The organism is Xanthocytophaga agilis, assembly GCF_030068605.1.
GTDB lineage: Bacteria > Bacteroidota > Bacteroidia > Cytophagales > 172606-1 > Xanthocytophaga > Xanthocytophaga agilis.
Map to the genome: position 1 here is coordinate 1 of NZ_JASJOU010000012.1, position 57,671 is coordinate 57,671.

The 57,671-nt window shown below is 36.6% G+C and carries 49 protein-coding genes (1 of these 49 running past the window's edge); 26 read left to right on the forward strand and 23 right to left on the reverse strand.

From position 1 onward, the window contains the following. Positions 1 to 432, forward strand: a 432-nt coding sequence (locus QNI22_RS27530; RefSeq protein WP_314515778.1) for a T9SS type B sorting domain-containing protein, incomplete at its 5' end; no start/stop codon positions are given. A 55-nt stretch (positions 433 to 487) separates the two neighbouring features. Here QNI22_RS27530 and hemB read toward each other — a convergent pair. The 3 genes from hemB to QNI22_RS27545 all read right to left on the reverse strand — a co-directional run bounded on the left by hemB (position 488) and on the right by QNI22_RS27545 (position 4,553). Continuing rightward, positions 488 to 1,456, reverse strand: coding sequence for a porphobilinogen synthase (hemB, locus tag QNI22_RS27535; RefSeq protein ID WP_314515779.1), 969 nt, complete (start codon positions 1,454 to 1,456; stop codon positions 488 to 490). 117 nt (positions 1,457 to 1,573) lie between these two features. Further along, positions 1,574 to 2,272 carry a response regulator transcription factor gene (locus QNI22_RS27540; RefSeq protein ID WP_314515782.1) on the reverse strand — a complete coding sequence of 233 codons (699 nt, stop codon included), beginning with the start codon at positions 2,270 to 2,272 and terminating at the stop codon, positions 1,574 to 1,576. A 412-nt stretch (positions 2,273 to 2,684) separates the two neighbouring features. Further along, positions 2,685 to 4,553: a sensor histidine kinase gene (locus QNI22_RS27545; RefSeq protein ID WP_314515785.1), complete on the reverse strand. Its 1,869-nt coding sequence runs from the start codon at positions 4,551 to 4,553 to the stop codon at positions 2,685 to 2,687. 592 nt (positions 4,554 to 5,145) lie between these two features. Between QNI22_RS27545 and QNI22_RS27550 the strand changes: the two genes are divergently transcribed. The 4 genes from QNI22_RS27550 to rsmG all read left to right on the forward strand — a co-directional run bounded on the left by QNI22_RS27550 (position 5,146) and on the right by rsmG (position 8,141). Beyond that, a complete protein-coding gene (locus QNI22_RS27550) occupies positions 5,146 to 5,472 on the forward strand; it encodes a hypothetical protein (protein WP_314515788.1) in 327 nt (108 codons plus the stop codon). 212 nt (positions 5,473 to 5,684) lie between these two features. Next, positions 5,685 to 6,836, forward strand: coding sequence for a glycosyltransferase (locus QNI22_RS27555; protein WP_314515791.1), 1,152 nt, complete (start codon positions 5,685 to 5,687; stop codon positions 6,834 to 6,836). After that, a complete protein-coding gene (locus QNI22_RS27560; protein WP_314515792.1) occupies positions 6,827 to 7,432 on the forward strand; it encodes an RNA polymerase sigma factor in 606 nt (201 codons plus the stop codon). The genes QNI22_RS27555 and QNI22_RS27560 overlap by 10 nt, the downstream gene beginning before the upstream one ends. Positions 7,433 to 7,511: 79 nt before the next feature. Then, positions 7,512 to 8,141 (forward strand): 16S rRNA (guanine(527)-N(7))-methyltransferase RsmG, encoded by a 630-nt coding sequence (gene rsmG / locus QNI22_RS27565; RefSeq protein WP_314515795.1) that lies wholly within the window; start codon positions 7,512 to 7,514, stop codon positions 8,139 to 8,141. Between the two features lie 36 nt (positions 8,142 to 8,177). On the opposite strand, the gene QNI22_RS27570 is transcribed toward rsmG, so the two are convergent. Together QNI22_RS27570 and QNI22_RS27575 are read right to left on the reverse strand one after the other, a co-directional pair. Next, a complete protein-coding gene (locus QNI22_RS27570; protein WP_314515796.1) occupies positions 8,178 to 9,551 on the reverse strand; it encodes a RagB/SusD family nutrient uptake outer membrane protein in 1,374 nt (457 codons plus the stop codon). 13 nt (positions 9,552 to 9,564) lie between these two features. Then, the gene (locus QNI22_RS27575; RefSeq protein WP_314515799.1) at positions 9,565 to 12,639 is read right to left on the reverse strand and encodes a SusC/RagA family TonB-linked outer membrane protein; all 3,075 of its coding nucleotides are present in this window, start codon (positions 12,637 to 12,639) and stop codon (positions 9,565 to 9,567) included. A gap of 729 nt (positions 12,640 to 13,368) precedes the next feature. Here QNI22_RS27575 and QNI22_RS27580 point away from each other — a divergent pair. Then, on the forward strand, positions 13,369 to 13,782 hold the full coding sequence (locus QNI22_RS27580; protein WP_313977421.1) for a response regulator: 414 nt from the start codon (positions 13,369 to 13,371) through the stop codon (positions 13,780 to 13,782). 80 nt (positions 13,783 to 13,862) lie between these two features. Beyond that, positions 13,863 to 14,477, forward strand: coding sequence for a hypothetical protein (locus QNI22_RS27585; RefSeq protein ID WP_314515802.1), 615 nt, complete (start codon positions 13,863 to 13,865; stop codon positions 14,475 to 14,477). A gap of 49 nt (positions 14,478 to 14,526) precedes the next feature. Here the strand turns inward: QNI22_RS27585 and QNI22_RS27590 are convergent, their stop codons facing one another. Beyond that, entirely contained in the window at positions 14,527 to 15,801 is a 1,275-nt protein-coding gene (locus tag QNI22_RS27590) for an asparagine synthetase B (protein ID WP_419836248.1), read from the reverse strand. A gap of 136 nt (positions 15,802 to 15,937) precedes the next feature. Next, positions 15,938 to 16,618: a DUF4919 domain-containing protein gene (locus tag QNI22_RS27595; RefSeq protein ID WP_314515804.1), complete on the reverse strand. Its 681-nt coding sequence runs from the start codon at positions 16,616 to 16,618 to the stop codon at positions 15,938 to 15,940. Positions 16,619 to 16,859: 241 nt separating this feature from the next. On the opposite strand from QNI22_RS27595, the gene QNI22_RS27600 reads away from it, so the two are divergent. Beyond that, positions 16,860 to 18,095: an ABC transporter permease gene (locus QNI22_RS27600; RefSeq protein ID WP_314515806.1), complete on the forward strand. Its 1,236-nt coding sequence runs from the start codon at positions 16,860 to 16,862 to the stop codon at positions 18,093 to 18,095. A gap of 73 nt (positions 18,096 to 18,168) precedes the next feature. Here QNI22_RS27600 and QNI22_RS27605 read toward each other — a convergent pair whose 3' ends face one another. After that, on the reverse strand, positions 18,169 to 18,795 hold the full coding sequence (locus QNI22_RS27605) for an L-threonylcarbamoyladenylate synthase (RefSeq protein ID WP_314515808.1): 627 nt from the start codon (positions 18,793 to 18,795) through the stop codon (positions 18,169 to 18,171). Between the two features lie 237 nt (positions 18,796 to 19,032). Between QNI22_RS27605 and mltG the strand changes: the two genes are divergently transcribed. Further along, complete coding sequence (gene mltG / locus QNI22_RS27610; RefSeq protein WP_314515809.1) at positions 19,033 to 20,079, forward strand: endolytic transglycosylase MltG; 1,047 nt, start codon at positions 19,033 to 19,035, stop codon at positions 20,077 to 20,079. 48 nt (positions 20,080 to 20,127) lie between these two features. Here mltG and dut read toward each other — a convergent pair whose 3' ends face one another. Genes dut through QNI22_RS27625 form a run of 3 tightly spaced genes read right to left on the reverse strand, consistent with a single transcriptional unit; the run spans position 20,128 to position 22,973 of the window. After that, positions 20,128 to 20,571: a dUTP diphosphatase gene (gene dut, locus QNI22_RS27615; RefSeq protein ID WP_314515811.1), complete on the reverse strand. Its 444-nt coding sequence runs from the start codon at positions 20,569 to 20,571 to the stop codon at positions 20,128 to 20,130. 57 nt (positions 20,572 to 20,628) lie between these two features. Next, positions 20,629 to 22,140, reverse strand: coding sequence for an oligosaccharide flippase family protein (locus tag QNI22_RS27620; RefSeq protein WP_314515814.1), 1,512 nt, complete (start codon positions 22,138 to 22,140; stop codon positions 20,629 to 20,631). Positions 22,141 to 22,187: 47 nt separating this feature from the next. Beyond that, positions 22,188 to 22,973 carry an enoyl-CoA hydratase/isomerase family protein gene (locus QNI22_RS27625; protein ID WP_314516264.1) on the reverse strand — a complete coding sequence of 262 codons (786 nt, stop codon included), beginning with the start codon at positions 22,971 to 22,973 and terminating at the stop codon, positions 22,188 to 22,190. 236 nt (positions 22,974 to 23,209) lie between these two features. On the opposite strand from QNI22_RS27625, the gene QNI22_RS27630 reads away from it, so the two are divergent. The 4 genes from QNI22_RS27630 (at position 23,210) to QNI22_RS27645 (ending at position 28,574) form a co-directional block, all read left to right on the forward strand. Continuing rightward, entirely contained in the window at positions 23,210 to 24,658 is a 1,449-nt protein-coding gene (locus QNI22_RS27630; RefSeq protein ID WP_314515816.1) for an NADP-dependent isocitrate dehydrogenase, read from the forward strand. A gap of 460 nt (positions 24,659 to 25,118) precedes the next feature. Beyond that, entirely contained in the window at positions 25,119 to 26,975 is a 1,857-nt protein-coding gene (locus QNI22_RS27635; protein WP_314515817.1) for a WD40/YVTN/BNR-like repeat-containing protein, read from the forward strand. Positions 26,976 to 27,120: 145 nt separating this feature from the next. Next, entirely contained in the window at positions 27,121 to 27,636 is a 516-nt protein-coding gene (locus QNI22_RS27640; RefSeq protein ID WP_314515819.1) for a GNAT family N-acetyltransferase, read from the forward strand. Positions 27,637 to 27,680: 44 nt separating this feature from the next. Then, complete coding sequence (locus tag QNI22_RS27645) at positions 27,681 to 28,574, forward strand: cyclase family protein (RefSeq protein ID WP_314515820.1); 894 nt, start codon at positions 27,681 to 27,683, stop codon at positions 28,572 to 28,574. 316 nt (positions 28,575 to 28,890) lie between these two features. On the opposite strand, the gene QNI22_RS27650 is transcribed toward QNI22_RS27645, so the two are convergent. Then, positions 28,891 to 31,092 carry an OmpA family protein gene (locus QNI22_RS27650; RefSeq protein WP_314515822.1) on the reverse strand — a complete coding sequence of 734 codons (2,202 nt, stop codon included), beginning with the start codon at positions 31,090 to 31,092 and terminating at the stop codon, positions 28,891 to 28,893. 215 nt (positions 31,093 to 31,307) lie between these two features. Then, positions 31,308 to 33,257, reverse strand: coding sequence for a S9 family peptidase (locus QNI22_RS27655; protein WP_314515823.1), 1,950 nt, complete (start codon positions 33,255 to 33,257; stop codon positions 31,308 to 31,310). A gap of 462 nt (positions 33,258 to 33,719) precedes the next feature. Here QNI22_RS27655 and QNI22_RS27660 point away from each other — a divergent pair, with 462 nt between their 5' ends. The 7 genes from QNI22_RS27660 (at position 33,720) to QNI22_RS27690 (ending at position 41,739) form a co-directional block, all read left to right on the forward strand. Next, complete coding sequence (locus tag QNI22_RS27660; protein ID WP_314515825.1) at positions 33,720 to 34,370, forward strand: sigma-70 family RNA polymerase sigma factor; 651 nt, start codon at positions 33,720 to 33,722, stop codon at positions 34,368 to 34,370. Between the two features lie 370 nt (positions 34,371 to 34,740). Then, positions 34,741 to 35,049 carry a hypothetical protein gene (locus tag QNI22_RS27665; protein WP_313977397.1) on the forward strand — a complete coding sequence of 103 codons (309 nt, stop codon included), beginning with the start codon at positions 34,741 to 34,743 and terminating at the stop codon, positions 35,047 to 35,049. A gap of 110 nt (positions 35,050 to 35,159) precedes the next feature. Continuing rightward, positions 35,160 to 35,774 (forward strand): guanylate kinase, encoded by a 615-nt coding sequence (gene gmk, locus QNI22_RS27670; RefSeq protein ID WP_314515826.1) that lies wholly within the window; start codon positions 35,160 to 35,162, stop codon positions 35,772 to 35,774. A gap of 44 nt (positions 35,775 to 35,818) precedes the next feature. Continuing rightward, positions 35,819 to 36,391, forward strand: a complete 573-nt coding sequence (gene nadD, locus QNI22_RS27675) for a nicotinate (nicotinamide) nucleotide adenylyltransferase (RefSeq protein ID WP_314515828.1) — start codon at positions 35,819 to 35,821, stop codon at positions 36,389 to 36,391. A 114-nt stretch (positions 36,392 to 36,505) separates the two neighbouring features. After that, positions 36,506 to 37,138: a C40 family peptidase gene (locus QNI22_RS27680; RefSeq protein ID WP_314515830.1), complete on the forward strand. Its 633-nt coding sequence runs from the start codon at positions 36,506 to 36,508 to the stop codon at positions 37,136 to 37,138. 326 nt (positions 37,139 to 37,464) lie between these two features. After that, positions 37,465 to 39,684 (forward strand): T9SS type B sorting domain-containing protein, encoded by a 2,220-nt coding sequence (locus QNI22_RS27685; RefSeq protein ID WP_314515832.1) that lies wholly within the window; start codon positions 37,465 to 37,467, stop codon positions 39,682 to 39,684. A gap of 129 nt (positions 39,685 to 39,813) precedes the next feature. Further along, complete coding sequence (locus QNI22_RS27690) at positions 39,814 to 41,739, forward strand: transglutaminase family protein (protein ID WP_314515833.1); 1,926 nt, start codon at positions 39,814 to 39,816, stop codon at positions 41,737 to 41,739. 79 nt (positions 41,740 to 41,818) lie between these two features. Here QNI22_RS27690 and QNI22_RS27695 read toward each other — a convergent pair whose 3' ends face one another. Continuing rightward, positions 41,819 to 42,568 carry a DUF3108 domain-containing protein gene (locus QNI22_RS27695; RefSeq protein ID WP_314515835.1) on the reverse strand — a complete coding sequence of 250 codons (750 nt, stop codon included), beginning with the start codon at positions 42,566 to 42,568 and terminating at the stop codon, positions 41,819 to 41,821. A gap of 248 nt (positions 42,569 to 42,816) precedes the next feature. On the opposite strand from QNI22_RS27695, the gene QNI22_RS27700 reads away from it, so the two are divergent. Beyond that, positions 42,817 to 43,836: a sensor histidine kinase gene (locus tag QNI22_RS27700; protein ID WP_314515837.1), complete on the forward strand. Its 1,020-nt coding sequence runs from the start codon at positions 42,817 to 42,819 to the stop codon at positions 43,834 to 43,836. Continuing rightward, complete coding sequence (locus QNI22_RS27705) at positions 43,833 to 44,534, forward strand: LytR/AlgR family response regulator transcription factor (RefSeq protein ID WP_313990833.1); 702 nt, start codon at positions 43,833 to 43,835, stop codon at positions 44,532 to 44,534. Before QNI22_RS27700 ends, QNI22_RS27705 begins: the two co-directional genes overlap by 4 nt. 26 nt (positions 44,535 to 44,560) lie before the next feature. Here QNI22_RS27705 and QNI22_RS27710 read toward each other — a convergent pair whose 3' ends face one another. Next, positions 44,561 to 45,442 carry a hypothetical protein gene (locus tag QNI22_RS27710; protein WP_314515840.1) on the reverse strand — a complete coding sequence of 294 codons (882 nt, stop codon included), beginning with the start codon at positions 45,440 to 45,442 and terminating at the stop codon, positions 44,561 to 44,563. A 255-nt stretch (positions 45,443 to 45,697) separates the two neighbouring features. Here QNI22_RS27710 and QNI22_RS27715 point away from each other — a divergent pair, with 255 nt between their 5' ends. From QNI22_RS27715 to QNI22_RS27725, 3 genes are all read left to right on the forward strand, one after another. After that, positions 45,698 to 46,654 (forward strand): sensor histidine kinase, encoded by a 957-nt coding sequence (locus tag QNI22_RS27715; RefSeq protein ID WP_314515842.1) that lies wholly within the window; start codon positions 45,698 to 45,700, stop codon positions 46,652 to 46,654. Positions 46,655 to 46,693: 39 nt separating this feature from the next. Further along, entirely contained in the window at positions 46,694 to 47,407 is a 714-nt protein-coding gene (locus tag QNI22_RS27720; RefSeq protein WP_314515845.1) for a LytR/AlgR family response regulator transcription factor, read from the forward strand. A gap of 242 nt (positions 47,408 to 47,649) precedes the next feature. Next, a complete protein-coding gene (locus QNI22_RS27725) occupies positions 47,650 to 48,222 on the forward strand; it encodes a hypothetical protein (RefSeq protein ID WP_314515848.1) in 573 nt (190 codons plus the stop codon). 58 nt (positions 48,223 to 48,280) lie between these two features. On the opposite strand, the gene QNI22_RS27730 is transcribed toward QNI22_RS27725, so the two are convergent. The 4 genes from QNI22_RS27730 to QNI22_RS27745 all read right to left on the reverse strand — a co-directional run bounded on the left by QNI22_RS27730 (position 48,281) and on the right by QNI22_RS27745 (position 52,737). Continuing rightward, a complete protein-coding gene (locus QNI22_RS27730; protein ID WP_314515852.1) occupies positions 48,281 to 49,027 on the reverse strand; it encodes an acyl-CoA desaturase in 747 nt (248 codons plus the stop codon). A gap of 204 nt (positions 49,028 to 49,231) precedes the next feature. Then, entirely contained in the window at positions 49,232 to 50,254 is a 1,023-nt protein-coding gene (locus tag QNI22_RS27735) for a fatty acid desaturase (protein WP_314515855.1), read from the reverse strand. A 172-nt stretch (positions 50,255 to 50,426) separates the two neighbouring features. After that, positions 50,427 to 51,998: a serine hydrolase domain-containing protein gene (locus tag QNI22_RS27740; protein ID WP_314515858.1), complete on the reverse strand. Its 1,572-nt coding sequence runs from the start codon at positions 51,996 to 51,998 to the stop codon at positions 50,427 to 50,429. Positions 51,999 to 52,191: 193 nt separating this feature from the next. Continuing rightward, complete coding sequence (locus tag QNI22_RS27745; RefSeq protein WP_314515861.1) at positions 52,192 to 52,737, reverse strand: hypothetical protein; 546 nt, start codon at positions 52,735 to 52,737, stop codon at positions 52,192 to 52,194. A 239-nt stretch (positions 52,738 to 52,976) separates the two neighbouring features. Here QNI22_RS27745 and plsY point away from each other — a divergent pair, with 239 nt between their 5' ends. Continuing rightward, positions 52,977 to 53,618 carry a glycerol-3-phosphate 1-O-acyltransferase PlsY gene (gene plsY, locus QNI22_RS27750; protein WP_314515863.1) on the forward strand — a complete coding sequence of 214 codons (642 nt, stop codon included), beginning with the start codon at positions 52,977 to 52,979 and terminating at the stop codon, positions 53,616 to 53,618. Between the two features lie 113 nt (positions 53,619 to 53,731). On the opposite strand, the gene QNI22_RS27755 is transcribed toward plsY, so the two are convergent. From QNI22_RS27755 to QNI22_RS27770, 4 genes are all read right to left on the reverse strand, one after another. Beyond that, entirely contained in the window at positions 53,732 to 54,235 is a 504-nt protein-coding gene (locus tag QNI22_RS27755; protein WP_314515867.1) for a DUF4494 domain-containing protein, read from the reverse strand. Between the two features lie 226 nt (positions 54,236 to 54,461). Then, a complete protein-coding gene (locus QNI22_RS27760; RefSeq protein WP_314515870.1) occupies positions 54,462 to 55,367 on the reverse strand; it encodes a sulfite exporter TauE/SafE family protein in 906 nt (301 codons plus the stop codon). A 290-nt stretch (positions 55,368 to 55,657) separates the two neighbouring features. Beyond that, positions 55,658 to 56,989 (reverse strand): hypothetical protein, encoded by a 1,332-nt coding sequence (locus QNI22_RS27765; protein ID WP_314515872.1) that lies wholly within the window; start codon positions 56,987 to 56,989, stop codon positions 55,658 to 55,660. A gap of 73 nt (positions 56,990 to 57,062) precedes the next feature. Next, a protein-coding gene (locus tag QNI22_RS27770) for a hypothetical protein (protein WP_314515875.1) crosses the window boundary here: on the reverse strand, positions 57,063 to 57,671 show its 3' portion. It continues 1,587 nt past the right edge of the window; only the last 609 of its 2,196 coding nucleotides appear in the window; its start codon lies beyond the right edge, outside the window; the stop codon is at positions 57,063 to 57,065.

The following is a 57,671-nucleotide window of genomic DNA, read 5'->3' on the forward strand; positions in this document are numbered from 1 at the left end:
GTTCAGGTGTATGACCATATGAATCTAAGCTCATTTGCCGGATGTTATTATGTGACAGTGGTAGACCGAAGTGGCAATGAGAGTGCTCCAAGCAACATTGTTTGTCAGGATAATTGTCCTTACTATGCATTGCCCAATGTAATTACCCCTGATAATGGAGATACACTAAATCAAGTGTTTGAACCCTATCCTTGTCCCAGATTTATTGAGTCAGGAAAGATAACTATACTGAACCGTTGGGGACGTAAAGTTTTCGAAACCAGTGATATACACATTAATTGGGCTGGTGGTTTAAATAATAATGCAGAGGTCTCAGATGCAAACAACGTATCACCAGGTGTTTATTATTATTCAGCTGAACTAAAAACAATGAGGCTCCGTCGAAGAGATGAACGAATAGTCATAAAAGGTTGGGTCCATATACTTAAATAAAAGAAAACGCCCGATTCAATAATGAGTCGGGCGTTTTCTTTTTTTATACGAAAGATCATTTTTGTAGCAATGCAAATTCTTTGGCAAAGTAGGTGAGGATTATTTTGGCTCCTGCACGCTTAATACTTACTAGCATTTCCAACATAGCTCTTTCTCCATCCAGCCAACCATTCTGAGCTGCTGCTTTAATCATTGCGTATTCTCCACTCACATTATATGCAGCAATAGGTATGGGAAAATTTTCGTTCAGCGTTTGAATGATATCCAAATACGAAAAGGCTGGCTTAACCATTAGAAAGTCAGCTCCTTCTGCATAATCTAACTCTGCTTCGATGAGAGCTTCTCTTCGATTAGCCGGATTCATCTGGTAGGTTTTCTTATCACCAAATTTTGGGGCAGAATCCAGTGCATCCCGAAAAGGACCATAAAATGCACTTGCATATTTAGCACTATAGGACATAATGGCTACATTCGTAAATCCTTCATCATCCAGTGTTTCACGTATATAACCTACTCGTCCATCCATCATATCTGATGGGCCAATGATATCTGCTCCAGCTCTTGCCTGAGCTAATGCCATTTTACCCAACACAACTAACGTCTCATCATTCAGAATTTTTCCATCCTTCACAATACCATCATGGCCATCACTGCTATAAGGGTCCATGGCTACATCTGTCATAATTGTAGCTTCAGGCAGTTTTTCCTTAATCTCACGAATCGTTCGCAAATAAAGCCCATCTGAATTATAGCTTTCAGTGGCATATTTATCTTTTTTACTTTCCTCTAATTGAGGAAAGATATCAAATGTTTTGATGCCTAACTTTAGACAACTTTCAATTTCTTTTAGCAATAAGTCGGGCGAGTAACGATAAATTCCTGGCATAGAGCTTACTTCAACCGCTTTATTTGTTCCTTCTGTTACGAATAGTGGAAAAATCAGGTCGTCCGTGGATAATGTTGTTTCCTGTGCCAGGCGACGAATTGTTTCTGATTGGCGATTACGTCGGGGTCTTCTAATCATTATAAGAAATCAGTTAGGTAAGCACACTAAGAATGAGAAAGGAATAAAATCTTTGTATTAATGTTATCCTTTCTTATATAATAGGTTGCAAAAATAGAGAAAAGAAGATAAAACTTCTTAAGCTCCTAACACTTGTAATCGATAGCCTGTTCCATGAACATTAATGATTTCTACCTGTGGGTCATCTTTTAAATATTTGCGAAGTTTTGTTATATAAACATCCATACTCCTCGCGTTAAAGTAGGTATCGTCTCGCCAGATAAGACGCAGGGCCAGGCTACGCTCCAATGTCTGGTTCAGATTGTTGCATAATAGTTTAAGTAATTCTGCTTCTTTGGTAGTTAATTTGGTGGTTTTTTCATCTTTTTTTAACAATTGTTGTTCGTAATCAAATAAATAGGCTCCTATTTCGAATATCTTTTTTTCTTCTGCCGAATTTGTCTGTGGTTGAGACCGACGAAGGATGGCTTTCATTCGCAATAACAACTCTTCCATACTAAAAGGCTTTGTCATATAATCATCAGCGCCTATTCGTAGTCCTTCTAGTGTATCTTCCTTCATTGATTTTGCGGTTAAAAAGATAATGGGGATCTGTTTGTCAACACTACGAACTTCTTTCGCCAGAGAAAATCCATCTTTTTTGGGCATCATTACGTCGAAGATGCAAAGATCATAGGTCTCTTTTCGGAAGAGGTTAAATGCTTCTTCTCCATCCCGGGCTAGTCTTGCCTCATATCCTTTCAGATCCAGGTATTCTTTTAGTAGTTCACCCAGATTATTGTCATCTTCAACCAGTAAAATTTTGAGTTTACTCATATTAGGATAGTAATAAGGATCAGATATTTTAAAAGATCTCGAAGTCTTGTACAAGGATAATAAATTCAAATTTCATTAGAGTAACTGTTTCTTTGAGTAACCTTTCTTTGGGCATCCACTATAACTGGAAGCTTAGAAAGAGATCTACTTTTATAATTGCCTATTACCTGTACTATCCTATTCTTCTCTCTTTATAAAAGAGGGACCACAATTACCACATGATTCATCGAAAACAGTTTTTCCTGTCATGATTCTTTTGATAGTATGAATATTCTTGTCTTTGGGTAATACAACTATGAAGTATAAAGGGTCAGTTTTTTCATTCTGATATTCCTTATAAGAAATTAAGGCAAGCAACAAGACAAAGATTATACAGCGATTATTTATATTTTAATGCACTGCATAAGAGAGCCTATATCTGGCTATAAGGTAAAAATACTTCAAATGTACTTCCTACCCCTGGCTGACTTTCTACTGTAATCTGGCCATGATGGACATCTATCACAGTTTTTACATAACTTAATCCTAGTCCAAAGCCTTTTACATCATGTAGATTACCAGTAGAGACACGATAAAATTTGTCAAATATTTTACTTAGGGCTTCTTTGCTCATACCAATGCCATGATCTGTAATACTTATTTTTAAACCATCTGATACATTTTGTGTTGATATTTGAATCTGCGGTTTATCTGGAGAATACTTATTTGCATTATCCAGTAAATTATAAATCAGATTAGTGATATGTACCTCATCTGCCTCAATTTCAGTATTCTCCGCATCTAACTGAAGGTCTACGGTTCCCTCACGTTTTTCAATCTGAACGCCAATATTTTGTAACACATCTTCAATTACCTCATGTACATTTATAGTACTAAGTTTCAGTTTCAACTGACCTTTATCAAGAGTTGCCGCCTGAAGAACTTTTTCTACCTGAGACCCAAGTCGGCGGTTTTCATCGGAAATTACCCTCAAATACCGGTTTAAAGAGCTTGAATGTGTTTGAATATCAGGGTCCTGGAGCATCTCGCATGCTAACGAGATCGTTGCAATAGGCGTCTTAAATTCGTGGGTCATGTTATTAATAAAGTCATTTTTTACTTCTGATAATTTCTTTTGTTTTAGAATCGTATTAACTGACACATAAAAAATTGCCATAATGACTCCACACAAGACAATAGAGGTTAGTAAAATCCAGAATGTAGAGCTATTGATAAATGTCTGCTTATCTGGAAATAGTACATATAATATATCATTTTTTGCATGCAAGTCATTGGTAAACAGATTAATTGTAAATGCCTCTGAAGGAATCGAACGGTCAACAGATTGATTTGATGCGAAGAATACTTGTTTGGATTTGGATGAATGAACGCCATATTCAAAAGGAATGTCTATACTCTGATTTCTAATCTCTGCTTTTAGTAGAGAATCCAGTTTAATAGGATCAATGCGTTGCTCAACAGGTCTTTCTTTGGAAAATAACTGTTGGAAGACTTCTTTGACAATAGTAGATTGTTGTTGAACCTTATCTACTTTAGTCTGTATCTCAGGTTGAGGAATAGTAGCAATTACTTGATTATTATCTTTTTTGCCTTTTCGTGTTTTAGATGGTTTTTTTGTCTGAAGAGCTCCTGATGTATATTGATTTGTTGTGTCCAATATCAATGAATCTACCGGAATCCCCATCAAGCGCATTTGTTCAAGCATTGCCTCATTTAGCCAACGTTCCAGTGCCTCATTCTGTCGTTGCATTTCCTGCATTTCTTGTCTAAACTCAGACATATCACGAAAGGGATCATGTCTGCGAAAAAGATTATTTTGAGGCTGGCTGCTTGGATAAATACTTGCAGAATCATATCCACTATATAAAGGACTATACTCTGTGTAAGTTTGCTGAATATGAAACTGAACGATTCCAGGATAAATTATTTCCATGGAGTCTGTAGCAGCAATATAATTATCTTTTTTAGAATCGCTTTTGCGATTCCTTTTATGAAGGTTCTTTATTGGTTTTGCTGCTTTTACTAAAGCATCATTATTTTGAATAGTAGTTCCTCTTATATTTTGATGACTGGTATCTCGCAGTTGTTGAGATGCTAGCCATACTACTTCTTCCCGTTGCAATTTATTGGCGACATGTTGCAATGCCTCCTGTACATTCTGATCAAATCGTTCTTCTGCAACCGTACGTGCCTGAAAGATCCAATATCCCTGAAAACCGATAAGCCCAAGTGTGGCTAATGCCATCAGGAAGATAATCCATCTGATTTGTTGCTTTTTCATAAACGTATATTCACACACTTATTTATTTCAACTAAGGCTGTTACCATACTATAGTACAGCCTATTCTAAGATAACAAAATTACAAGTCGTTTATCTTTACTTTTGGTTTTTAACACTCTTTAACACAATTTCTTAAGTAATAGGTTACTTTTTTGGAATACTCCCATAAAAATAAAATGCACACTGCTGCAACCATTTATCCGCTTTTTGCATCTTATTACTGTCTTGTTTCACCGACCGTCCGATTTTGAGATAAAGTGTCCGAAATCGGATAAATAGATTTTGAAATATAGGCTGAATTTTTAAAAGAAAGCATTTTTTGTTTTTGGCATGTGGCTTGTAGTTGTTAAGAGCTGGGTAAACTGTTTCCAGAGACTCATCTGCCAGAAATCGCACTTCACGCTGTAATTTTATGAGTTACGCGGAATAATCTTGTTCAAAACACTACAATTTGTTTTTTTGACATTATTCAATAAATGAAAAAAATATTTTTCAAAATATATAGTACTATGTATTGCAAGGTATTGTCTATTAACATATATTTGTCACTATAATCCATACATTTGATTTTTAGCCTTTTATATATATTATCATGAAACCAGTAAAAGTTTACTCCCAATTAGCATTGCTTTGTCTGTTATTGATGAGCATGGGCTTTCCGAGCGTAATAGCGGAGGATGACACAGGTTCGGATAAAACTAAATCTGTACGGTACGTAAAGGTTGGCTTTCTAGCTTGTACTCGCCAAGTGTCACAGGCGGAGGATACACAGAAAATCCAGGAGACCAAATGCGTAAATAAGATAGATAAAGGAGAAGATGGCAAAATAATTAATAATAACTCTCCCAAAATCTCGCAAAAGGTAGGGGCTAGTGTGGAAACTGTAGCTCAACACATTGAGCAGTGGATAAGACATTAGGATTAAACGATTGTTACAAAAAGAAAAGGTTCCTGTATAGCACAGGAACCTTTTCTTTTTGGGTAAAACCTTACACTTGTCAACAATCTTGATTAAAAAATCCAGCCTGCCAGTATAAGTCTGAGGTTAGCATAACTCTTTTTGTTATTTTTGAGACGTCATTATGTGCAGTTCTCTTATACACTTTTGCAGGACAATTTTTCATTTATCGAATGATTTCAGAATTACCTTTATTTACCCATTATCCTCCCTACATAAATATTCTATTTTGTGTATTTGTGGGTACTATTATTATATCCCTGTTTTATCAATTATTTTTCTTTAGTCGACTGGCATTTTACAAAGAGATACAGCAAAAAGAGTCTGAACAGGAATGGCCTGGTGTCTCAGTTGTGGTATGTGCTTGGAACGAACTGGAAAATCTGAAAAAGCTAATTCCACTCTTATTAAAACAGAATTACCCTCATTTTGAGATTGTTATAGTAGATGATCGTTCTGATGATGAATGTTATGACTTTCTATTGTTTGAATCATTTAAGCATCCACAGTTAAATCTAGTTCGGATTAATGACACGCCTGATCATATATCTTCCAAAAAGTATGCGTTAACATTGGGTATCAAGGCCGCTCAATATGATATTATATTACTGACAGATGCAGATTGCCTTCCTGAGAGTGAGAATTGGATTTCTTATATGACTAGTCCCATCCGAGATGAAAAAAAGGTGGTTTTAGGTTTCTCTCCTTATAAATATGACACTGGATTCCTGAATTTTCTAATCAGGCATGAAACTTTTTATACTGCAGTTCAGTATATGTCTTTTGCAGTAGCAGGATTACCTTATATGGGTGTTGGCCGTAATCTTAGTTATAGGAAGTCACTTTTCATACAGAATAAAGGATTCCACTCACATTTAAGAGTAGTAGGGGGGGACGATGATTTATTTGTGGGAGAAGTGGCTAACAAAAAAAATACTTCAATATGCATTTTACCTGAGGCCTTTATGGTTTCTGAGCCCAAATCTACATTTAAGACATGGTTCAGACAGAAAAGAAGACACTTGAATGTTGGGAAAAAATATAAATTGCGTAATAAAATCTTATTAGCTATGTTGTCACTGTCTCAATTATTATTTTGGATTTGTGGCATACTTTTAGTCAGCTTTCAAGCGTTTATACCTTTTGTAGTAATAGGTTGGCTGATACGTACCATAATACAAACATGGTTATTATATCGTATTGCCAGACGTTTGGATGAAAGTATTGAATGGTATACATTACCTTTATTTGATTTCTTTTATACATTTTACTACATGTTCATTGGAACCTGGGCTTTATTTACAAAACGTGCCTCATGGAGTTAGATAAAGAATTCTCATCGAAAGCCTTAGAAGATTTTAAGCTGGTAGACCAGGCTATTGGTGGTGACCAGAAGGCATATGCCGAGTTAATGAAACGGTATAAGAAACCACTGTACCATACAGTATTGAAAATGGTCCGGAATGTTGATGATGCAGAAGACCTGACAATCGAGTCTTTTGCCAAAGCGTTTCGTAATCTGGATAAGTTTAAGAAAGATTTTAGTTTCAGCACCTGGTTGTTTCGTATAGCGACTAATAATTGTATTGACTTTTTACGTAAAAAGAGATTGGATACCATGCGTATTGCAGGCTCATTGCGTGATAGCAATGGTGATGAAGTAGCTATTGAAATAAAAGATAGCAAACTGAATCCGCAGGAAGAAGCTATTAAAGATCAGAAGAATGAAATCATTCGGTTGATTATACATAAGTTGCCTCCAAAATACCAGACTCTTGTAAACCTGAGGTATTTTCAGGAGCTTTCTTATGAAGAAATTGCAGATGAATTACAAGCTCCTTTAGGAACTGTCAAGGCTCAACTGCACCGTGCCAGAGAATTACTCTATGACCTGGTAAAAGACAAACAAGAACATATCTAATAGTTTTATTTTTGCTTTATGCATCTTTTAGCATCTGAAAAGATGCTATTTTTGAAGCATTAACAAAATATAATAACCTGTGGATATAATCCTGAAGTATTTTCCTCATCTTACCGAAAAACAGAAGGAACAATTTGCCTTATTGGAATCTCTTTACAAAGAGTGGAATGAGAAGATCAATGTTATTTCCCGAAAAGACATTGATGCGTTATATGAAAAGCATATTCTACATTCATTAGGCATTGCAAAAGTGATTACCTTTAAATCTGGTACTGATATTTTGGATGTTGGTACTGGAGGTGGCTTTCCTGGTATTCCTTTGGCTATCTTATTTCCGGAATGTAATTTTCATCTGGTAGATTCAATAGGAAAGAAGATTAAAGTTGTGCAGGAAGTTGCAAATGGCGTTGGGCTTACCAATATCAAAGCAGAGCAGACCAGGGCTGAACAATTGCCTCTTACCTATGATTTTGTTGTGAGCAGAGCTGTTACTCAAATGAAAGAGTTCTACGGGTGGGTAAAGCACAAAATCAACAAACATTACCAGCACGATCTGCGAAATGGTATTTTATATCTTAAAGGAGGCGATTTGACAGAGGAGCTTGAAGCTGCACGGGTAAAGTATAAGTTATACCCGCTGACAGAATACTTTGAAGAGGAATTTTTTGAAACAAAATATGTAGTATATATTCCAATAGACAAGAAATAAAAAACAAAGGGCAATCTTTAGATTGCCCTTTGTTTTTTATTGTGCATAACCTGGATTCTGTGTCAGGTTTTTATTGGTATCTCTTTCTCGTTGAGGAATTGGTAAAACTAACTCATCAGCGTTGAAAGGCAAATCTCCTACAGGTTGTTCTGTACGTTTCAAATCATACAAGAGGTGCCCTTCAAAGGCCAGCTCTAATTTTCTTTCTTTTAAAATCTGTGTGAGATTAACAGTCGCTAAAGGATTGAGTCCAGCTCTTTCACGAATAACATTGATATCATCTACAGGGTCAGCACCTACACTTTCACCAAGTCTGAAGTTAGCTTCAGCGCGAGTCAGATACATTTCGGCAAAACGAATAATCGGGACGTTTCCATACTGATCTGTGTACTTTTCAGTGAATACCCTATTACTGGATGTATAAAAGAATGTTCCTCTTACATCATTTTCTTCATATAACTGCAAATGCTTTTGTTGTACACGAATATCCCCACGGCCTCCATAACCAGAAGAAACAAAAAATGTATTTAGTCCATTGACTCCGTCCTGGTTTGTCACTTTGATTGAAAATATATTTTCAGCAGTAGGTGTTCCTCCAAAAATTTCATAATTATTGAATGCTTCTGTAAAATCACTTAATAAAGTATATGCTTCTGATTCAATAACAGCGTTTGCTGCATCTCTTGCTGCTGCATAATTTCCCTGCATTAAATAAACTCTGGATAACATTGCAGTAACAACTTGTTTATTGGCAAGAGTACTGCCTCCTGAAGCATCTTCTAATAGACTTTCTGCTTTGGTTAAATCACTAATGACCTGGGCATATACCTCTGCTACAGTTGCCCTTGCTGGATAATCTGTTTCATCAAGCGGAACATGAGTAGCAGTTAATATAATAGGTACTCCTGGGTTTTGTGCTGGATTACCATCATTCCAGGATTTTGCAAATAACCTAACCAATTCAAAGTGCATGGCGGCTCTAATAAATAACGCTTCTCCTTCAACTCTTGCTCTTTCATCTTCAACAACAATAGGCAAGGCCTCTAGAACATTATTTACCCGATTAATAACATCATAGCATCCTAGCCAAGTATCTCGAACCTGAGTATTGGTGGTTGCAATGGTTTTACGCCATAATTCATCCAAACTTGAGAATGTACCCGCGAAAACGACTTCCCTGTTATCACCTACTAAATCTGCAATATAGGAAATAGCCCCTGCATATGTATCATCAGATTGTAGGCCATCATACGCTCCTGTGAGTGCAGCAATAACTGCAGTAGAAGTTGTTAATGCATTTGTTTCGTCTATTTCTTGTATAGGAGTTACATCCAGCTTATTGTTACAAGAACTCAAAACAAATAGTAAAGCAGATGTAGTTATTGTAAAGAATGATCTGTAAAATCTCATATAGTGGTTTTTATTAAAAATTAACATTTATGCCTACTAAAAACGTCTTTGCTTGAGGTGCAGAATAAAAGTCATAGCCTTGAGCAATATTCGAAACAATATCATCGGCATTTACCTCTGGGTCCCAGCCTTTGTAATTTGTAATAGTAAGTAGGTTCTGAGCAGAAAAATATATATGAGCCTTACTGATTTTAGCCTTATTGATAATGGATTGTGGAATCGTATATCCAAGTGTCAGTGTGCGGAGGCGCAGAAAGGATCCATCATAGATAAAACGTGTAGATGGCTGTGCTCCATTGTTGTAAAACAGACGAGCCTCTGGGATATTTGTATTAGTATTTTGTGGAGTCCACGCGTTTAACTGATCCGCAGTTTGATTATCCTCATAACGACCATTTGCAGATGAATAGCGACCTACACCATAAAAGTTTATTTTATTTCCATATTGACCGTTAAAGAATACACTTAAATCAAATCCTTTATAGTTAAAGGTATTGGTGATGCCACCTACTAGAGATGGCCATGGGTTTCCAGATACCACTCTTTGGGTTTCTGTATAATCATTTGTTGTAGTACGATCTCTTGACCCATCTGCATTTGGTGTGTTTTTATACCAGAGAGCATCTCCATTGGCTGGATCTACACCAGCATATTCCGCTGTATAAAATACTCCAATAGGCTGGCCTTCCACAACTCTACTCATATTTTCAAGGCCAGCTTCAATAATTTGTCCTTGAATATTGATTACCTTATTGCGATTACTAGATAGATTGAGCGAGGTTGTCCATTTAAACTCATTCACCAAGTTTTGTGTATTTAGGACAAATTCCCATCCTTGATTCTGCAATTTTCCCACATTTTGAACAATCGTAGGAAATCCTGTTGACCCTGGAACATTTACATTTAATAATAGATCTTTAGTCTCTTTAAAATAATAATCTATTTCACCACTAATACGGTTATTAAAGAAGCCAAAGTCGATTCCAACATCTGTCTGAGTAGTTGTTTCCCATTTCAGGTTTGGATTTGATAGCTGATAGGGGCGTTGTCCAGGAGTGTCACCATAGTTGCCATCTCCTGCAAATAGCCCTAATTGAGGAAAATTACCAATTTCTGCATTTCCTGTTAATCCATAACTGGTACGTAACTTAAGAAAACTCATAAAAGAATTATCTTTTAACCAATCTTCTTCTGAGAGTACCCATCCGGCAGAAGCTGCGGGGAAGAAACCATATTTACTGTTTTTACCAAACCGGGATGAGCCATCAATACGAGCACTGACAGAAAGCAGATATTTCTCATTGAGTTTGTAGTTAGCTCTCAGGAAATAGGATAAGAATCGAAAATTACTTTCTCTGGAGAAGCCACCAGATTTTAATGCTGCACTTTGAATCAAACGATACGCTTCTCCTGGAAACTGGCGACCTTCAATGTAATTACGTTTTGTCTGAGATTGTTGATAAGATGTACCTAAAGTTAATCCCAGGCTGTGAATACCCAATACTTTGTTATAGCTAAAATAGTTGTTGGTAGTATAATTGAGCACTCCCGTATAATAATTCTGCCCTAAACCATTTGCACCGGAAGTATTACGGTTGGTTTTTGCATTATAATATGCTTCTTCCTGTTGGTTTAAGATATCTATTCCAAATTCAGAGCGGAAAGTCAAGCCTTCAAGAAGTGTTAACTCTCCAAACACATTACTGATATTGCGGTAACCTATCTGACGATAATAGGCATTGCCAATATTAATTAAAGGGTTATAATAGTTTGGCAAATCTGGGTCTCCTGGAGGAGTTCCTATTGCTAAACCAGTAGTTGGATCAATGGTTGGAGAAATAGGTGTTAATGCGGCTGCTTGTAACGGATTGTCAAACTGGCGATCTCCTGACAGCCGATCATTAAAGCTACGAGCTAAACTTAAATTAAATCCGAATTTAAAAATCTTGGAAACTTGCTGATCTAAGTTTATTCGTCCTGATATTCTGTTGAATGCATTTCCAATCAGAATACCCTTCTGATCAAGATATTGGCCTGAGATAAAAAATCGTGTCTTATCTGAACCCCCACTTACATTTAGATCAATTTGATTGGAAGGAGCATCATTAAGAAATATCTCATCTTGCCAATTTGTATTTACAGCTTTATCTGTACCAAATGTTTCTGCACTATAATAGTCAAAGAACCCATTCATATAGGTTGTATAAGAATCTTCAGATGCAGGGTCTATTTCTTCAATTCGATCAGAGTTGGCCGCTGCCTGGCGGTAGAAGTTAACATATTCTGTTGCATTAAGCATGCGAACTCTACGTGTAGGTTTACTGATACCTGTTTGATAGTTTACAGCTACATTTGTTTTTGCACTTTTTCCTCGTTTTGTGGTAATAACGACAACGCCATTCGCAGCCCGTGAACCATATATAGCTGCAGCAGAAGCATCTTTAAGGATTTCAAATGACTCAACGTCATTAAAATTTATGTCTGCCAGAGGATTGGTTGCCCCTCCTGATGAAGATTGATCACCAGTCGTAAGGACAATACCATCAACAACGTACAAAGGTTGTGTGCCTGCTGATATGGAAGATGCCCCCCGTATACGTACCTGAACAGCCTGTCCAAGTTTACCTGTACCTTGATTAACAAGTACACCGGCTGCGCGTCCTTGCAAGGCAGCATCTAAACTAGGTGTAGGAGTATTTTCTATTTCTTTAGAAGTAACTCTGGCTATATTACCTGTTACATCTCTTTTAATCTGTGAGCCATAACCTGTAACTACTATTTCAGATAATTCATTTACATCGGTAATAAGTGGCACATCAATAATAGATTGGTTTCCTACTGGAACTTCTTTTGAGAGATAACCTATGAAACTGAATACCAAAGTCGCATTTTCAGGGACAGAAAGTGTGTACTTTCCAGATGCATCTGTTGAGCTACCACGAGCAGTTCCTTTAATAATAACTGAAACTCCTGGTAAAGGTTGTTGGTCTGAGCTGGATGTGACTTGTCCTGTTATGGTTCTTTCTTGTGCTATCAGCCATCCAGAGATGCAGAAAAAGCACATACTAAATAGGAAAAGTTTTCTCATAAGCGTTTAATTAATGGTTAAATAAATGGTGTTTTATACTAACTGTCATTGTAAAAATCTTATATCTTGGTATTATACAGAAAAAAGATTTTTATTTGGGTAATTAGAAAAGGTAATATACAAAATAAACTATTTTGTATATTAATAAATATCTTATTTTGAAAAAATGTCTAATGACAGATAATATTTTGGATATATGGCAAGATAAATTATTATCTTATTAGTAGAAATTGGTATAATACATAGCTTAAACCGCCTTTTTATTCTCCGATGTTTTTCTGGTTTTCTGACCACGTTACTAGTTTTAGTCAAAATTGTAAATTATTAAAAATAAGATCTTCTCAAAAGTGTGAGAGAAAAGTACTATATCACAATACCACACACTTTATTTACTAAAATAGAATCGTTGGCAAGTCAAAATCTTAACTGTTTGCCTATGTATGCATCTTTTTAGCCTTTAACCTGCCTTTACCTGCAAATTCTTACACTCTCTTACATATCTTTTCTTCTGTCTGTATATGAGTGATTTAACTAAATACAGGTGATAAATGTCATTCATCTAAAGTTCCTGATAGAAAAATAGCTAAGGGATAGTTTTTAGTGGGGGAAACTTTAATAATATATTACGTGCATTAGTAATCAGTTACTTAGCACTACTCAATAAAGTGGGTTTCTATTACTTTTGGCTTACGATTATAGAAAAGAACATCCAATCTTCTCATTGAAAATATGATTGACTTAGTATTATTGGTGGATGATAACGATACTGATAATTTTATCAGCAAACGTATTATTGAAATCACCAAATTTGCCAAAAGAGTGGAGGTGAAGAACTCAGGAAAGAGTGCTCTGGAATTTCTGGAACGTGAACAAAACAATCCGGAGAACTTACCAGAAATTGTCTTTCTGGATATTAATATGCCTATTGTTGATGGATTTGTTTTTCTTTTTGAATTTGAAATGTTTCCAGAAGCGTTGAAAAACAAGTGTAAGATTGTAATTCTTTCAAGCTCTGATAATCGTCGTGATATTGAAAAGATTGTAGATAATGAATATGTGATTAAATTTGTCACCAAACCGTTGACAGAAAGTATTTTAAGCGAAGTAAAAGCTCTTCCACAGGTAAATCCGATTTTCAGATAAGAGCTTAATAAGAATATAGTCTTAAATACCTGCCGTGTTTTATGGACAGGTATTTTTGTATTTTTAGATGTATCAATACAATGAACCGAAAATATCTGTATAGTATAACAGGTGCTGTCCTGTTGGGAGTAGGTGGATGGTTTGGATATCAGAAATATCGGGAAGCGCAGCCTTTGTTTGCACTTTTACAGATAAAAGATGCCTATGAGACACATGACCTTTCGTTATTTAAAAAACATGTAGCTATTGAATCTGTAGTTAATAATGCTATTGACCAGATTATGGCACAGACTATTTCAAAAACTACATCAAATCAATCTGCTGATAATGAGATAAAGATTGCTACTGACATTATTGCTTTTGTAAAACCACGTTTGGTGGAAACAATAGGAGAACAAGTTTACAAGGCAGTAGAAACGGGTAGTCTAAATCTGGAAAATTCCGGAGATCTGGCAATTACATCACTAAAGGATGCTTCCGGCCCTTTTATGAATGGAAGCTATCAGTTTGATGAGATTGAAAATATTGAAGTTCATGATACGGATGCATTAATTACTTTACGATTTATGCCTTCAGATCGGCATAAAAAACCCTTTTTATTAAAATGTAAAATGAGTAAGGAAGAGGATGACTGGAAATTAGTAGAAATACTCAATACAAGTGAACTTATGGAATTACATAACATAAAACAGTGAATTTCCTCTTTAAAAAAAGAAGCCATCCCATTTGGATGGCTTCTTTTTTTCAGGTTTTCTGCTTTTTCTTTTTAGCAGCAGGAAATAAAATATTGTTTAATATGAGACGATAACCTGCCGAGTTTGGATGTAAGCTAAGATCGGTAGGTTCTTCACCAACTTGGTGCTGGTAATCCTCAGGATCATGCCCACCATAGAATGTCCAGGTCCCTTTGCCAAAAATTCCATGAACATATTTGGCCTCACCAATAGACTTGCTTTCACCCATAATCACAACTTCTGGTTTAATAAGGCTTTTCTTAAAACCTGTAGTTTGACCTAGGAAACCTTTGACTACATTCAAATGATTTTGTGTTAGCATTGTAGGTACTGGATCCCATTTAGCTGAAAACTGAAACAATGTAAAATAATCATTGCTTTCATTAACAGGACGCTCATAAATCTGATTATCAATGTTTGAGTACTCATAATCAAATGGATCCTTATTCAGTATAAAATTACGGAAGGCAAAAGTTTTACTATAATCGAGCTTTTGCTGTGCATTAGGGTCTGCAGGATCACCATCATAAATGCTTTCACAAATATCCACACCATCTGCTGCCAGAGCGATGTCATATGTGTCTGCTGCTGAACACATAGCAAACAGAAAGCCTCCTCCTGCACAAAAATCACGTATTTTCTTTACTACAGCTAGTTTGAGTTGTGAAACCTTGGCAAATCCATACTTCTTAGCACAGGTCTCAAATTCTCGTTGCTGAGCTTTATACCAGGCGTGATGCCCATGAGTACGATAAAATTTACCATACTGGCCTGTAAAGTCTTCATGATGCAAATGGAGCCAATCATATTTGGGTAAAAGCCCGTCCATAACTTCATCATCAAAAATGATGTCATAAGGAATCTCCGCGTAGCTTAATACAAGAGTAACTGCATCATCCCAGGGTTGCTTAGATTTTGGAGAATATACTGCTACTTTAGGTGCTTTTTCCAGCTTCATCACATCCATATTCACATCTGGAGCACTGATTTCAGCAGTGATCTGACCTGCCTGTGCATCAGATATTACCTGGTAGCTGACTCCTCTAATTCTAAGTTCGCTTTCAAAGACAGGCTGATACTGAAACATAAAGCTACCTCCTCTGTAGTTGAGTAACCAGTCTACTTCTGTACTTTTGGTCAGTACCCAATAGGCTATACCATAAGCTTTTAAATGATTGGCTTGTGCCTCATCCATAGGGATCAAAATAGAGGATGCCCAACTGGTTCCAATACTGCAAATTCCCATTAGGGTCAGCAGAAAACGACGAAATGCCCTTATATGCATAATTGAAAAAATAAATTAACTATTCAAAACGTATTCATTCTGAGCAGATAACGTTTAAAAGTACTAGAACTATCAATCAAGATGCTACTTTTTACTAATAGACAAAGATGTACGCTGTTAATTATATATAAGTAGCTTATTTCTTGACAGTACGTTTATTGCCGCTTGCCTGCCAGCCTAGTTTTTCTACATTAAAATATAGCTCTTTTTGATGTAATTCATTTGGTTCTTCTAAGATAATTTTGTCAGTGCCACTAGAAAGATCTCGATTTTTAACAGTCAAACCAAGTGTTTCCATATAGATCTGTTCATCACCAATGGAAATAACAACAATGGCGGTTTTGGATGTTTTACCATCTCCGCTTTTTTCAAGGACTTCTAATAATTTCTCGAACTTATTAAGCCATTTTTGAGATTCAGCCTGCTGACCCAGATTATCGTAGGCATAATGCAAGCCAAAAATGTAATTCATATTAAATGGAGACTTTTTGATTCCCTCTTTACCTACTGCAATCGCCTTTTGGTAGTCTTTGGCTGCAATCAGTGCATTAAACTCTTTTTGGCGAAGGTCTTTCTCATAAGGATCGTAAGTGGGTTGTTGGGTGAATCCATAATATAAATGTTTGTACTGTTCATGTGTAAGTGTTGTGTCATTCTTTTCGTATCTGGACAGCAGTACCGGATAAAAATAAGATGAAGATGATGTTGAGATATTTTTGTATATATCTGTAAAATTAACATTGGAGATTTGCTGTCCATATCCTGTGTATAAAGACAAGCAAATGAATAAGAGGCTGAAAGTGAGGTTGCGTTTCATACAAATATAGTGTTTTTTCATTTCATACGTACATACACTCAAAAAGATACTGTAGCCGATAAACCATACTATTATCCGTTTGCCATAATTATTAGTAAGCTAGCAGGTTTTTTAGTAACTAGGAAGTTAATATATAAGAGATGTAATAAAATTTAATACTCAACGAGTTGTTGACAATGCTATTGGGTAAGATACTATTATTTATATCAACTGGTATATACTAAACGTAAAACCTAAGAAAATGAATCTGACTGAGAATATTAAAGAGGGACTGCGTTCTATTCAGGGAAATTTACTGAGGACGATTCTGACAGCTTTAATCATCACTATCGGCATTACCGCCCTGGTTGGGATCTTAACTGCTATTGAAGGAATAAGAGCACAGGTAGATAGTAGTTTTTCGTCGCTTGGGGCAAATTCTTTTACACTGGAAGGGACAAGATGGTGGAGAAGACAAAATGCAGGCAGAAATGAAAAAATATATCCGCCATTGGAGTATCGGGAAGCCAAGAAGTTTATGGAAGAATATACTTTTTCCCCAACTGTCACGGTGAATACAATGGTGTCAGGGAATGTAGAAGCCAAATACCTTTCCAAAAAAACTAATCCCAATTCCCGTTTGATGGGAGGTAATAACCAATATATAGCTATTAAAGGATATAAGTTGTCTTCTGGCCGTGAATTTTCGAATCCAGAGATGAAATACGCAGGTTTGGTTGCAATAATAGGCAGTGAAGTACAATCTACTTTATTTGATAAAGTAGATCCTCTTGGAAAAGAAGTTGTTGTAAAGGGACTACGTTTTAAAGTGATTGGAGTTTTGGAAAAGGCTGGCGGTATGTTTGGAGGGGGAGGAGCAGACCGTACCATACTGGTACCTCTGGAGACTGCGCGTAAAGTACCTACTAGTTTTGATCTTACCTATGATATCACTGTTTCAGTGCCTAAAGTAGAAGATCTGGATGAGGCAATAGGAGAGGCAACAGGACTAATGCGGGCTATCCGACATGACCGTCCCGGACAACCTGAATCATTTGAGATCGAAAGTAGCGGATCATTGAGAGAAGAACTGGATGGTATAACAGGTGCATTAAAAATAGGAGGGGGAGTGATAGGATTTGTTACATTGCTTGGTGCTGCTATTTGCCTAATGAATATTATGATGGTTTCTGTGACGGAACGTACACGTGAGATCGGAATACGTAAAGCATTAGGAGCAACTCCTTTACGTATTAGACAACAGTTTTTAATTGAAGCTATTGTGATTTGTCAGCTGGGAGGGATCGCAGGTGTGCTTCTGGGTATTTTGGTTGGTAATGGAATGTCTAGTTTGTTAGGGGCTAATAATTTTGTGGTTCCCTGGTTCTGGATGATACTAGGTCTGATCGTTTGTGTTACTGTAGGTTTGATCGCTGGATATTATCCAGCATATAGAGCTTCCAAGCTTGATCCTATTGAGTCTTTACGTTACGAATAAAAACTATATTTTTATAAAAAGAGTGTTCTGAATACGTATTCAGAACGCTCTTTTTATAGTATCGGAGTAAAAGCTATAAGAACTGATCAATATCTCCGAGCCCTTCTCTAATTACTTCTATCTCATCCCTTGTACAGTCTACTACAGTTGAAGCCACATTATTGCCATACCCTCCATCAATTACGATATCTACAAGATGCTCGTATTTTTCAAATATAAGTTCAGGATCAGTAGAATACTCTATAATTTCATCATCATCTTTCACAGAGGTTGTAATAATTGGATGTCCCAGTTCTTTTACAATCATACGTGGTATATTGTGATCTGGTACACGGATGCCAACTGTTTTTTTATTAGAGTGGAAAATTCGGGGAACATCATTACTGGCGCGTAAAATAAAAGTAAAAGGACCCGGCAGTGCCTTTTTCATAAGTTTGAATACAGGAGTGTCTACATTCGCATATTCAGCGATGTGACTAAGGTCATTACAGATAAATGAAAGATTTATCTTTTGAGGTTTAATGCCTTTGATATGGCATATTTTCTCAACTGCACGCTGATTATGAATATCACATCCCAACCCATATACAGTATCTGTTGGGTATATGACAAGTCCTCCATCACGCAGACATTCTACTACCTGTAGAATCTTTCGTAATTCAGGATTTTCTGGATGGATCTTTATGAATTGTGCTGACATAATTACGTATATATAATCTTGTTTACAGTTACTGATAAGTTAAACTGTAAATTATAGGATTGTTTTCAGCTATAGAGCCGAACTATTCAAAATTAACCTATTATATGTGTACAGACAAAAACCATACAAACTGTTTTTGGAGCCTGAACGAAAAACCATACTTTTGTTGTTGATTCTGAGTTGCTCTATAATTTAGAAGTCATATTTATTATTATAAAACCACAAAATCTTGCCGCTATGGCACAACCAAAAAACTGGAAGATAGGTCTTTTTCTCGCAATAGCGTGTATATTTATCACTGTTGCATTCTATGCATATCAGGTTACGCAAACTGCTAATTTACAAGTAGACAAAGAAGATACCTTTTTATATATACCTTCAGGGGCTGTGTATCAGACAGTAATGGATTCTCTGAAACAGAGGAAGATTATTCAGGATGAGCTTTCCTTTAGCTTTCTGGCTAAACTGCTCAAATACCAGGAAAGAGTAAAGGCTGGTCGTTATCGTATCAGAAAGAATATGGGTAATCTGGCTGCAATCCGTATGTTACGAGCAGGCTTACAAGACCCTGTAAAAGTTACGTTTAACAACATTCGTCTAAAAGAGGAATTGCCGGGTAAGATCTGTAAAAATCTGGAGGCAGACTCTGTAGCATTTGCAGCGTTGATTAGTGATCCTGAATTTGTAGGTAAATGGGGGTTTGATACAGTCTCTATTACGACCATGTTTTTGCCCAATACCTATCAGTTTTACTGGAATACCTCTGCTGAAGAAGTGCTGGAACGTTTACATAAAGAATATAAGAAGTTCTGGACAGACGAACGAAAAGCAAAAGCAAAGGCTATAGGTTTTAGTCCTGTGCAGGTAACAGTTCTGGCTTCTATTATTGAGGCGGAGACTAATAAGAATGATGAGAAACAACGTATGGCTGGTACGTATATCAACCGATTGACAGCAGAAGAGACTAATCGTCGGCTACAGGCAGATCCAACATTGAAGTTTGCTTTGAAAGATTTTGGTATTAAACGGATTCTGAATGTACACAAAGATGTAGAATCTCCGTACAATACATATAAGTATCCTGGACTTCCACCCGGTCCTATTAATTTGCCATCTATTCCTTCTATAGATGCGGTGTTGAATTACGAGAAAAATAACTACTTGTATTTCTGTGCTAAAGAAGATTTTTCAGGCCATCACAACTTTGCTGTCACTTATAAAGACCATTTGGCAAACGCTAGGTTATATCAGGCAGCATTAGATAAGCGGAAGATTATGAAATAATAAATTTCACATAAAAAGATGGCAGTTGAATTTTCAACCGCCATCTTTTTATTTTTTACCTGTACTGCCATATCCTCCAGTACCCCTCTGGGTTTCACTAAGATTATCTGTTGCTTCCCACCGTACTTGCTGATAAGGTGATACAATCATCTGAGCAATACGCTCTCCATGCTCTACTACAAAGACTACATCGGATAAGTTAATCAGCAGAACCATAATTTCGCCACGGTAATCGGCATCAATAGTGCCTGGGCTATTTAATACAGTAATACCATGTTTGAGCGCCAAACCACTACGGGGGCGGATCTGTGCTTCATAACCCTCTGGTAGTTCAATAAATAATCCTGTTGGAACCAGTTTACGCTGACCAGGTGGTAAAGTAATAGCTTCTGTAAGATTAGCCCGTATATCCATTCCAGCAGAATGTTCTGTCTGATAACTGGGTAGATCGTTGGTAGATTGATTAATGACTTTAACAGAAACGGTTTGCATGAATATGTTTGAGTTGTAAATGAATAATAACGAATTCAACTTTAAGGCTCTCGAACGTTATTTTTTGTTTGCTAGAGAAGTGATGCGTCTAAGTGGAATCTTTTCAAAATAAATTACAGCTGCTAGGAATGTGAAGGTAACAAGCAGATGAAATAATGCTGCCAGCCACTCTGAAGAGAATGTTATCAGAGGAACCACAAGGATAAGTAAAGCAGCACCAGTTAAATAAGCAATAGCTGAGAAAATAGAATAGGGTACAGGAAAATATTTATCGCCTAACAGATAAGACGCTACGGTCATCGCTGCACAAGACAACAAAAATGCTAGAGCGCAACCCATATACCCAATATAAGGGATCAATACAATATTCAGAATAATATTTACTCCTGCCCCCATAAATGTAAGCCAAGTACCATAATATGTTTTATCGGTTAATTTAAACCATACACTAAGATTATAGTATACTCCTAATAATAAGTTACCCAGTAGGAGAAAGGGAACTACTGCCAGACCTTCACGATATTCAGGACGACGTAAAAACAAGGGGCTGATCCAATCAAGGTTTACACTGATACCAACCCACAATACGCTACAGGCGATAATAAACCATTTCATTACTAATGCAAAAGTTCCGGGAGCATTCTTGTCTGCACTTTGGCTAAAGAAGAAAGGTTCGGCTGAATAACGAAATGCCTGTACTACCACATTCATTAGAATAGATAACTTGTAGCAGGAACCATAAATACCTAATGCAGCCTGAGAACTGCGACCAGGATAAAAACCTTTTGGTAGAAAAGAATCAAATGTAAGGCGATCAAATAACTGATTGGCTGTACCTGCTAGTCCCATAATCAAAATAGGATACCCATAGAGCCATACAGGTTCAAAAGACTTCCAGTTAAACTTAAATTTGAAATCGCGGAATAAATCCCACAAAAGGGGAATAAATGCCACATTGGCAATCAGATTTGACAAAAATACATAACCTATCTTGAAAGAGGGAAAATAGATATAGCTGATGGCAGGCTTTAGAAAGACCAAAAAGTTTTCTTCATAAATATTACGACAAAACCATAGGAAAAAGACATTCAAAAAAACATTCAGAAGAATGTTGACCATACGGACAAATGCAAACCTACGAGGTCTTCGTTCCAGCCTAAGTCGGGCAAATGGGATAGAAACGATTCCATCCAAAGCTACCACAATAGCCATGATGACAATGTATTGTTCTTGTCCCGGATAACCTATTAAGTTAGCAATAGATCCTGCAAACAGAATAAAAACAAGGCTAAAAAAAACTGAGACAGAGATAACTGCACTGAAGATGAGATTGTAATAGGATTTAAAATTATCACGTGAGGCAAAACGGAAAAACGAAGTTTCCATTCCAAACGTGTATACAATCTGAAGAAATGCGACATAGGTAAACAATTTGATTTGAATACCTGATTCTTCTGCAGTAAATGCAACGGTGTGTAAACTGACCAGCAGAAAATAAATAGACCGCCCAACAATGCTGGGCAGTCCATATAATGCGGTTTCTCCGGCAAGTCTTTTTAAAACTGACAATTCGTATCGTAATTTATAATCCTAGCTAATACAACAACGCCTCTTGCTTACCGTCCCTGGAAGTTAGCAGGGCGTTTTTCCAGAAAGGCTCTGGTTCCTTCTTTAAAATCTTCTGTCTTACAACAGATGCTAAAGGCGTTGGCTTCTGTCTGGTAACCATTCTCATCCTTATTGAAAACGGCATTTACACATTCAATTACCATTTCAATGGCTACAGGTGCTTTGGATAATATTTTGGTTAGCAGTTCTTCTGCTTTTGGGAGTAATTCTTCCTGTGTGGCAACTAAATGGTTTACCAGGCCATATTGATGTGCTTCCTGTGCTAAGATCATATCTCCTGTCATCATCCATTCCATTGCTTTGGATTTACCCACCAGTTGAGTCATACGTTGTGTGCCTCCATATCCTGGAATGATGCCCAAATTTACTTCTGGCTGCCCAAATTTTGCTGTTTCGATAGCAATTCGTAAATGGCAGGCCATTGCCAGTTCACACCCTCCGCCAAGAGCAAATCCGTTTACTGCTGCAATAACAGGCTTAGGGCTGTTTTCAAGTAGTGCAAATATTTCCTGGCCGTTTTCGGCAAACTTTCTGCTATTTACTTCATTCATTTCCATGAACTCAGAAATGTCTGCTCCTGCTATAAATGCTTTGTCTCCTGCTCCAGTTATAATAATACCTCGAACTGTGGGATTCGCATACACATCCTGCATTACCTGTTTTATTTCTTTTAAGGTTGCAAGATCAAGTGCGTTTCTTTTTTCGGGGCGATTTATTGTTATTATCAGAATATTTTCTTTCTGGCGAATGTCCAGATTCTGGAGTTTTTTCATAAAGGCAAAATCCTGTGTCATAGTTGACAGATACGTTTTGTTAATGGTTGTTTTTAACCAGAAATCACTTCAAAGGAATAAAAAATCCATTGCTTTTCCCAAAAAGGAATCAGTAATTTGGATCAGTTAAAATTGGAATAAATAACAAAGGGATTCTGAAAGTAGTTTCAACCCTTCTTTTCTGTTATTCTGGTCCACTAAATTTCTATTATTTTATTTTCTAAACAAACTAAGTTATGGCCAATAAAACCCCAATTACGGTTGCATATGGTGATGGCATCGGTCCGGAAATTATGCGGGCTGTTTTGCGTATACTGGATGCTGCGGGAGCACAGATTGCTCCTGAAGTAATCGAAATCGGTGAAAAAGTATATCTGAAAGGTGTAACAGCGGGTATAGAAGAGTCTTCATGGGAAAGTTTGCGCCGTACAAAAGTGTTTCTTAAAGCTCCAATCAGTACTCCACAGGGAGGAGGTTATAAGAGTTTAAATGTGACTACCCGTAAGTCATTGGGATTGTATGCCAACGTACGTCCAGTACAGGCTTATCATCCGTTTGTAGATACATTGCACCCTCGTATGGATCTGGTGATAGTTCGTGAAAATGAAGAGGACTTGTATGCAGGCATCGAACATCAGCAGACTGACCAGGTAGTACAATGTTTAAAGATCATTAGTCGGCCGGGTAGTGAGAAAATCATTCGCTATGCGTTTGAATATGCTCGAGCTTATGGTCGCAAGAAAGTGACTTGCTTTACCAAAGATAATATCATGAAAATGACAGACGGATTGTTTCGTAAAGTCTTTGATGAAGTAGGGCAGCAGTACCCTGATATTGAGAAAGAACACTGGATTATTGATATTGGCTCCGCCTTACTGGCAGATGAGCCAGAGCGCTTTGGGGTGATTGTTACATTGAATCTGTATGGAGATATTATTTCAGATATTGCAGCACAGATTGCAGGGTCTGTAGGAATGGGTGGTTCTGCCAATATTGGTGATCAGTGTGCTATGTTTGAAGCTATCCATGGTTCAGCACCTGATATTTCCGGAAAAGGTATCGCTAATCCTTCTGGGTTGCTAAACGGAGCTATATCCATGTTGGTGCATATCGGACAGGCAGATGTTGCAGCTAAAATACATAACGCGTGGTTATGTACCATTGAGTCTGGAGTTCACACAGGTGATATCTATAAAGAAGGTGTATCTAAAAAGCGGGTAGGCACTGAAGGTTTTGCGGATGCCGTTATTGAGAGACTTGGTCAATTACCACATCATTTCAAAGCCGTAAGCTATCAGACTGCGCCAAAAGATGTACAACCTACCCCATTGAGTTTACAAACAAGGAAGAAAAAGGAACTGGTGGGTGTGGATGTATTTCTAGACTGGACTCAAGGAACAGCTAATGACCTAAGTAAGATTATGGAAGAGATAAAAACTCCTGCACTGAAACTAAAAATGATTTCGAATCGTGGTGTGAAAGTATATCCCGATGGAATGCCTGAAACCTTCTGTTCAGATCACTGGCGTTGTCGATATACAGCCGTCTCTGATCCAATTATAAAACATACAGATATTGTTGAATTACTACAGAAAGTTGGAGAGGCGGGACTTGATTTTATTAAAACAGAGCATCTATATACATTTGATGGTGTAAGAGGTTATTCTTTGGAACAAGGAGAATAAAATCCGATAATAAATATAATTTTTTATGCGTACAGTGATTTTGCGATCCTGTACGCATTTTTTTTGTTCCATATTAAAAAATGTGTTATAGTAACTGATTTATGGTGTGTTTATTTTGATTTTAAGAGTTGTGTGAAATGATTGAGGTACATGTCTAGCAGTTATAGTAAAATTAGTAATTATAGTTTTTATTTGTAAAATAATTATACATTCATTTTGGCTATTGATATATAATTGAAATAAATTTTATATATTTGTGTTATTAATTTATTAATAAAAACAATATTTAACTATGTTAGGAATCTTCTATGATACTAGTTGAAAATGGGAAATATTATTCTATTAGTAACTCATAAATATGTGCGCATATCTAAAGTTTGATATGGTCTATTTAGAGGCAGTCATTTATTATTAAGTCACTATAACTATTTGAAAAACTTAATCCAATTATTCCAGCTTTATGAAACAGAGACTAATATTATTCAGCATTCTTTTAGTTATTGCTCTTATCGCTTGTAAGAAAGAAGAGTTTATGGGTTCATTTGTTGGACATGCTTCATCTTCAGCAAGAGTAATCTCACCTACATCAACCTGCTGCTTAACTAACGGCACTTGGTCAACACAAACGATCTCTACACAAAACTTGAGAGGGAGCTATTTTGTAAGTGCTTCCAAAGGGTTTGCTTTTGGCACAAGTGGCACATTGCTGAGCACCACTAATGGTGGAAGTACATGGAATTCTTCTATCTTAGGAAGTCAGTCTTTCTATAATATGCAGTTTGTGGATGCCAATACAGGTATTCTGATTGGGGCTGGAAGTACAATACGCAAGACAACAGATGGGGGAACTACTTGGAACTTAGTAACTTCTCCTGTTTCGTCGGATTTCAGATGGATAGATTTTCCTACTTCTACAGTTGGCTATGTAGTTGGAACAGGAGGTGCTATCATCAAAACAACAGATGCAGGTTCTAACTGGACAGCTTTGAGCAGTGGAACAAGTAATTATCTGGCAAGTGTATATTTCATAGATGCCAATACCGGCTTTGCAGTTGGAGATGCAGGAACTGTTCGTAAAACTACAAATGGTGGTAGCACATGGTCAACAGTAAGTGTTCCTGTTAGTTCAGATTTTCGTTCTGTTATGTTTTTTGATGCTACTACTGGTTTAATTATTGGATCTGGAGGAACAGTGCTTAAAACAACAGATGGAGGTTCTACCTGGATAAGCCAGACATCCGGTTCAAGTGCTTTTCTAAATTCAGTAAGCATTGTAGATGCATGTAATGCATATGCTGTAGGTCTAAATACGATTCTGAAATCAACAGACAAAGGGGCAAGCTGGCAAGTTATGGATTCTACACATGCATTGTATAGTTCATTTTTCTTGAATTCAACTACTGGTTTCGCTGTTGGCAATTCCGGACTTTTAATGAAGTTTACTGCTACATCAAATTGCTGTATCTATAATGGCACTTGGTCAACACAAATGATCTCTACACAAAACTTGAGAGGGAGCTATTTTGTAAGTGCTTCCAAAGGGTTTGCTTTTGGCACAAGTGGCACATTGCTGAGCACCACTAATGGTGGAAGTACATGGAATTCTTCTATCTTAGGAAGTCAGTCTTTCTATAATATGCAGTTTGTGGATGCCAATACAGGTATTCTGATTGGGGCTGGAAGTACAATACGCAAGACAACAGATGGGGGAACTACTTGGAACTTAGTAACTTCTCCTGTTTCGTCGGATTTCAGATGGATAGATTTTCCTACTTCTACAGTTGGCTATGTAGTTGGAACAGGAGGTGCTATCATCAAAACAACAGATGCAGGTTCTAACTGGACAGCTTTGAGCAGTGGAACAAGTAATTATCTGGCAAGTGTATATTTCATAGATGCCAATACCGGCTTTGCAGTTGGAGATGCAGGAACTGTTCGTAAAACTACAAATGGTGGTAGCACATGGTCAACAGTAAGTGTTCCTGTTAGTTCAGATTTTCGTTCTGTTATGTTTTTTGATGCTACTACTGGTTTAATTATTGGATCTGGAGGAACAGTGCTTAAAACAACAGATGGAGGTTCTACCTGGATAAGCCAGACATCCGGTTCAAGTGCTTTTCTAAATTCAGTAAGCATTGTAGATGCATGTAATGCATATGCTGTAGGTCTAAATACGATTCTGAAATCAACAGACAAAGGGGCAAGCTGGCAAGTTATGGATTCTACACATGCATTGTATAGTTCATTTTTCTTGAATTCAACTACTGGTTTCGCTGTTGGCAATTCCGGACTTTTAATGAAATTTACTGCTAATTAAATAATTGTGTAGTAAGCTTAAATTATAAAATCCTTAAAAGGCTATCATATATGATAGCCTTTTCTTTAGTGAATTTTCCTGAAGACATTTTATTTCAATCTGGAACATTATTATTGTATATATTTGACTTTATTAGATGGCCAGCATGATTATTATCGAAACTCCTCGTCTGATATTACGCCAGCTAGAGCTTGAAGATGACTCCTTTGTCCTTGAACTTTTGAATACTCCTTCCTGGCTACAATTTATTGGGGATAGAGGTGTAAATACACTGGAAGATGCCCGAAATTATATCCGTACAGGCCCTATGGATAGTTACAGCCGATTTGGGTTTGGATTATTATTGATTTTTTTAAAGGGAGAAGATACTCCTATCGGTATGTGTGGCTTGTTAAATAGAGACGTTTTGGATGATCCTGATATTGGGTTTGCCTTACTACCTGTATATGAAGGAAAAGGATATGCATTTGAAGCGGCTTCTGCTGTGTTGGAGTATAGCCACAACGAATTACGACTTAAACGCATTGTTGCTATTGTGATGCGGGAAAACCAGCGATCTGTTTCATTGCTTCAACGGCTTGGCTTCATTTATGAAAAAGATATTGTTTTTCCCTATTCTAATGAAGAGTTGTTGTTATTTGGGTGTCAACTCCTAAATTAGAGCGGTTCATATTTTTTACAATCAAAATCACAGCAAAATTACCCATGGATAGAAGAGTTGTTTTTGACTTCGATATTGAGTTTACCAATGGTGGAGGCATACAGGGACAGGACTTTCGCCTGGATATTGAAAAGGATGAGATATCAGATAAGGAACTATCTGATTATATTGTTGCTGATCTTCGTTTGTTGATGGTTGGAAAGGTCACTATTTTAAATAAATATTATATTGAGGAAAGACACAAACGGAAAATCCATTCAGAAAACACAACAAAGGAATTACTGATAGATTTAAGCCATACTATAGAAAATGGGCTAATTACCTATAAAGGACTTCCTGCACCAATAATATGTGATTATCTGAGTCGTGAAAATTCAAAGCAGTTTTATGAAGAAGGGACACAATTTCAGATTGGTAAAATAGAAATGGTAACCAATACTGGTACTTATCTGGATTGTCCGTTTCATCGGTATGAATATGGGAAAGATCTCTCAGAAATAGAATTAGCTGCATTCACAGATCTGGATTCCATTGTAATTCGCATTCCCTACACAGATACACTAAATATTACCGCAAAGCATCTGAAAGGATATGAGGTTCGGAATCGTGCCGTATTGATCCATACAGGATGGGATTCTCACTGGAATACAGAAACCTATTATGAAAATCACCCCTCACTAACAAGTGATGCTGCTGAATATCTTCGTGATTGTGAGGTAAAGCTTGTTGGTATTGATTCGCACAATATTGATGATACACGAGGTAAAAACCGTCCAGTACATACTATCTTATTAGGTGCCGAAATTTTAATTGTAGAACATCTCTGTAACCTCTCTTTATTGCCAGACGATGGATTTTCATTTAGTGCAATCCCTCCCAAGTTTAAAGGAGTAGGAACTTTTCCTGTACGAGCTATGGCAAAGATTTATACAAAATAGAGTAAGTTTTGCTTTACGCTTTTTTCACAGCAGTGACAGTTTTCTAAGGAATTATTTACTATGCTGGTTAAAATGCTTGCTGACCGGAACTCCGATCACTTTCATTTTTGCGAATAATTCACCGCAAACTTTATTTTGACCAGAACTCTGTTCATTTTTATGTTTGCGCATAACTCACGGCAAAACATTTTTTGATCAGAATTCAACGCAGGTTAATTAATATATATACAAGACATATCAAAATGTATAGGGAAAGACACAAAAAAACGCCTGTGATCAAATGAGATCACAGGCGTTTTTAGTTTTACAGTTATTTTTATTTTTTGATAATTACAAATTCTACGCGACGGTTTTGCTGACGGCCTTCTTTTGTTGTATTATCTGCTACAGGGTTGCTTTCGCCGTATCCCTGAGAACTAAGTCTGGTAGAGCTTATTCCTTTGCTGGTTAGGTACTTGACAACCGCTTTTGCTCGATTTTGGGAAAGAGTTATGTTATACATATCATTACCAACATTGTCTGTATGTCCCTGGATCTTAATCGCCATTTTAGGATTTTCTTTCAGCATTTTCACTAATTGATCAAGCTCAGTAATTGATTCCTTTCTTAATGCAAATTTATTTGTGTCAAAGAGCAGATCATTCAGACTAACAGTTTCTTCGGCTTCAGTTGGCTGAGAAGGATTAGTTTGTTTGGTATCTGGCTGGCTAACAGGCTGTTCTTTGGGTTCTGTTTTTTTCGTAGATGTCAGATATAAATCTCGTTTTATTTCCTCGTATTTATCTACTTCTTTTAAATCTATAGTTTCTGTTACAGCATTAAAATCTCGTTTACGCGCCATAAAAGTATAGGCAATACCTGCAGGAAGTGCAATTTTGTATGATCCATCTACAGGGTTAGAAGTGGCTATACCTAGTTCTTTGTTTGTTTTCTGATTACGATAAACAATGTCTGCCTGTACAGGTTTATGAGTTTGACTATCCAGAACATAACCATATACAATAACAACAGGTTTCGGTTTAGCTACTTCTGGCAAGTTCAATTTGATTATATCTAATAAGCCAAGGCTATTCTGGTCGCTAGTCAAATAAGCATATGCTCCAGATGCAGGAATATTGTAATAGCCGTCCCAGCCAGGTGTATTTACTCCCAGACCAAGGTTTTGAGGAGTAGACCAGTTTTTCCATGTATCATCCAGTCGTCGGGAAACAAATATATCTGCTGAACCAAATCCCGGATGACCTTCAGATGCAAAGTACAAGCTAACTCCATCTGCTGCCAAAAAAGGGGATGATTCATCTTTTTTTGTATTGACCACATTACCAATATTAAAAGGACTACCCCATTTTCCATTTGCCCCTTTTAAACTCACATAAATATCTCGTTCTCCATAACTATCCTTCTTCTTTAATGTAATCATAATTACTTTCTGATCTGCAGACATGGCCATTTCAAGGATTTTTGATTTGCTACTTAAGTCAGGGATATCAATATTTTCGCGTAACATCCAACCTGTATCGGTTTTTTGAATAATAGATAGTCCCCATTCTGGAATAACCGTCATATCATCATAGTACTTACAGTTCATAACCAATGTATTGTTATCTGGAAGTGCACTAACTACATAAGTTGATCCAATATCATTGGGTGGAGCAGGCAGTTTTTTGCGAGGGCCCCAGTTACCATTTTCATCCATTTGCGAATACCAGGCATCATCTGAATCTGAGGTTCCACCTGTGTTTTCTGGATGATTTTTTATACTATAATAAATTGTTTTCCCATCAGGAGCTATGCGTGGGATAACCTCGTCATATGTTGTATTAATGCCTGCCCCCATACTTTCCTTTTTTAGATAAGGAGGCATATCTGGAAGTATATTGGTCGCATTATCTTGTTTAAAGACCACTTGTTCTACTTCCATCTTCATTTTGTTGGCTACCACAAATCCAAAATTGCCGTTGAACCGTTCAAAATTTTTAGAATATCCTCCCCGAAATACTTCTGTATCATTGACCAGAAAAATAATTTCATCTCCTTGTCTGCGAAGGGTAAGTTTATTAAGTGCTGTATCTTTTTTGATAGAAGTACTAGTTCTGTAATCATTTGAAGAAAACTCCTTGCTGGTATTATTTATAATAGATTTCCATGTCTTTTTGAATGCACCTACCCAGCTTTGCTGTTTTTCAGAGTTAATACGAAACTGATAAACAGTTCCATTCTTTCCCAATACGGCTATTCCAAAATCCGCTATTTCATCTCCTTCTGCCTTGCGGGCTAATACTTCGTAGGAGAAATCTTTATCGGCATTCATAGAGATTTGTTTGCAGGTCCAATAAGGATTACTATTCTTAACCTCTATGGTATATGCTCCATTAGTTAGTGCATATCGGTTCTCTGCTGATTCACTAATGGGCCAGTTGGAATGATTGTCCACAAAATCGTCATAAAACCAGAGAGTGCTCTGAGCATTAGCACAATAAGAGATGAAAAGGAAAATAAATAGTATACAGTGTTTCATACAGCGATCTGTATTTATAATTAATCTGGCAAAACACACGAAAACTTGTTTGATATTCATTATCAGAACTATAGTAATTCTTACAAATGAATTAAAACTGAGTGTTTTGTCATATTACCAAATAAATAGCCCTGAAGTACAATAGATTATGCCCAAAAATCCATTTTTTACGCATAATCTATTGACTTCAGGGTCCTGAAATAGATGCTATATTTTTACTTAGGTAGTTCTTCGATTAAGAATTTTTCCAAAAACTGAGCAATTGCTACATTTACCTGATCGCGATTTGCTTTCTTGGTAATGCCATGACCTTCGTCTTTGGCCATTATATACCATACTGAATTACTGTTATTTTTGAGTGCATTTACCATCTGCTCCGACTCAGAAATAGGCACTCTTGGATCATTTTTTCCCTGGAATATCAGCATGGGTTTTGTTATATTTTTGATATTTGTAAGAGGTGATATTTGCTCAAGATGAAGGTTCATTTTGGGGTCTCTTTCATCTCCATATTCTGCTCTTCGTAAGTCCTGACGATAAGGACTTGTATTTTTCAGAAAGGTGACAAAGTTACTGATTCCAAAGAGGTCTATGCCACAACGTAGTCGTGCATTAAAGTGTGTCATACATGCCAGTGACATATATCCGCCATAAGATCCTCCATACACAGAAACCCGCTGAGCATCCAGATTGGGTTGTTTTTCAACCCAGTCCAGAAGCGACCCAATGTCCTTCACAGAGTTTTCACGCAAGATTCCATTATCCAGTTTGAGATATGTTTTTCCATAACCAGAAGAACCCCGTACATTGGGTACCAATACGGCAATCTTCATTTCATTAACCCAAAACTGAATAAGAGAATTGAAAGTGGGTAATGACTGACTTTCCGGACCACCATGTATGGATATTACAATCGGAGCTTTTCCAGATATATTTTTAGGAGTGAATAGAAAAGCAGGAATCATACGTGACTTACCATTCACTTTATCAAAGGTAGGATATTCGATTAGTGTCGGTTCGGTAAAATCAGACACTTTTAACCCTCCTGTTTCGCTAAACGTCCAGCGATCCAGTTTACCAGATCGTATGTTTACTACAAATACGTCACTTGGAATGGTTGCAGAATTGATAGTTAATGCGAGTCGTTCATTATCAGGATTGAATCGCATACTACCAATAACTCCATTAGGAATACTTTCTATAAATTGATATTGATTATTTTGTGTATCAAGAATATATAGTTTTGAATATCCTCCTTCATTTGTAGTGAATGCAATCCATTTACCGCTTTTGCTCAATTCTAAATTATCTACATCCCAGTTAATCTTTTGAGTAAGGTTGGTGATTTTCTTTGTGGAAAAATCATAAAAACGCAACTGCATAAATTCATTGTCTTCGTCAGATAAAAAGAAAAATCCTTTTCTATCTTTAGAAAATTGTGCATTACTATAAGCAATCTGCTTTTTTGAAGGATTAAATTCTTCCATTGTACCTGTAGTGTTTAACAGGTACAACCTGGATTCGTTGATAGAGATGTATTCCTGTACCAATAGTTGTTGTTCATCAGCAGACCAGTCACTGATTTGCCAGCCGCCTCCTTTGCCTTGAAAGATCATTCTGTTTTTGGAAGGGTCATTTAGCTGGGCTTCATAAATATCCAGATCTCCAGCATTACGATGATTGCTTGTATACAGATACTTATCCCCTTTATGATTCCATGTTAGATTACCATGTCGTGATTTTCCATCAGTTAGAAGGCGTTTTTGGCTTGAGGCGAGATCAAAGTAGTAAAGTTGATAGTTTTCATTTCCGCCAACATCCCGTAAAAAAATAAAACCTTGATTGGATGGGTCTGGACAAACAGATGCATTCGACACAGGTTCTTTCTCAAATGTAATTTGTTGTCTATCTCCACCCGGAAATGATACCTTATGTATTTGGTTGGCATCACCAAAGCGAGTAGAAATCAGTATGCTCTTTCCTATGGCATCCCAATCTGCCAAACTGGCAGCCCGGACATTTTGGTACTGCTCTAACCTTTCCTGTATTTCCTGTACAGGCATAGGAATATTCTCCAGTAACAAGTTACCAGATTCCCGTTTTTGAGCATAGGTAAACCCAGTACTAAATAGAAAGAAAATAAATAAGAGGTTTAAGTGTTTCATCTGTGTCAGTTTTAACTTGTAAGGTATTATTTTTGTGCCACTTTCGTGTGTGCTAATTTTTGAGGTTTCTGCTGGTATGTGCAGATATAGTAATAATAAAAATTATCTTGAGATAGAATATATTCAAATGTAATTTTACAGGGCTGTAATTAGTGGATTATAACAAAAGATAGCCTCCTGCAAGATCTGTATAGTATAAAAGCGATTATCTTTAGCCTGATGGAATAGTCACTTTAAAATGCTTACTTATCTAAAGCTATTCCTATTAAAGTATGAGGCAGTTTACTACTGCGAAGGTTCAGTATACCATTTATCAAAAACTATTTTCAGAACAGGAAATAATGTTTTTCTTTGATTTGTCTTTTCCCCTCTGGATTAGTTTTAATCTGTTTTACGATTTTAAACCGGCAAAAACGTTTATAGGAATATTCTCGTAATTTTGCCATTTATCCTTATCCTGATATGATTGACGACGTAGTGCATAACCATACCGAATCTGATGACGAAAGCCTATCTGCGCTCGTTCCAGGTTCTGAACATCCTATACAAAACTACACAGAAGCAGAAAAATACACTATCTTCGAGCAGGAGTTTATGCCACACATCCACTCGATGTATAATTTTGCATTTCGTCTTGCTATGGATGAAGATGATGCAAATGATTTAGTACAAGATACTTATCTGAAGGCATTTCGTTTTATTAATTCTTTTCAAAAGGGAACTAACGCCAAAGCATGGTTGTTCAGAATTTTGAAGAACAGTTTCATCAACGATTACCGGAAAAAAAGTAAAGAGCCGGCAAAAGTTGATTATCAGGAAATAGAAACGTTCTATAATTCTGAGGATGCGGAGGCAGATAATATTACAACAGACCTCCGAGTAGAAACCCTTCAGGAGATGATTGGAGATGAAGTTGCTAATGCTTTAAATACATTAGCAGTAGATTTCAGAACCGTTATTATCCTGGCTGATATCGAGGGTTTTACGTATGAGGAAATGGCAAAAATTCTGAACATCCCTATCGGAACTGTTCGGTCTCGCTTACACCGTGCCAGAAATTTGTTGAAAGATAAATTGAAAGAATACGCTAAAAGTATGGGATATGGAGATTAATGCTCTGTAATTTTATCCAACAATAAATAAGAACGAGGCATGGAAGTTTATCATCCGATTATGTCTTAATGTAAGCAGAAAAAATACTACAGCATTTCTTAAAACAAGTAACATATCTCTTAGAAGGGATAGAGGGATTTTTTGTGCAAAAATTAAATAAAAAGTAGAACTTTTTATTTAGCCTTTGTTAAAAAAAATGTTTTACTAGGGCGGAAATAAATTTTGTTATTCTTTATAAACGCGATATTTTGCGTAAATTTTGTGGATTTTAAAAGATAATCATATTGTTTCAGGTGAGGTCTGTGAAATCAGACTTATCTATTTAAATGTTATTTCAGAATCAAATTAAAAGCTATTAAAATTAATTATTATGTCTACGCCTAAGAAGTTGCCGTTACTCATTCAGAAAGAAGAGGGTGTCGAGTATCGAAAACAGTGTGAACATCACCATGAGTGTATGCAAGCCATACGGCTCATTCTGGACGGAGAAGCAACCACAGAACAAATAGCACACTTCAAAGCCAACATCAATCATTGCCTCCCCTGCATTGAAAACCATAATCTGGAGGTAACTATTCGTCAGATTCTCTGCGATAAAATCCAGCAAAAACCGGTTCCTGAAGACCTTATCCAAAGTATCCGCACCCAAATCCTGAATAAAACAAGCGAAGTGAAATAAGTACTGAACAGTTTACTGTTTTCTGTAAGAGCCTATTTATTGGCGTTTTTATATAGTAAAGCCAATAAATACATGCATCTATATACAAGGAATAGTAAACTGTTTTATTTTTGCGGCATATTAATCAAATTATTACCGCTATCAGTACCCATATTCATTTTCAGGGCCGAACTATCATCTTTTCAGCACCATCAGGATCTGGTAAGACAACCATTGTTCAGCATTTACTTAGTAAATATTCAAATCTTGGATTTTCAATTTCCGCTTGTACACGAGCTAAAAGGCCACATGAACAAGACGGGATAGATTACTATTTTATGACTCCGGAAGAATTTCGAAGTAAAATTGATAATCAGGAATTTGTTGAATGGGAACAAGTATATGCGGGTATGTACTATGGAACGCTGAAATCAGAAGTAGATCGTTTATGGAGCAATGAAAGACATGTTCTGTTTGATGTGGATGTAAAAGGAGGAGTAAATCTGAAGAATTATTTTGGTGATAAGGCCTTATCTATTTTTGTAAAAGTTCCTTCACTTGAATTGCTGGAGCATCGGTTGCGTAAAAGAGGAACTGAGACAGAAGAAAAGATCCAACAACGTGTGGCCAAAGCGGCCTATGAACTCTCTTATGAAGATTCGTTTGATGTAACACTGCTTAATGCAGACCTGAGTGAAACATTAGTTCAGGCTGAAAAACTTATTGATGATTTCCTTAGCAAATAGGTTGAATAGATTGAAAGCAGTGACCAATATTTGATAGTATAAGAATGAAAGTAGGTTTGTTCTTTGGGTCATTTAACCCTATACACGTGGGACATCTAATCATTGCCAATGCAATGGCCTATCATGCCGATTTGGAGCAAGTATGGTTTGTTGTATCTCCTCAAAACCCCTTCAAAAAGAGTAAAAGCCTTCTTCACGAATTTGATCGATATGATATGGTGCAGATGGCAATAGATGACAATCCACGTTTTCGGGTAACAGATATTGAATTTAAGCTGCCACGTCCTAGTTATACTATTGATACACTGACTTATATCCAAGAGAAATATCCCCAACATGCTTTTCGTCTGATAATAGGAGGAGATAATCTGGAACAGTTTAAAAACTGGAAGAACTATGATAAGATTCTGGAATACTATGGTTTGTATGTATATCCACGTCCAGGATCTGAAGTGAATGAACTTGTTCAACATCCAAATGTGCAAGTAGTAAACGCACCTTTGATGGATATTTCTGCAACATTTATCAGAGAATGCATCCGAGACAATAAATCAATAAAATATCTGGTTCCTGACCGGATTGAAGACTACATTGTACGAAAGAAATTCTATCTCTAACAGAGTAGTTTAACTGTTTATTTTGTACTGATTAGGTTTTTTTGCTGGAATCTCTTGGTTAAATACAATATTTTTCCGAAAATTGGGTTATAGATATATACATTCTGATCTGCTATGATATATTTATTACCCAAAAGTTTGCCTTCCACTATAATTCTGTGCTTTTCGATTGTCGTCGCTCTGACTTCCTGTGGCAAAAAACTAACTGTGGTAACTTATGAAAAAAAACGTGGTACAAACCGATCAAATACCAATACCACTCATACCAGGAAGAAGGAAGAATATTTTGATTTTGATGAGAAGAAAAATGCTTCCCGATCCAGCACCAGTACTTCTTCATCCACAATTGTAAAAGCAACAGGTAGTACGTTAAAACTGATTCAAACTGCTCAATCTTATATTGGTACACCTTATCGTTATGGAGGTACCAGTCGATCTGGTATTGATTGTTCCGGATTATTATGTAATTCCTTTGAGTCAATAGGAATAAAAATACCCCGATCGTCAAATGAACAAGCTGAGTTTGGACAAAAAGTTTCTCTTAGAGAAATAGCACCCGGAGATATGGTTTTTTTCTCAGAACGTAAGGGTGGTTCCAAAGTTACGCATGCTGGATTAGTCACTGTTGTTAAAGGGTCAGATAACATTACATTTATTCATTCTTCTACCAGCAGAGGTGTTGTAGAAGATAATCTTTTATCAGAGTACTATCAGGGGATTTTTGTAAAGGCTGTACGTCCTTATTAATTTTGTAATAATCTATAGTACAGTGACTTATTGAGATTTTATTACATTGATGATTTCTCCTTCCCTCTTCTGCATTTTTACTTTAATCCCATGTAATCTGTAAATTATTCTACTTCATCTGTTTATTTGATAATCTTACCGAAAAGAAGACATTCTTTTCAAAAAAAATCTTACATTTATAACCGGATTCCTCTTCGCAATAAAGTAAGTGTTAAGCTGAAAAGATAATAAAATTTTTAAGGATAAAATCTCTTCTTATCAGAGCCTGTAACTAGGCATCAACACAATTCCATATTATTTCTCAGGACAAGAATTAACATTACTCTATGAAGAAATATTTACTACTAACAATAGTATGTATCCTGGTCTCTGTGCATTATTCAAAAGCTACACATATTGTAGGCGGGGAGCTGGAAATGCAATCTGTAGACAGCTTACGTTATATTTATAGACTCGCTCTGAATTTGTATTTTGATGTGATTAACGGAGACGCTGGTGCAGAAGATGATGTAGTATATGCTGTTATTTATAATAAGCGAACAGATCAGGCAGTCGCAACTGTTACCTTGTATAAGACACAACGGATATTGATTCCCTATACAAATCCCAGTTGTAGCCAGAATAATCTCAGTACACGATTAATACGTTATGAACAGGATATTATCCTAAGTCCTGATTTTTTTACAGAAACAACAGGCTATTATGTTGTATGGGAAAGATGTTGTCGAAATAGAACGATTGTAAATATTCGTAATCCAGAAGCAGCAGGCAATAGTTTTTATCTGGAGTTTCCTCCAGTACGTGTAAACCAGAAACCTTTTATTAACAGTTCGCCTGTATTTTCTATTCCTAAAGGGGATTATGCTTGTGTGAATAAGCCATTTACATTTGAATTTGGAGCGACAGATGTTAATGGTGATGAATTGCGTTATTCACTCGTTACTCCTTATACAGGGTATAGCACTCAGCAAAATCCTAGTCCCTTGGCTTCCTCTGCACCATACCCAACTGTACAATGGATAGCAGGAGTTAGTTTAAATAATGTAATACCTGGCCCTAAACCTTTACGGGTAGATCCGAAGACAGGAGTGTTAAGCTTTACTGCAAATAAGGTGGGGCTTTATGTATTTTCAGTGCTTTGTGAGGAATATCGGAATAATGTGAAAATAGGAGAAGTACGTCGGGACTTTCAATTGCTTGTTGTAGATTGCCCTACTACTATCCCTCCTGTTGCGCAGTTAAAAGAGAAAGGAAAGTCTTCTTTTTATAAAGAAGGAGAAATAATGATCTTAAAAGCTTCACAAGACGATCGTTGCCTGGATCTTTTACTTTCTGATGCTAATGGAGGAACGAATCTGAAAGTAAAAATTAATCCTATCAATTTTTCTCCAGATATGGTTTCAATTTCACCAGCCAGCGGAACAATCCAAAATGCTCAGGATACATTGCGCTCAAAACTCTGCTGGTCTGAATGTGCAGCAAGTGATGCTAAGAATCCTTACGAATTTGATGTAATTGTAGAAGATGATGGCTGTCCCAGACCAGAAGCCGATACCTTACATGTAAAACTGATTATTGAACCTCTGCCTAATCAGGGACCCGAAGTAAAAACAAATTTACCAGGTAATATGGCATTGGTAATGGAAGGTGAGAATTTGACATTCAATGTAACAGGTATAGATTCCGATGAAGACAATATCTATCTTGAAGCTATTGGGAGAGGATTTAGTTTAAGTGATTTAGGAATGTCATTTTCCAACGGTACAGGTAAAGCAAGCCTTACATTACCTTTTACCTGGAATCCTCCCTGTGATAAAGTACAGGAAGGAAAAGAGTACATAGTAGATTTTATTGTAACAGATAAACGTTGTCCAAATACCGGCAAAAAAGATACAGTAAGTGTGCGTCTCCAGTTTCAGCGCCTACCTAATCAAAAACCAGAAGTCTCTACAACGCTGCCTGGTAATACTATAAGTGTAAAAGTAGGAGATAGTATACAGTTTGATGTATTGGGAACAGATCCTGATAATGATCCTATTGTAGTAAAAGCTGTAGGAAGAGGATTTTCGTTGGAGGAAGCAGGAATGCAGTTTAGAAGTGGAGCTACCGGAATTGGAACGCTTAAAGAGCCATTTTTATGGATACCAGATTGCCATGCATTACAATTAGTACCAGATGGAAAGTTCATTGTTGATTTTTTACTTGAGGATAATACATGCTCCCCTAACAATGCAGATACAATAAGTGTAGAAATGAATGTAAAAGACATCGAATTTACAATTTCACGTGACTCTGTTCCTAATGTTTTCACCCCAAATGGAGATTCATATAATGAAACGTTCCAGTTGTATGAATATCTACCACCTGATAACTGTAAAGACCAGTTCGTAAAAATAGAAGTCTATAATCGTTGGGGAAAACTGGCTTTTGAAAGTACAACCCGTGAATTTAGCTGGACTGGCTTTGGTTTTCCTACAGGTGTTTATTACTACATGGTTAAATATCGAAACAGCTACTACAAAGGAACTGTTTCTTTATTACGCTGAAAAGACTATCTCTTAATTAGTTTTTGGAAAAAGAATGTCATGAAATCTTATACTTTTTAAGGTAGATTTCTTGATATTCTTTTTTTTTGTATATTCTGTACAAGAAACTATCTCTTTCTATTCCCATTTATGAAACAAAAATTAGTACTCCTTGCTTTATGCCTCTGTATTTGTTCTATTGTCAGTTCACAAAATCCTCTCAAATGGGGTAAGATATCAGATAAGGAAATAAAGTTCTCAATTTGTTCGTATGATAGCACTGCTTCTGCCGTAGTACTGGCTGATTATGGCAAAATAACGATCGATTACAACAATGTTACAATAGAACGTCATCGACGTATAAAGATTCTAGATAAAAAAGGACTTAATCGTGCGGATATTATTTTACCATATTATGCAAAAGATCGTATTGAAAACATTGATAAAGTAGAAGCTCAGACTATTAATGTAGATAAGAATGGAAAAACTATCATTACAGAAGTGCCTAAAAATCAGATTTTTGATGTGGATGCCTCTACAAACTGGCGGGAAAAACGATTTACTTTTCCTGCCGTAGAGGTAGGTTCTGTTATTGAATACCGCTCAAAAATGATTTCTCAGAACTATACTTTTCTGGAAGGTTGGGTTTTTCAGACAGACATTCCAACTCTTCATAGTGAAATGAGTGTAAATATTCAGGTAGAGGATATGGACTATAGGGTCCTGCTTCAGGGGGAAAGATTAATGACCAAATATCAGAAGATGGGTGACAAACCTGTATCTACCTGGGCGTTAGAGAATTTACCTGCCTTGGTAGAAGAACCATATGTTGCCAATTATTATGATTATGCAGAAAAAGTAAGATTTCAGCTGGCAGGATACAAAAAAGTTACTACTGGCGCCGTAGAGTATAAAAGTGTAATGACAACTTGGGAAAAATTGGCAGAAGAGGTATTATCAAGTACAGAATATGAGAATTTTTTAAATAGAGGAGGAAGAGCTAAAGACGTACTGAGCCAAATTATTACACCTGCAGATCCTGACGCTGTCAAGGTTCAGAAAATCTATAATTATGTTAGAAATACCATCACATGGAATGGAAAATATCGTGTATGGCCAGAACAGATATTCAGCAGGTTCTTGGAATCAAAGCAGGGAAATAGCGCTGAAATAAATTTATTCCTCACTCTATTGCTGGAAGAAGCAGGCCTTAAAGCAAATCCTGCACTTACCAGCATTCGTTCACATGGAAAAATTCAAAAATCCTATGCATTATTATCACAGTTCAGCCATACACTTGCATACATAAATCTGGGTGGAAAAGATGTATTACTGGATGCTTGTGATCCTTTACGTCCTTATCAACTGCTTGCAAAAGAAGATTTGAACTGGTCTGCATTTATATTAGATAAAAAAGATAGTCGCTGGATAAAAATAGACCAGGCACCTGCTGCAAAAGAGACAGTATATGCAGATATCAATCTGGAAAATCCACAAAAACCAGTCTACAATTTTTCTGTCAGATATGAAGGATATAAGGCTGTAGATGTTCGGCGGACATATCTAGCTTTGGGAGAAGAAAAATTTTTAAATAATCAGAGAACTGTATTTAATGATAAGAAACTAATAAAATTTGAGAAAGAAAACCAGGATCAGACAGACGAGTATTTACTACATAAATATCAGCTTGTTCCGGAAGATGATCCTGAGTCTGCTCAAACCTTGTATTTTAAACCTGTGATGTGGCATCACTTTCAGGAAAATCCTTTCAAAGGGTCAAAACGAAACTTACCTATTGAATTAGACTATCCGGAAAGTTTTCAGTTTGTACTAAATCTGCACATACCAGATGGTTATGAGATACAAGAGATGCCAAAATCGGCCTTGGTGTCTCTGCCTGATAATATAGGTATTTTCAGGTATCAGACATCTGTTAATGGTTCACAGTTTCAACTCTCTACCCAGCTTCAAATTAAATCAGTATTTATTCCGGTAGACTATTATACACATTTACAACAGTTTTATGACCATGTCATCGGCAAGTTTGGCGAAATGATTGTTTTAAAGAAGAAATAAAATAAATTTGAATAAAGTTAGCCAATAATTATTGGCTAACTTTATTCAAATAGTGACATTTATAGATACAAAGATATCATTATATACTGGTAACCAGCTTTACCTTGTATCGATATACACCTTTGTAAAACTCCTCCATCTTCAATACTTCCGGATTTTGTTTTGTGATCCAAAAGGTAGCATAGCTATCAGTGTTGTAGTCAATGCGTAACATCCAGCAATCTATCTCTTTACCTGTACTCACTCCTATTTTTTCACTACCTGTTACTTTATATGTATAATAAGCAGGTATTTGAGAACCACCTGGGTGGTAAAAATCAATGATAAAGGTTTTACCCATGCCCAGAGGTAACATTTCGAAAGTTTCCAGATCCAGTTCCCAGTTGAAGGTAGGATGCTTTAACCCTACCTGGAAATCTTTTTTTGTATTGCTAGATACACTATCTGCTCCTGTAATTTGTTTCTCTCCAAAGTTAAATGCAGCTACTCCCATCTTTGGCATGTAGGTGTAATGATATACAGGCTCAAAGTTATCCTTCTTACATAGAGACCAAAGTTTTCGGTTTGTCAATGTATCCTGTCCTGACCATTGCTGACTAATCACTACCATATCTTTCTGGAATGAGACTTCTCTTGTCCATAATGATACATTGGTAATCAGATTGTTCTTTTGAGGAATTTTAAGATAAACCATGTATTGCCTTTTAGTTGGTTTAAGCTGGCGGATAAGTAATTTTTTGTTTTTCACATTAATAGTATCTGTCTGAGCCCAAACAGAATACATATGGGATAATACTATACATAGTGTAGTAGCAAAAAAGCGTAGCATAGATATAAATGGTTAGCAAGAGTGAAACACAGGCAATATGCATGGTCTCATCCTCCCTGACAATTTTATTCAACCATTACCAGTATTGATTCAACCGTTTCCCATGAATATCTGCTCTCTAGAGAAGACATATGCGTTAGAGGTTGTCTAATAAAGGCCAAACTATTGAATAAATACTTCCATTGGTTAAAAACATACTGGATATAGATAGTATTCTGGTTATTTTTACCCATCTGAAATTATTGTTCATGTCACGTAGTATTACCTCATTTCCTCTACACTGGATCCAGCTTATAGCCTGGCTATTGTTTTATTGTATCAGTGTACTCTATCTTCTGCCTCAGGACCCTATCCATACTGCTCTCATTAATCCATTGGTATCTATCTCTTTTTACATAGTAATCATTTATGGTAATGCGTATCTTCTGATTCCCTGGCTGTATGAGAAACGAAAGCCAGGATACTATGCACTTGTCTTGTTTATATTCTTTGTAGCAGTGGTTAGCCTGCGTGTATTTCTATACCATGAACTATATTTCAAGATCTGGAAGGAAAGCTTCTTTCAATATACTTTTGCACATATAGCTTATGCGGCATTTTCCACATTTCTGACACTCTGTATCAGCATAATTTTTAAGATAGCTCTTAATTATTTTGCTCTTCGAAAAGTCCAGGAAGAGCTTAAAGCAAAGCAATACCAGACAGAACTTAACCTCCTCAAATCACAGATACAACCTCACTTTCTATTTAATACGCTCAATAATATTTATTATGAAGCCTACAAGGAATCTCCTAAAACTGCCTATCTTATCGAAAAGCTATCGGAGGTGATGCGGTATTTTATAGATGATTGCCCGCAAGACTTAGTTCCTATCTCCAGAGAGATGCAGTTTATTCATCACTACATTGAGTTGGAAAAGATTCGGATGCGCTACCCAATACAAATAACTATCAATAGTAGTGTATCTACTGATTATCTCCTTCCTCCTATGCTTTTGATGCCCTTTGTCGAAAATGTATTTAAGCATGGTATCAATAAAAAAAATGATACAAATGAAGTGGTGATCGAATTGATCGAAAAAGAACAAACACTCCATTTTACAGTAAGAAACACGTTGTTAAAGGAAACCACTTTATCATCAGAAGGCGGGTTTGGCTTGCGCAATCTCAAGGATCGACTGGAACTGATTTTCCCTAACCGCTTTACACTTTCTGCCAAGGTATCTGACGACTATTTTATTGCTTCACTTAGTATTCCTAAACCATGAATATTACCTGCCTGATTGTTGATGACGAGCCCAACGCAGTAAACCTACTGCAAGAATACATTCGTCAGATACCATTTCTTACACTTTCACATCAATGTTATGATGCTGCGGAAGTCCTGGAATACCTTCAAACACATCAGGTCGATTTAATCTTTCTGGATATCAATATGCCTGGTATCTCAGGAATGGAGTTAACAGAATTTTTATCTAAAGGACAAAAAATCATCTTCACAACAGCTTATACCCAATATGCTATTGAGAGCTATGAAAAGAATGCAATTGATTACCTACTCAAACCCATTACATTCAAACGTTTCTCGCAAGCAATAGCCAAGTTGCACTCCGGTTATCTGTCAACAGGTACCCCTCAAGTTAATTCTGATACCGATTATTTTTTTGTAAAGTCTGGCAAACAATTCCTCAGGCTTGAATATGATAGTATTTCATATTTTGAAGGCTGGAAGGAATATGTTTCTCTCTATACACAGGACAGCAAAATACTCGTCTATAAACGTATGAAAGAACTGGAAGACAGCCTCCCTGATTATTTTCAACGTGTTCATCATTCCTATATCATTAATATTCATGCAATACATAAGATTGAAGATAACCATATTTACATTCAAGAGGTCCGTATACCTATAAGTGAGAAATACCGCACGGCATTTATGCAGATAGTTCAGCAAAAGTTATTATGACAGCTCATTTTCATCCATACTCAGTATTAATGTGCTTGTTTTTTCAGGGCCTCCAGATCTAACTCTTTCCGTTCAACCTGATAAATATTCTCCTCCCACTTTTTTCCTTTTTTTACACGGGAGAAGTAGAAATATTTGCCATCAGCAGACATAGAAGGACAGAACTCTCCGTGGGTAGTATTTATAACATTACCCAGATTTTGGGGTGTTGTCCAGCCTGTTTCTTTTTTAAAGGTGATGTATAAATCAGAATCGCCATATCCATCTTTTCGATCCGTTGCCAAAAAAATCAGAAAATCTTCCTTGGGTGATATATATGGATTAGACTCAAATCCAGCAGTATTCACAATGTTACCTAGATTAACAGGTTGGTTATATTTACCCTTATCCTGTGTAGCTACATAGATATCTGTTTTCCCATATCCCCCAGCCCGATTGGAAGTAAAGTATATATTTCCATTGGATGCCATTGTTGCATAAAAATCAGAAGAATCGGAATTGATAACCTTTCCTAATGAGGATGGTTCGCCCCAGCCATTCTTTTGTTTTTTAACTATCCATATATCAAAGTTTTTAGGATCATTAAATCGGTTTGAATTAAAAAGGATCGTTTTGCCATCTGGCGCAAAGAAAGGATCAATATCTTTAAATTTACGTGTGGTGACTGAAAACGGAGCAGGTTGAGGAGTACTCCAGTGATTATTGACTTTATGAGAAGTAAGAATCATGAGACTGTCTCGCCCGCCCCATGATTTAACCCAAAAGGCTTCTGTCTGATCTGCATTAAGAGTCAGTCCAAAAACATCATTGGTAGAGATTGTGTCAGGTGCTACAACACGTGTCTGGCCGATAGAAGCATCTATCCAAAAATACAATACTATCCAAAGAAAAATGTGGTGAGGTTTCATAGGTTTATCAAATGGTTATGCAATTTTATAAGCCTTTTTTTTCTCTTACCACTTTCTTAGATAATTGAGATTCTATTTTAGATCATTAGACAAAATGGAGAAATGTCGAAAAAAAAGGGGCTGTGGCCGAAAAAAAGGTGGAAGAGAGCAAAGTTTCACGAACTTGACACATTGAAAATGCCCAAGATGAGACCTCCTTCTATCAATATAAAGCTGTTGCAATTCGCAGCCTGGATCATTTTATACTTATTTCTTATGCTTTATAGCATTCAGAAGTGGGAAGATTGGATGTATGGCCTTGCGCGAGCGTCCATTTATACTTTCTTTTATATTCTGGCTGTTTACACACAAAGCAACTGGCTTCTGACTGTCTACTTTCGGAGAGGGGTTTATACCAGATATATCATTGTGTCTCTCCTTATACTTATACTGTTAGTGACATTGCGGATGTTTACCGAATATTGGGTACTGCATCTGAATCTGACGTATCACCAGTTTTATGGATTTAATCTGAGCCATTGGGCCTTTGTATTTGTCACTCAATTTCTAGCTTCGCTATTTGGGATACTATTACGCATTGCAATGAACTATACCTGGTTATTGCAAACACAGGAAAAAATTCGCACACAGCAATTAATGGCAGAAATGAACTTGCTTAAATCACAGGTCCAACCTCACTTTCTATTTAATACGCTCAATAATATTTATTATCTGGCTCACAGTAAGTCAGAGAAGACCACCATCATGATTGCCAAGCTATCGGATATGATGCGCTATTTTTTGGAAGAAGCTCCTAAAGAAAAGGTTCCTCTTTCTGTAGAGGTTGAGTTTATTAAGGATTATATTGAGTTAGAAAAAATCCGGATACCTTATCCCGTACAAATAGAATTATGTCTGGATGGCTTAAAAGAAGAAGTCTTGGTTTCTCCTATGTTATTGATGCCATTAGTGGAAAATGTCTTCAAACATGGTATTGACAAAACACAATCGAAGAGCTGGGCAAAAATGAAACTGCATACTGAGACTAATTATGTCCGGTTTGAAGTTACTAATAGCCTTTGGCCTCAATCGTCCAACCCAAAAGGATTAGGACTGAAAAATCTCAAAAAACGCCTGGAAATGATTTATAATGAGACTTACACATTAACTATCCAATCTGATACAAGTCAGTTTACAGCTATTCTTCAGATACCTCTACTGAATTTCCAGTAAAACCAATAACATACAAAACCTGTTTTTAATACACAAGAAATGAAAATTAAATGTCTGGTAATTGATGATGAGCCCCTCGCTGTTCAGTTATTGTGTGATTATATTGAACAAGTGCCTTTTCTAACTTTAGAGAAAACCTGCTACAATGCAATGGAGGCTTTAGACTTTATGCAGCTTCACAAAGTAGATCTGATTTTTCTGGATATCAATATGCCTCATATTACAGGTATGGCATTTGCTGGTCTACTTGATAAGCAGCAGAAAGTTATCTTTACAACTGCCTATACTGACTATGCGTTAGAAAGTTATGAAAAAAATGCAGTTGACTACCTACTCAAGCCCATCACATTCGAACGATTCATGAAAGCAGTCACTAAGGTAGTTGCTCTTTCAAAAGACCCTTCTCCCGTTGCCTCTTCTATTGAGAGAGAAACAGACACAGAAAGTGTGTTTGTAAAAACAGGGAAGTCTGTTGTAAAAGTGGAATTGAAGAAAGTCCTGTACATTGAAGGATTAAAAGACTACGTTATTTTTTATCTAGATCAGGAAAAACATATTGTTTACAAACGTATGAAGGAATTAGAAGATATTCTCCCAGAATATTTTCATCGCATCCACAACTCCTATATTGTGAATGTTCATACCATTCATAAGATTGAAGACAATCATATTTACATTCATGACATCAGACTGCCTATAAGCGAGAAATACCGTGTTACATTTATGCAGATAATTCAACAAAAATTATTGTAATAGACGCAAGTGTCCTCATTTATCCCCGCTTCATCTTTCTCTGTCATCTTATATTAGGCATCTATTTTCAGGCATATTGTTTTATAAAGTTTTGTTGCGGCGAGTATGTATTGTCGTTTGGATACAGTTTTTTGCAAAGTATCTAGTAATCAGAAAGTTTCATCGAAATTATAGACTTAACATCTTGCATCTATTTATAGATTTTGTATTTTACATAAGGTTACATTTAGCTCCTTACACATATGAAACAACACTACTTTTATATCTTATTTTTCATGTTGCTTGGGCTATTGCCAGAAGTGAAGGCGCAGAGTATGCAGTTTACAGGGAGTAACCCTATGCTTATCAGTATATCTGATGGGAAGAAGAACTACTTATTTACAGCTCCTGAGATTAAAGGTAGATATAATAACCGACTTAAACGGTTTGAATTTGTTCTGATGGTTGCTAATATATCTCCCAAGCCCAATAATTCACTTCTGGTATCCTTGTTCAACTTTATTTTTCACCCTGACCAATCAGAGGAAGTACGTATGTTTGCTTACTTACCCTCCGAGACACGTGGTTTTGAGGGCTTTGTGAATCCACAAACTCTTTTATTAACAGGTCAGATAGAAATTGCAGGTAAATCCTATCAATTGCCGATTACCATGAATCTGAAATATAACAGTGGTATACTCTATTATGGTTTGCAGGGATTGATTGCTTCTGATTTTGGAATTATAGCCTCTACAGGTGAGGAAAAAGAAATTCATCCAAGAGAAATTCAATTTGTGATTCCAGAAAGCCCCATGGGTATTTACATGGAAGATTGATAAAAATACATAAAAAGAAAACGGCCATTGATCAATGGCCGTTTTCTTTTTAGATCTACTACATGTAATTGAGATCGTTATTGGGTTTCAGCTTTATAATATGCACTGCATTAAAAAGAAGTATAAATGGATAGGCTGGGTCAAATTCGTGCCACTTAATACCAAAGTTAGCGCGACCTCCAAATTTGTGATGATTGTTGTGATAGCTCTCTCCGAACATTAGAAAGTCAAGAGGCAATAGGTTTTTAGCCGTATCATTCACTTTAAAGTTTACATAGCCAAACTTGTGAGCAAACCAGTTAATAATCGCACCATGTACAGGTCCCATCAGGTAATGGATAGGCAATAATAAAAACATCCACCAATGTGTAGCAAAATGAATATAAAATAAAGTATAGAGTGTCCCCCAGGCAATACGACTTATCCACCGATCTCCCAGCCATTCCATAAACTTCCAATTAGGTACATTCTTAGTGAACTTGGGATCTATATTAGCTTTTCCTGTAAGGATATCGTTGTAAATATTTTTTGTCTTCCACATCATATCAAACAAATTATCGGAATATTGAGGGGAGTGGGGATCTTTCTCTGTATCTGCATAGGCATGATGAAGGCGATGCATTACACCATAGGTATATGGACTCAAAAAAGACGATCCCTGCGAGATCCAGGTAAGAACATAGAATGTTCGCTCCCAAAACTTGTTCATGGTAAACATCTGATGGGCTGCATACCGATGTAAAAAGAAAGTCTGAAAGAATAAGGATAAATACCAGTGGGCAATAAAGAAAATTAAAATTTTCATGAATAGGTAGATAAAAAGATCAGGATAATAATACGCCATAAAAGTAGAGTCTGCCTTCTGAAGAGATAATGACAAATATCATGATCCAAAAAGATCATTCGCATCAAATCCTGTTTACGAATTCATCACAAAAAAGAAAAGGGTAACTGTTTTCACAATCACCCTCTTTTACGGCTTTACAGTATTACCCTTAAATCGCCTGTTTTAATACTTTTGCAGTTGCTCCTCTGCTGATATTACCTGCAGGTCTGGTGTAGAATTATCACTTAATGTAACCTTACCTCTTTCTTTGCGCACTATTCGGGAAAATAAACTGACCTCCTGACTAAAAAGAAAGGTAAAAAACAATTTGGTAAAAGAAGTATGATACTTTAGGTTATCATAAAACTCAGGTGCAATAGACTTCAATTTAGGCAGGTTGTTCCAGGGAATAGAAGGCATATCATGGTGTTCGTTGTGATAGCCTACATTCATATTCACTGTATTTAAAACCCCATAGTAGCTATAAGTCTCCTGATTCTTATCCAGTACCAGATAGTGCTCCTGAATCCAGCGTGCGCCTAGTGGATGTAGGCCTACCGAAAACAAAAAACTAGCTCCCAGATATCCTAATGCAGGCCATCCCCAGAAATATACAATCAAACCATCAAACAGAATCTGGCAAATAATGTTCATAGCTACATACTTATCCACTGCTGCAAGTTCGATACAACGAAGTGTACGAATAGCCTGAAAAACAGGGAAGAATAACAACCAGATCATTTTTCCAATAAAATAATTGTTAATCAGCCGTGCTTCCCAATAATCTGGTAGATCAGCATCCAGTTCATGCACTCCCTGAAAAGCATGGTGCTTCAGGTGGTAATTTTTAAATGAAATAGCTGTTGGGATAAGGGATGGAAAGTTGGCAATAATACCAGCTGCTACATTGGCCCAGGGCTTTCTGAATATAAGGTTATGTGCTGCTTCATGGATACAAACGAACAATGTATGTACCGGAAATGCACCAATCAACCAGGCTGCTGCAAGTATGATATACCAAGGCTGGTCTTTAAGGAGATAAGCCATTACCAATTGAATCCCTACGCATACCAGTATCCATACCATTGTTACTGGATTCTTCGAAATTAGCTTTTTTACTTCCGGATGTGACTTTAAAATTTGACGTGTACGAATACGATGAGGTTCTGTACCCGTTACATAAGTAAAATCTTTAGGAGAACTCATAAAATCAGTTATAGCATTTACAGATGATTCAGACTAAAATAGACAATGACACAAGGCTACAATTTTATGTCCTTCTTCAAAATTAATACAACATTATCTGTAAATTATCTTTTTATCATCTTTTATTATACAAATTTTTACAAGAAATGATTAAACAGATCATTTCTTCTGTTTACTTTTTCACTGCATTTATATGAAACTCCTGAATTAGCGGATTCTTTTCCGGGGTTAAGGTAAAGCTTACCTGAATATTAGCTTTCTCTCCTTCCATTATAAAAACACCTCGCAGTTGGTTTTCGGGCATTAACTCTCTTACCTTGATAACTTTACCAGCATTAGCAAATATCTCGGCACTTTGTGTCTGCAGGATCTCCAATGGATTATCGGGGAAGAAATTTTCTGCAAAGATCCCACTATTTACAGCATTCTTCCAATCAGGTAATAAGGCAATGATTTCATTTTTTCGCTTCTCAAGAATAGAAGATACAGGTAATTTACGCGGTTTTAGTTCCGCCAATGTAATGAGAGAATCCAGTACTTGTACATTAATAGCGCCAGTAGGTGCATAGGTCAGATTAGAGAAACACACAACACCAATGCCATAATCCGGCAAAACAGACCAATTACTACCAAAACCCGGCAATCCGCCACTATGACCTACTGAAACACGATTGTCACAATCTTTTGTCCAACGTAACCCAAAATTATAGCCACTCACTGTCGGACACAAACGCCCACTCGGATATTTATATTGTGCATTCAATGTATTGATACGTCCCAGTTGATGCATCTCTCGGAGTGAAGATCTTTTGATAATTCCATTGTCAGCCTCATCTCTCGGAGGCCAGGCTTGCAAATGTAAGGCCATGTATCGACTAAAGTCTTCAATAGAGGTTAACATTCCTCCCATAGCTCCATATGAACCATCATGCAGTAGTGCTTCCTCCTGCCACTGGTCATTGAGGCGTCGATACCCATGCGCCAGCTGATCTGCTGGAACCTTGGTATATTCCCAATACGTACTTGTCATGCCAAGAGGCTTACAGATAGTTTCCGTAATATATTGCTGGTAGGGTTTGCCAGATACTTTGGTAATGATATTACCAAGTAAGGCAAATCCCAGGTTGCTGTATTCATATTGGAGTCCAGGTGCATTAGAGAAGGTTATACCACCTTCAACCAATTGAAGTAGTTCTACATCTGTATCTGCAAGCTGTCGGTCTCCCCACGGATTATCTTCCGGAAAGCCAGCAGAGTGAGTGAGCAAATGACGAATGGTGATAGGAGGAGAATCTTTAGTTAGAGTTTGTACTTTCGCAAATTGAGGAATATACTTTGAAACTGGATCATCCAGATTGAGTTTGCCTTTATCGCGAAGTTTGAGGATCGCCATTGCAGTAAAGCTTTTGGTCATTGAGGCAATCCGAAAAACGGACTTAGTATTGACAACAGTCTTTTTCTTCAGATCGGTATAACCTGTATAGTCTGCATAGATCAGATTTCCATCCACTACCACACCAAATACAAAACCAGGAAAATTATTTTTTTCAGCATATCCCTTGTAAAGCTCTTCTATAACAGGAATGGCTTTTTTGATCTTAGTTAGCCGTTTGGTATCTTCAAAGTATGGAGGCTGATATGATTTTTGTGCATAGAGATTTAAAGGAATTATCCCTATAATCCATAAACAATAGTATATCTTCAAAAATATAGGAGGTATCTGGTTTGTAGTAGTTCTGTTCATATTTCTGTGTGTTGGTTAGGAGGATAGGAATGGTGTTTCTCAGCCTTACTAAAATACAGAAATCTTTTAAAACCTCAGATAGCTAGCAATTGCTTATCAAAGTATAATTGGAAAGATCTATCTCTGCACTAATCATTTCTTCAGCAGCTAACTTTACCAGGTAACATGCTTTTTTAATTTGAAAATTACAATACTATTCTTTAGCAGCCAGTAAGTTAACCATCTTCCATACAGAGTTTGCATCTTCAAGGCTTCGAATAGGAGACATCTTTAAGATATCTTTACGAAGGTAGTTAAGCTGTTTTATTTCTATTTCAGAGATATTCTCTTTCTGCCATACTAAGACACCTATGGCTGTTTTTAGTGTGGTTGCTTTAACTCTTATTGTGTGCATAGAATAGCGAGCCGGATGAATATGAATATACTGCCCAGCTTTTTCTCCAAACCGCAAAATCCATAAAGATCCATCACTCAGAAAAACAGAACGGTATTGTTCCGGATGCAAAAATTCTTTAAAATCTATCTCAGATAAAAGATTTGCTGTTGTAAGCAGAGTAATTACTTCCTCCTTTATAGTTGTTTCTGATAGATTTCCAGTATACAAATCCATTTGTGAATTCCCGATACTACATATTTGCTGTTCCAGTAAGTGCATGCTTTTTGTATCATAAGTATTGATGAAATTCTGGATAATCTGGTAGTGGTGTTTGAGTCCGTTAAATAGTATTCTGGAAGACATTCCGGTTTTTTAGGGCAAAAGTTAGTAGATTAATGGAAAAATATGTATTTTAGTAGCCTTGTGCAAATTCGTTAATCGCTGAATATCATTGAGTTTGCTTTTATTTTCTTACATCAATAATGAAGTTAAGCCTATAGGGCTATTTTGAAATTCAGAATGATCTTCCATATATTTGAAGAAAATTGGAAGAATTATCTGTATAAAATACAAATTACACCTTTTTCAGAGAGAAATATATAATGGAGATAACCTTAATTATAGCTGGCTTTATCGCATCCTATCTGATTGGTTCCTTACCTACAGCTCTTTGGTATGGACAGGCTTTTCACGGAATTGACATACGCAACTATGGTAGTGGTAACTCTGGAGCAACTAATACATTCAGAGTATTGGGAAAGAAAGCTGGATCTATTGTGATGGCGGTAGATATTTTTAAAGGCTGGACTGCTACTTCTATAGCTGCTATTCTTTTGCATCTGCATGCCTTTACCGAGCCTAACCTAATTACCTATCAACTATTTATTGGTATTTTGGCTGTTATTGGTCATATCTTTCCAATCTATGCTAATTTTCGTGGAGGTAAAGGGGTTGCAACATTATTGGGAATGGTGCTTGCAATCCATGTAGAAGCTGCATTATTATGTATTGCTATATTCTTCCTGGTTGTACTTTTGTCTAAATATGTATCTCTTGGTTCAATGATAGCAGCATTGGCGTTTCCTTTATTGTTGCTTATGCCTCGGTTTAGCCCTGATGATCCAATTCTGATTATTTTTGGATTTGCAATGTTTGCCATAGTAGTCCTGACTCATCAGAAAAACATCATCCGCCTTATTCATGGTGAAGAAAGCCGGACTAATATAAGATTTAGGAAGAAGTAACTTAACTAATCTTCCTAGACTGCTGACTATAAGATCTTTCAAAAATGCCTGATTTGTTCAATCAGGCATTTTTGTTTATTGGATAAGAAAGATATTTTGCTGATAAGTAAAAATTAGCCTTCCTGCTCTGTTTTTTCTGCTCTCACTTCTGCAAGTGGTCTGAAATTTCCTCCTTTTAAAGGATCTTCACCTTCTTTTTCGTAAGGGATTACTTCAAGGATATTTGTAATATTTACGTCTGTGATTATGTAATCCTGTATTTTACCAAGTCTTTCCTTTAATAAGTCATACGCTTCTCGTGGATCAGGAGCATTGATAAGCATATTGTAGGGCACTTTTTTCTCTTTCTGCGTTTTCTCATCAAAAGTGATATATTGTACTTTTAATTTATACCACGTTTCAGCGCCATCCTCTACAAAAAATACCTCACTTAATCGCATACGTGAAAGCTTGGAAAGGAAAAATTCTGCCAGGTTACTGGCTACGGAATCGTAAATGCGGGATTCTGCATCTGTATAAGAAACTGCATCCACCAGATGAACTTCTGTGATAGTCTTATTTATTCCCTTGTCATCAGGTTGTTGATAACGGATTGTTGCTTGATACCAAACCGGCATATAAGAAAGATAAAGTTAAAATTTCACAATTTAAATAAGCTCTGCATAAGAATGACTTCAAAGATAGCAACACCCATCCAGAATAAGAAAAAGAAAGATGTATATATGGAGAGTTGTTGTAGTAAACTGCTGGCTAGTAGTACATTATTATTGATTTATGAATTGGTAAAAAATAAGGGCCATAGTTTTAAAGCTATGACCCTTATATACATAAGTACTAACTATGTCAGAAAAATGTCATAATAAGTGTCCGGATACTTAAGCCAATAATTAAAACGCCTACCATAATCATCAATGTCCGTGTAGAGAATTTCTGGCATAGATAGGCCGCAAAAGGAGCCGCTACGCTGCCACCCAACACCAGACCAACAATAATTTGCCAGTTTCCTGCTCCAATCAATGTTACAAAGGTAATAGCTCCTGCCAATGCAATGAAAAATTCTGCAAGGTTTACAGACCCAATGGCATAGCGGGGCTGATGTCCTTTACTTAATAAAGTTGATGCGACAATAGGACCCCATCCACCGCCACCTACTGCATCCATAAATCCACCAAATAAGGCTAGAGGAGCCAGTGTTTTTTCATCACGAGGTTCTGTTTTTTTGCGGAAAGCTTTTCGAAGAACAATAACCCCCATTACCAGAAGATATACTGCAATATATGGTTTGATTACAGCACCATCAATACTAGTAAGTATATAAGCTCCAGCTATAGCTCCAATTACTCCTGGCAATACCAGACGTTTGAATAATTGTTTATTCACATTTCCCATCTTAAGATGAGACAAACCAGAAATTCCAGCTGTAAATACTTCTGCCACATGGACACTGCTACTTGCCAGAGCAGGAGGGACACCAAGTCCAAGTAAAAAAGAGGTACTACTAATTCCATAGGCCATCCCCAAAGCGCCGTCAATCATTTGTGCAAAGAAGCCTACCAATGCAAAGAAAAGTAGATCCTTTGTGAAAAGTTTAGAAGTATATGGTTTTATCAACTCCCAGGTAGTAGAGTTTAAATATAGGAATGCTCCAATACCAAGTATTACCAGCACAGATCCACCAACGATAAACAAAGTACGTTTGTTTGTCTTTTTAGCGGGTTGAACAGCTACAGTTTCTTCTGCTACAATCATAATAGTTTAGATCTGGGTAGAAGTAAATTAGAATTGGTATGCAAGATATGATTAAGTCTATGTATTTACTAGGGTTTATTTAAGTTTTTTACGTATTTGTTCTCTTTTATTCTCTAGTATGTCCTCTTGTAGAACTAATTCAGGATACTAGTAGTATATTTCTAAGGGTAAGTTTTAGACAGATAGTATTTAACTAAAAAGAAGGACTTAACAGAATGAAAAATAAAAAAATCCCTCCTCTAAAATAATAACTTGAGAAAGGATTTTAAAAGTATCATAAAAATTCCTGATCAGGAGATAAACTTTCGTTCAATAACATCAATAAAGGCTATATATTCTTCACTTTGCAGATCCCACCCTAATGAGTGGGCATACTTTACCTGAAGAAGTTTCATAGCAGTGTCCATATCTCTTGCTTGTTCCAATTCATAAATGGCTTGAGCAAAAGCAATATTATCTCCACCAAACAGGCTATTAATAAAATAGTACTTCTGATTCAGATTCAATGCATCTTTAATACTGGTAATGGGTTGGTTCTGAGCTTTTTCAATAAAAGTGCTATCCTCCTTACGTAATTTCTCATTAAGAGTAGTCATATCTTTGTTGAGGGTCTCATTGAGAGTTGTTTCTTCCATTTTCTTCTTGACAGAAAGGACAGAAACCAATGGTTTATTTGCCGCCTTTGCAAATTCTTCAATATCAACTTTTACCTCCTCTGCTTTTACTTCATGTATTACATTGAGAGCAACTGGTGGCAGTTCTGGAGTTATGACAGGCTTAGACTCAATGGGTTGATTCTCAATTGGCTTTGTTTCTGTAGATTTATTTTCAACTGATAGTGGTTCTGTTTTTGGCTCTATTTTGGGTAAAGTCTTTACTACTTTCTCTTGTGTGCCAATTGGAAGGTCATCTCCTAGTGTGTCAAAGAAAGAACCGGAAGTAGTAGCTTTCTTTTCTGGCTCTGGCTTCTTTTCGTCCTCTATTTTTTCCAGCTCAGAAACCTCAAGTGGAACCTGTGCCGAAAATTGAGCAATATATTCCTCTGGGTTATCGAGGGTAATTCCCTCTGAAGTCAGAACATCTTCCAATACAGCAATGGCTTTATCCAATGACAATACATCCGAACTTTCAACTCCAGTAGATTGTAATTGAGCAATCAAACTTTCCCAGACAGTACGGTTAATCCGTATATAACGGGTATGATCCTGTAAACGCTGTATGGTGAGTGGTTCAAAGTCAATATATTTCAGAATACTCACAAACTGGTTTCTGGGTGAAAGAAGTAATTCGATTGTAGCAGAAGATGCATCTGCTACTAACGGTTCAAATGCATCTTGTTTTACCATAATGAACCGGGAGAGAGTATTCATCAGATTTTCGAGTGCTGACTTTACCTCATCCTGAGAATAATCAAAGTAAGGACTTTGTAAACGTCCTGCTTCCTGTTTCCAGTTGGTAAATAGTTTAAAGAGAATCAGATAGTTTACCTGTGGGATATCTGTGAAGGAAACAATATCTTTTCCGGAAACACTGTCCTGCTGCGAAAAGAATGTGTCACATGTATGCTTAGCATACGCATTAGCATATCGGTTTAGAGCTGCTGGGTTGATTGTATGTATCATGATTGTTTCAAAGCTACAGGTAGTAAAGACACAGTAAATTAGGATAAATCCAATGAATGATCAAACTTAATTGTTATTTTGTTTTTTGTTTGGCCTCATTTCCAATACCTGCACATTTTTCACAGTAGAAGCTTCTAAGTTCCTCATCATCAAATACCTGGAAATTGATGCGACATTCTCCCATAAAAAGATCGCACCACTTTGCAGGCGATAACTTTTGAGAGGCTTCAATCAAAAGTTTAGTATACACTCTTTTTTGTTGATAATCCGGATGTATAAATATCAGTTTAAGGTATTGGGCATATATATCTTCATCAAAAGCAGTCTTTTTTAGATAATTATCTAATACCTGAATAGCAGGCTTAAATGCCTCCATTTCAATTAGGAAATTAGCCAGTTGTAAAGATGTATTTCGATTAGTTACTACTTCTGGTTGACTTGTATAGTAAGTATACATAAAGTCTACACCTTCTTTTACTTTTCTGTAATTGCCTGTCTGTAAGTAATAAGGCACTGTATTAATGTAGAATATCGATCTTGCCTTTTTCTCAAGGGATCTGTATTTGTTGTTGCTGGTGACCTGCTGAATAAGCTGTAGTATGTCTTTTTCCTTGTAATCCTGTCTTTTGACAAAGTCCCATTCAGATAAAATAAACGTCATTGCATAGTATTGCATTTCGCT

Excerpts from the sequence above, each read along its gene's own strand:
- QNI22_RS27710 (WP_314515840.1), bottom strand. The coding sequence starts at position 45,442 with ATGAAACCTCACCACATTTTTCTTTGGATAGTATTGTATTTTTGGATA.
- QNI22_RS27760 (WP_314515870.1), bottom strand. The coding sequence starts at position 55,367 with ATGATTGTAGCAGAAGAAACTGTAGCTGTTCAACCCGCTAAAAAGACA.
- QNI22_RS27680 (WP_314515830.1), top strand. The coding sequence starts at position 36,506 with ATGATATATTTATTACCCAAAAGTTTGCCTTCCACTATAATTCTGTGC.
- QNI22_RS27570 (WP_314515796.1), bottom strand. The coding sequence starts at position 9,551 with ATGAGATTTTACAGATCATTCTTTACAATAACTACATCTGCTTTACTA.
- QNI22_RS27575 (WP_314515799.1), bottom strand. The coding sequence starts at position 12,639 with ATGAGAAAACTTTTCCTATTTAGTATGTGCTTTTTCTGCATCTCTGGA.
- QNI22_RS27700 (WP_314515837.1), top strand. The coding sequence starts at position 42,817 with ATGTCACGTAGTATTACCTCATTTCCTCTACACTGGATCCAGCTTATA.
- QNI22_RS27665 (WP_313977397.1), top strand. The coding sequence starts at position 34,741 with ATGTCTACGCCTAAGAAGTTGCCGTTACTCATTCAGAAAGAAGAGGGT.
- QNI22_RS27545 (WP_314515785.1), bottom strand. The coding sequence starts at position 4,553 with ATGAAAAAGCAACAAATCAGATGGATTATCTTCCTGATGGCATTAGCC.
- QNI22_RS27635 (WP_314515817.1), top strand. The coding sequence starts at position 25,119 with ATGAAACAGAGACTAATATTATTCAGCATTCTTTTAGTTATTGCTCTT.
- hemB (WP_314515779.1), bottom strand. The coding sequence starts at position 1,456 with ATGATTAGAAGACCCCGACGTAATCGCCAATCAGAAACAATTCGTCGC.
- QNI22_RS27550 (WP_314515788.1), top strand. The coding sequence starts at position 5,146 with ATGAAACCAGTAAAAGTTTACTCCCAATTAGCATTGCTTTGTCTGTTA.
- QNI22_RS27755 (WP_314515867.1), bottom strand. The coding sequence starts at position 54,235 with ATGCCGGTTTGGTATCAAGCAACAATCCGTTATCAACAACCTGATGAC.
- plsY (WP_314515863.1), top strand. The coding sequence starts at position 52,977 with ATGGAGATAACCTTAATTATAGCTGGCTTTATCGCATCCTATCTGATT.
- QNI22_RS27715 (WP_314515842.1), top strand. The coding sequence starts at position 45,698 with ATGCTTTATAGCATTCAGAAGTGGGAAGATTGGATGTATGGCCTTGCG.
- QNI22_RS27725 (WP_314515848.1), top strand. The coding sequence starts at position 47,650 with ATGAAACAACACTACTTTTATATCTTATTTTTCATGTTGCTTGGGCTA.
- QNI22_RS27695 (WP_314515835.1), bottom strand. The coding sequence starts at position 42,568 with ATGCTACGCTTTTTTGCTACTACACTATGTATAGTATTATCCCATATG.
- QNI22_RS27605 (WP_314515808.1), bottom strand. The coding sequence starts at position 18,795 with ATGTCAGCACAATTCATAAAGATCCATCCAGAAAATCCTGAATTACGA.
- QNI22_RS27600 (WP_314515806.1), top strand. The coding sequence starts at position 16,860 with ATGAATCTGACTGAGAATATTAAAGAGGGACTGCGTTCTATTCAGGGA.
- QNI22_RS27560 (WP_314515792.1), top strand. The coding sequence starts at position 6,827 with ATGGAGTTAGATAAAGAATTCTCATCGAAAGCCTTAGAAGATTTTAAG.
- QNI22_RS27555 (WP_314515791.1), top strand. The coding sequence starts at position 5,685 with ATGATTTCAGAATTACCTTTATTTACCCATTATCCTCCCTACATAAAT.
- QNI22_RS27590 (WP_419836248.1), bottom strand. The coding sequence starts at position 15,801 with ATGCATATAAGGGCATTTCGTCGTTTTCTGCTGACCCTAATGGGAATT.
- QNI22_RS27745 (WP_314515861.1), bottom strand. The coding sequence starts at position 52,737 with ATGTCTTCCAGAATACTATTTAACGGACTCAAACACCACTACCAGATT.
- QNI22_RS27735 (WP_314515855.1), bottom strand. The coding sequence starts at position 50,254 with ATGAGTTCTCCTAAAGATTTTACTTATGTAACGGGTACAGAACCTCAT.
- QNI22_RS27595 (WP_314515804.1), bottom strand. The coding sequence starts at position 16,618 with ATGAAACGCAACCTCACTTTCAGCCTCTTATTCATTTGCTTGTCTTTA.
- QNI22_RS27645 (WP_314515820.1), top strand. The coding sequence starts at position 27,681 with ATGGATAGAAGAGTTGTTTTTGACTTCGATATTGAGTTTACCAATGGT.
- QNI22_RS27720 (WP_314515845.1), top strand. The coding sequence starts at position 46,694 with ATGAAAATTAAATGTCTGGTAATTGATGATGAGCCCCTCGCTGTTCAG.
- QNI22_RS27730 (WP_314515852.1), bottom strand. The coding sequence starts at position 49,027 with ATGAAAATTTTAATTTTCTTTATTGCCCACTGGTATTTATCCTTATTC.
- QNI22_RS27585 (WP_314515802.1), top strand. The coding sequence starts at position 13,863 with ATGAACCGAAAATATCTGTATAGTATAACAGGTGCTGTCCTGTTGGGA.
- QNI22_RS27660 (WP_314515825.1), top strand. The coding sequence starts at position 33,720 with ATGATTGACGACGTAGTGCATAACCATACCGAATCTGATGACGAAAGC.
- QNI22_RS27765 (WP_314515872.1), bottom strand. The coding sequence starts at position 56,989 with ATGATACATACAATCAACCCAGCAGCTCTAAACCGATATGCTAATGCG.
- mltG (WP_314515809.1), top strand. The coding sequence starts at position 19,033 with ATGGCACAACCAAAAAACTGGAAGATAGGTCTTTTTCTCGCAATAGCG.
- QNI22_RS27740 (WP_314515858.1), bottom strand. The coding sequence starts at position 51,998 with ATGAACAGAACTACTACAAACCAGATACCTCCTATATTTTTGAAGATA.
- QNI22_RS27690 (WP_314515833.1), top strand. The coding sequence starts at position 39,814 with ATGAAACAAAAATTAGTACTCCTTGCTTTATGCCTCTGTATTTGTTCT.
- QNI22_RS27705 (WP_313990833.1), top strand. The coding sequence starts at position 43,833 with ATGAATATTACCTGCCTGATTGTTGATGACGAGCCCAACGCAGTAAAC.
- QNI22_RS27625 (WP_314516264.1), bottom strand. The coding sequence starts at position 22,973 with ATGAAAAAACTCCAGAATCTGGACATTCGCCAGAAAGAAAATATTCTG.
- dut (WP_314515811.1), bottom strand. The coding sequence starts at position 20,571 with ATGCAAACCGTTTCTGTTAAAGTCATTAATCAATCTACCAACGATCTA.
- QNI22_RS27580 (WP_313977421.1), top strand. The coding sequence starts at position 13,369 with ATGATTGACTTAGTATTATTGGTGGATGATAACGATACTGATAATTTT.
- QNI22_RS27640 (WP_314515819.1), top strand. The coding sequence starts at position 27,121 with ATGATTATTATCGAAACTCCTCGTCTGATATTACGCCAGCTAGAGCTT.
- QNI22_RS27540 (WP_314515782.1), bottom strand. The coding sequence starts at position 2,272 with ATGAGTAAACTCAAAATTTTACTGGTTGAAGATGACAATAATCTGGGT.
- QNI22_RS27630 (WP_314515816.1), top strand. The coding sequence starts at position 23,210 with ATGGCCAATAAAACCCCAATTACGGTTGCATATGGTGATGGCATCGGT.
- QNI22_RS27655 (WP_314515823.1), bottom strand. The coding sequence starts at position 33,257 with ATGAAACACTTAAACCTCTTATTTATTTTCTTTCTATTTAGTACTGGG.
- QNI22_RS27650 (WP_314515822.1), bottom strand. The coding sequence starts at position 31,092 with ATGAAACACTGTATACTATTTATTTTCCTTTTCATCTCTTATTGTGCT.
- nadD (WP_314515828.1), top strand. The coding sequence starts at position 35,819 with ATGAAAGTAGGTTTGTTCTTTGGGTCATTTAACCCTATACACGTGGGA.
- QNI22_RS27685 (WP_314515832.1), top strand. The coding sequence starts at position 37,465 with ATGAAGAAATATTTACTACTAACAATAGTATGTATCCTGGTCTCTGTG.